The following is a 56,876-nucleotide window of genomic DNA, read 5'->3' on the forward strand; positions in this document are numbered from 1 at the left end:
CTAGGCTCCACACGTTTTTCAAGCATTCCGCTGCGTCGAATCTGCGCACAGATCGCGAAATCCGCCGCCCTGACGATCTAGACGCAGTGTCGACGCGCTAGGGCTTGGGCTCGACCTCGACGCTCGGTGGCCGCGGTGACGGCTCGGGCTGCATGGACCGCCGCACGATCGAGAACGCGACCGCTCCCCCGGCCAACGTCGCGACGCCGGCGGCCGTCAGCAGCGCGATCCGGCGCCGCCTGTTATGCGGCTGGCGTGCGTCTTGCAGCGCCTGAGGCAGGTTCGCGACCACCTGCTGCGCGGCGGCCAGCTCACGGGCAAGCGTCTCTTGCGCTGCGCCGACTTCCCTGGCGACACGGCTCTGCCGGTAGCGCTCGCGCAGGCGCTGGCCGGCCGACGACGCCCCCTGCGCGCCGAGGCCCACCGTGCCGAGCGTGATGTCGACCGGACCCACAGCGGTGTACTGCAAGCCTCGGGTCAGACGCTGCCGCGGGGTCAGCCGGGTCTTGGTTGTCACGGTCCGCCTTTCTGCCAAGTCGGGGTCGAGCGTATCGGACCGTGCGCGTCGGACCGGACGGAACGGGCATGGCACACTGGCATCCCGTGACGAGCCCCATCCAGACCGCAACTGCCACCCTGCACACCAACCGCGGCGACATCAAGATCGCGCTGTTCGGCAATCACGCACCCAAGACCGTCGCCAACTTCATCGGATTGGCAACGGGCACAAAGGAATACAGCACGCAGAACGCGAAGGGCGGTAAATCCGGCCCGTTCTACGACGGCGCCGTCTTCCACCGGGTGATCGACGGGTTCATGATCCAGGGCGGCGACCCGACCGGCACTGGCCGCGGCGGCCCCGGCTACCAATTCGCCGACGAGTTCCACCCGGAGTTGCAGTTCGACAAGCCCTACCTGCTGGCAATGGCCAACGCGGGTCCGGGCACCAACGGCTCGCAGTTCTTCATCACCGTTACCAAGACGCCGCATCTGAACCGCAAGCACACGATCTTCGGCGAGATCGTCGACCCCGAGTCGCAGCGCGTCGTCGACGCGATCGCCACCACCGCCACCGACGCGCGCGACCGCCCCACCGAGCCGGTGGTGATCAACTCGATCAGCGTGACGCAGTAGCGCTACCGGCCGGCATAGCCGGCTGCGGTCAGCGCGTCCAGCACGTCGACTGGGTCGGTTCCCAGATCCCAGCGGCTGAACACGATCAACCGGCCGTCGACGGTGTCGACTTCGAGCAACCGGACTTTGCGTGCCAGCCGCCGGAACTCCGTGATCCGGATGACGTCGATCTGGGGCCGGGCCAACACCCGGGTCCGCCACCAACCCCGGATCGCGAGCCCGCCGGGCGTGATTGCCAGCTTGGGCCGCGCGCGAAGCGAGAAGCCCGCAAAGATCAGCAGCCCGACGCCGGCAATGCCCACCAAAAACCGGCCCGGAGCATCTGTGACGAGCGTCACAGCCGCTGACGTCAGCAGAACTCCCAGCACGCCACACCCGGCGATGGCAATCGGATTCGGGCCCCACTCAGTTTGCTGCATTGATTATCCCCAGGCGCCTACCACACCAGATGCAGTTATCCACAGGTGCTATCAACAATGGGGATGAATCACATCGGTGTGATTGGGTAACGGCAAAGTGTCGGACGCGGAAAGCCCTCGAAAACCGCGCCTGCTGCCACCCCATCGTGTCGGCTCAGTGCCAGCGCATGGTGAGCAACAGGCCGCTGATCATGAAGGCAAACGCGATCGCGTAGTTCCACACGTTGAGGTCGGCCATCCACTGCAGCCAGGTCGGCTGGTTGCCGCTGGCGACCGCGAGCTGGAAAACGAGAAGCCATAACAGCCCGATCAACATCAGGCCGACGAAGAACGCGACGAACCACACACTGGACGGGCCCGACTTGACCTTGACCGGCGTACGACTGACGGACCGGGCCGTGAGATCGTTTTTCTTGCGGACCTTGGACTTCGGCATGGGCTCCTCTCCCCGCTGCAGGTGCAATTGAGATTAACCCAACCATCGCGCGCGCTCGGACTGCCGTAGCTGCGAAGATGCACACGTGACGACGCGGCGCAGCGCTTGGCGGATCGGCGTGCCGGTGGTGTGCCTGCTGGCGGGCGTCCTGCTGGCCACCACGCACAGCGTGTCCGGCGGTAGCGAAATCCGGCGCAGCGACTCCCCGCGGCTGGTGGATCTGGTCCGCGAAGCTCAGCAGTCCGTCGACCGGCTCAGCGCTCAACGCGACGCGTTGGTACACCAGGTCGACGCCGCGCGCGCCGGACCGGCCGCCAACGACTCGCAGGTGGCGGCCCTGTTGATCAGAGCCGCGCCGCTGGCCGTGGCGGCCGGGCTGGCCCCGATGCGCGGCCCCGGCCTGGTGGTCACACTTACCGACGCGCAGCGAGACGCCAACGGCAGGTTCCCGCGCGACGCCTCCCCGGACGACCTCGTCGTGCACCAACAAGACATTCAGGCCGTTCTGAACGCGCTGTGGAGCGGCGGCGCGGAGGCCGTGCAGATGCAAGACCAGCGCCTGATCGCGACGTCGGCGCCGCGGTGTGTGGGAAACACGTTGCTGCTGCACGGCAAAACTTACAGTCCGCCCTACACGGTGACGGCCATCGGTGACGTCGCGAGGATGCAGTCTGCGTTGGCGGCCGCCCCACTGGTCACCCTGTACAAGCAGTACGTGGCCCGGTTCGGGCTGGGTTACACCGAAGAGCCGCGGGCCGAGGTGGAGGTGATCGGCTACACCGAACCGGTCGCGATGCACTACGCCCGACCGGCCGGCTGAACCGAGCCGCCGCAAGCGCCCGTTAACCTGGCATGGTGCGCATTCTGGTCGTCGACAATTACGACAGCTTCGTTTTCAACCTGGTCCAGTACCTCGGGCAGCTGGGTGTGCAGGCACAGGTCTGGCGCAACGACGACCCTCACCTCGCCGATCCTGTCGCTGTCGCCCAGAACTACGACGGCGTGCTGCTGAGCCCCGGGCCGGGCACCCCCGAACGTGCCGGCGCGTCGATCCCGTTGGTGCGCGCATGCGCCCAGACCGGCACTCCCCTACTCGGCGTATGCCTGGGCCATCAAGCCATCGGCGTCGCGTTCGGCGCCACCGTGGACCGCGCGCCCGAGCTGCTGCACGGCAAGACCAGCACCGTCTACCACACGAATGCCGGTGTGCTGCAAGGACTTCCGAATCCGTTCGTCGCAACCCGGTACCACTCGCTGACCGTACTGCCCGACACGGTGCCCGACGACCTGACCCCGACCGCGCACACCGAAAGCGGCGTGATCATGGGGTTACAGCACGACGAGCTGCCGATCCACGGTGTGCAGTTCCACCCCGAGTCGATCCTCACCCAGGGCGGTCACCGGATGCTGGCGAACTGGCTGGCGGTCTGCGGTGCCGCGCCGGACGAAGCGCTGGTGCGCCGGCTGGAGAACGAGGTCGCCGATACCGTGCGCGCGGCGCTGATCCCTACGAACCGAACTTCAGCGTGATGTTGCCGTCGCGGTTCACCCCGGTGCCCGGTGCCGGGCTCTGGTAGACCACCCGGTTGCGCTGCTGATCGTTGCCGGGCACGTCGGCGCCCTTGACCAGGATGCCGGTCCAGCCGAGTGCGCGTAGCTGCGGCTCGGCATCGGTCCAGAACATGCCGGTGAGATCGGGCATCACGAACTGGTTGCCCTTCGACACCTGTAGCTGGATCACGGCGTCCTTCGGAACCGACTGTGCTGCAGGCGGATTGGTGCCAATCACCGAGCCGGCGGGCCGCGTGCTGTCCACCGGAGCCGAGACGATGTTGTTGAAGCCTGCCGCAGTCAGCGTCGCCCGGGCCTGCTCCTCGGACTGGCCCGCAACGTCGGGCACGTCGGCCTTCTCCGGACCGGTCCCCACCAGTACGGAGATCTCGAACGTCACCGGGGCGGTCTGATTGGCCGGTGGGTTGGTTTCGACGACGCGGTCCTTCTGCTCCGGTGTCGACGGGGTCAGCACCTGCTTGACCTTGCCGAAGCCCGCGGCCGTCAGGCGGCGCACCGCATCGGGGTAGCTCATGTTGGACACGTCGGGGATCTCGCGCTGCTCAGGCCCGGTGGACACGTTGAGCGTCACCTCCGAGCCCTGGTCGGCGGAATCACCGGCCTTGGGATCGGTGTCGATGACGCGGTCGGGCGCCACCGTCGAGTCGGGCTTTTGCAGCGTGCGGACCTTGAACCCGCGGTTCTGCAGGGTCGCCACCGCATCGGCTGAGGGCTTGTTGGCCACGTTGGGCACCTGCACCGCGTGGGTGGGACCGCTGATCGCATTGATCAGCACAGTCACCGCGACCGTCAGCACCGCCAGCACCGCCACGGCGATCAACCACCGGCGCACCGATCTCCTGCCCGCCCCCCGGCCGGCGTCGTCCTGGCGCGGCGGCACCGCGACCGGTGACGCCGAGCGGTTGGTCGCAGAAGAAGACAGCAGCGACGTGCGTTCGGCATCGGTGAGCACCTTCGGCGCCTCAGGCGGTTCGCCGTTGTGCACCCGAATCAGGTCGGCGCGCATCTCGGCCGCCGTCTGGTAGCGGTTGTCGGGATTCTTCGCCAGCGCCTTGAGCACCACGGCGTCGAGGTCGGCGGAGATGCCCTCGTGCTTCTGCGACGGCGGGACGGGCGCCTCGCGGACGTGCTGGTAGGCCACGGCCACCGGGGAGTCGCCGACGAAAGGCGGCTCGCCCGTGAGGATTTCGTAGAGCACGCAGCCCAGCGAGTACACGTCGGAGCGGGCGTCGACTGCGTCGCCGCGAGCCTGCTCGGGCGACAGATACTGCGCGGTACCGATCACGGCCGCGGTCTGGGTGACGCTGCTGGAATCGGCCAGCGCGCGAGCGATGCCGAAGTCCATGACTTTCACCGCACCCGTGCGGCTGATCATGATGTTGGCCGGCTTGACGTCGCGGTGGATGATGCCGTGCTGGTGGGAAAAGTTCAGCGCCTGACACGCATCGGCGATGATCTCGATGGCCTTGCGGGGCGGAATCGGCCCCTCGTTGTGCACGATGTCGCGCAGCGTGATCCCGTCGACGTACTCCATGACGATGTAGGGCAGTGGACCCGCGGACGTCTCGGCCTCGCCGGTGTCGTACACGGCGACGATCGCCGGGTGGTTCAATGCCGCAGCGTTCTGGGCCTCGCGGCGAAACCGCAGGTAGAAGCTGGGGTCGCGGGCCAAGTCGGCGCGCAGCACCTTCACCGCGACGTCTCGGTGCAGCCGCAGATCCCGCGCGAGATGAACCTCGGACATCCCTCCGAAGCCCAGGATCTCGCCGAGTTCATAGCGATCGGACAAATGCTGCGGTGTCGTCATTCCAAGGTCTCGTCGTGTGGTGGCGGCGACACGGGAACGACAGACGCCGCAAGAGGTGCGTACCCAGTCTGTGGCCCGGTGCCCGGCGGCGTCCAACTACCCGGGGTGGCCGGAGCTGGAGCAGGCTCGGTCTGGGTGATCGTCGTCTCTTGCGGCTGCTGGATCTGCTCTTGCTTGTCGCGGTATTGGATGACCAGCAGCACCGCGATCACGATGGCCAGAGCACCCAGCACACCGGCCGCCCACAGCAGCGCCCGCTGCCCCGACGAGAAGGTGCGCCGCGGCGGTGGGGGCCGGTGCGACCCGGTGGCCGGACGAACGCGGGCGCCGGTCATCGCGCCCGAGCGTGCCGTCATCTCGGCGCGGGCCTGTGCTCCGGACGGGATGGCCGCAGGGGCGGCCCGGTTGATGGTGGGTGCGGCGTTCGGCCGCGGCGGCCGGCGGCCCGCGCGGACCGCGGCGACGGCGTCGGCGAACTGCCCGCCGTTGCGGTAGCGCGCGCCGGGGTTCTTGGCCAGGGTGATCTCGATGAGTTCGCGAACGTTGGGCGGCAGGTCGGCCGGCAGTGGCGGCGGCGTCTCCTTGATGTGCTTCATCGCCACCGTGAGCGCACCGTCACCGGTGAACGGCCGCTTGCCCGAAACCGCTTCGTAGCCAACCACTCCCAACGAGTACACATCACTGGCCGCGGTGGCGTCGTGACCGAGGGCCTGCTCCGGCGCGATGTACTGCGCGGTGCCCATGACCATCCCGGTCTGCGTCACCGGGGCCGCGTCCACCGCTTTGGCGATGCCGAAGTCGGTGAGCTTCACCTGACCCGTGGGCGTGATGAGAATGTTGCCGGGCTTGACGTCGCGGTGCACCAGCCCCGCGGTGTGCGCAACCTGCAGCGCACGCCCGGTCTGCTCGAGCATGTCGAGCGAGTGCCGCAGCGACAGCCGGCCGGTGCGCTTGAGCACGGAGTTCAGCGGCTCGCCGTTGACCAGTTCCATCACCAGGTAGGCGGTGCGGCCGTCGGCCTCCATCTCGGTTTCGCCGTAGTCGTAGACGGTGGCGATGCCGGGGTGGTTGAGCATGGCGACGGTGCGCGCCTCGGCGCGGAACCGTTCGATGAACTCAGGATCGGAGCTGAATTCCTGTTTGAGCACCTTGACGGCCACCCGCCGGCCGAGGCGGCTGTCGACCGCCTCCCACACCTGGCCCATGCCGCCGGTGGCGATGAGCCGCTGCAGCCGGTAGCGGCCGGACAGCGTGACACCCACGCGGGCCGTCATGTGCCCTCCCGAAGCGCCGCCTCGATCACCGCCCGGCCCACCGGCGCGGCCAGCGCACCACCGGTCGCCGACAGCCGGTTGCCGCCGTTCTCCACCACCACCGCGACGGCCACCCGCGGGCTTTGGGCGGGCGCGAAGGCGATGTACCAGGCATGCGGTGGAGTGTTGCGCGGGTCGGTGCCATGCTCGGCCGTCCCGGTCTTGGACGCGATCTGCACGCCGGGAATGGCCCCTTTCTGCTGTGTTACCTGCTCAGCACCGATCATCAGTTCCGTCAGCTTAGCCGCGACCTGTTGGGACACCGCACGCCGCAGTTCCCGCGGTTGGGTGGTGTTGATGGTGGTGAGGTCGGGGGCTTTGAGGCTGTCGACCAGGTACGGCTGCATCATGAGGCCACGGTTCGCGATCGCCGCGGCCACCATCGCGTTCTGCAGCGGGGTCAGCGCGACGTCCTTCTGGCCGATCGCCGACATGCCCAAGGCCGCTTGGTCGGGGATCGGGCCGACGGTGGACTCGGCCACCTGAAGGGGGATCGGCTCGAGCGGCGCGTCCAGGCCGAACGCCGCCGCCATGGTGCGCAGCGCATCGGTACCGGTCTTCAATCCCAGCTGGACGAACGCGGTGTTGCACGACCGCGCGAACGCCTCCTTGAGCGACGCCGTCGCGCCGCTGCCGCACGGGCTGCCGCCGAAGTTCTCCAAAGTTGCTGTGCTGTCCGGCAATTGGATCGACGGGTTGGCGGTCAGTTGCTCATCTTCGGTGACGCCGGCTTGCAAGGCCGCCGCGGTGGTGATCACCTTGAACGTCGAGCCGGGCGGATATGTCTCGGAGATCGCGCGGTTGAGCATCGGGTTGTTCGGGTCGTCGCGCAGCCGCTGCCAGTTCTGGGTCTGCGCGTCCACGTCATGCGACGACAACTGGTTCGGATCGAACGACGGCGCCGATACCATCGCGAGGATCTTGCCGGTGGCCGGCTCCAATGCGACGACCGCGCCCTGACAGGGCGCATTGCCGCAGGCGTGCACCATCGCGTTCCACGCCGCCTGCTGAACCTGAGGTTTGATCGTGGTGTCGACGTTGCCGCCGCGCGGGTCGCGGCCGGTGAAGAAGTCGGCCAGCCGGCGGGCGAACAGCCGCTCGTCAGATCCGTTGAGGATCGAATCCTCGGCCCGCTCGAGCCCGCTGCTGGAGAACCGCAGTGAGTAGAAGCCGGTCACCGGCGCCGACGCCAAGGGGTCGGGATAGACGCGCAGGTAACGAAACCGGCCCGGCGTCGACACCGAGTAGGCCAGCGGCTGGCCACCGGCGGAGATCTGCCCGCGCTGCCGGGAGTATTCGTCGAGCAGCACGCGCTGATTGCGCGGATCGGTGCGCAGACCGTCGGCCCGGAACACCTGCGTGATCGTCGCATTCAGCAGCAGCAGCACGATCAGGGCCATGACCGTCACCGACACGCGCCGCAGGGAGGTGTTCATACCCGCTCGATCACCTCGGTGCTGGCCGCCGCGATCGGCGTCGGCTGCTGCGGCCGGGTGACGATCGGGCGGCGCGCGGCATGGCTGATGCGCACCAAGATGGCCAGCAGCACATAGTTGGCCAGGAGCGACGACCCGCCGTATGACATCCACGGGGTGGTGAGCCCGGTCAGCGGGATCAGGTTGGTGACGCCGCCCACGACGATGAACAGCTGGATCCCCAGCGTCGACGCCAGCCCGGCGGCCAGCAGCTTGCCGAAGCTGTCGCGGACCGCGATCGCGGTGCGCAAGCCGCGGACGATCACGATCGTGTACAGCATCAGAACTCCGGCCAGGCCCACCAGGCCCAGCTCTTCGCCGACCACGGCGATGATGAAGTCCGTCGACGCAGCCGGCACCGTGCCCGGCTGGCCGTTGCCCAGACCGGTTCCGAACACGCCGCCGGTGGCGAAGCTGAACATGGACTGCACCATTTGGTAACCGGTGTTGTCGGGATCGGCGAAGGGATCCCACCACGTCCGCACGCGGGTTTCGACGTGCGCGAAAAGGTAGTACGCGGCGACACTGCCCGCGGCGAACAGGATCAGGCCGATGACCACCCAGCTGAGCCGATCGGTGGCGACGTACACCAGCACCAGAAACGAGGCGTACAGCAAAAGCGATGTGCCCAAGTCCTTTTCGAAGATCATCACGCCGACGGAGATGATCCACGCCGCCAGCAAGGGCGCGAGGTCACGCGGCCGGGGCAGGTTCATGCCGAGAAAGTGCTTGCCCACGCTGGTGAACACGCCACGCTTGGCCACCAGCACGGCGGCGAAGAAGATCAGCAACAAGATCTTGGAGAACTCCGCGGGCTGAATCGAAAAGCCCGGCAACCGAATCCAGATCTTGGCGCCGTTCTCCTCGGACAGTGACCGCGGCAGCAGGGCGGGGATCAACAGCAGGATCAACCCGGCCACGCCGCAGACGTAGCCATAGCGCGCGAGTAGGCGATGATCGCGCAGAAACACCACCACGACCGAGAACGCCGAGACGCCGAGCAGCGTCCACAGCATCTGCTGATTGGCGCTAGGCCCATGCGCTGTACCGGATTCCAGGGCGCCCTGAGCGAGGTCGAGTCGGTGGATCATGACCAGGCCGAGTCCGTTGAGCAGAGCGACCACCGGCAGCAACAGGGGATCGGCGTAGGGCGCGTAGCGCCGGATAGCCACGTGCGCCGCGCCGAACAACGCAAGGTAGGCGATGACGTATTGCGCCAGATCCCAACTGAGGCCGTGTTCTTGGTTCGCCTCGACGATCAGCAGGGCAACCGCGGTGATCACCGCGGCGAAACCGAGCAGCAGCAGTTCGGCGTTGCGGCGGTTGGGAAGTGGCGGCATCACCGCGACCACCGGCTGGGGCTGCGTGGTCATGCGGCCGTCCGGCAGTCTTTGCCCGGCTCTTGGGGTGCGCGTGGCAGTGAGGTCACCGGCGTCGGCGTGGGAGGCGGTGCGGCGGCGGTAAGCGACGGGCTCGGGTTGGGGTTCGGCGGCGGAGCGACTTCGGTAGTGGTGGGCGCGACGCTGGTGAGGGCGGGCGGAGTGGGCGCCGCAGTGGTCGCGGGACCCCTGGTTGCCGCCGGCGGAGCCGGGGGCGCCGGGGGAGCGGGCGGCGCACAGATCGGCAGCAGCGACGCCGGCACCAACTTGTGGATCTGCGCGATCGCGTCGTCGAGGCTGCCGGTGGGCAGACCCGCGAGCACCTGAGTGCGTTCGGACGGACGCAAGTCGTCGACGCGCAGCAACTCACAACCGGGATGCGATTGTCCTAAGCTGATGAGCGACAACTCATTTCGGTCGTTGAGGCAGCCCAACAGGTGGGGCTCCTGCAGGCGGTAGCCCAGCAACGAGCCTTGCACGCCCCGCATGATCGACACCGTGCCGTCGTAGGCGGTGACGTAGTAGTTGCTGCGGATCAGCGTGCGGCCGATCAGTAGCGCGGCGACCAAGAGAACGAGCACCAATGCGGCGGCGATGAGGATGCGCCGCCATGGGCGCGGTCGCTTGGCGGGTGGCGGTTCGGGTTCTATCGCAACGCGTTTGGCGACGGCATTGCGTTTGGGGTTGAACGCCGACGCGCGCCCCGCTGAGGTGTTCGGCGGGGCGATATGGTCGTCGTCGCCGGAGACGGCGCCGGCGAGAATCGGCTGGGTCTGGCCGTAGTCGTAGTCGACGACGTCGGCGACCACCACGGTGACGTTGTCGGGGCCGCCGCCGCGCAGCGCCAATTCGATGAGCCGGTCGGCACTTTCCGCGACGTCGGGAATCTTCAGCGCTTCCAGGATGGTCTCTTCGCTGACGGGGTCCGACAGCCCGTCCGAGCACAGCAGGTAGCGGTCGCCGACCCGGGCCTCCCGCATGATCAGCGTCGGCTCCACTTCGTGTCCGGTCAGCGCCCGCATGATCAGCGAGCGCTGCGGGTGGCTGTGCGCTTCTTCGGCGGTGATGCGGCCCTCGTCGACCAGGGTCTGCACGAAGGTGTCGTCTTTGGTGATCTGCGTGAGCTCGCCGTCGCGCAGCAGGTAGCCGCGCGAGTCACCGATGTGGACCAGCCCGAGTTTGTTGCCCGCGAACAGGATTGCGGTGAGCGTGGTGCCCATGCCCTCGAGCTCGGGATCGTTTTCCACGTGGGCGGCGATGGCCGCGTTGCCTTCGCGTACCGCCTCGTCGAGCTTGGCCAGCAGATCGCCGCCCGGCTCGTCGTCGTCGAGGTGAGCCAACGCCGCGATCACCAACTGCGAGGCGACTTCTCCTGCGGCGTGACCGCCCATTCCGTCGGCCAGCGCCAGCAGCCGTGCGCCGGCGTAGACGGAGTCTTCGTTGTTGGCACGCACCAGTCCGCGGTCGCTGCGTGCGGCATAGCGGAGAACGAGGGTCACGGGCGCAACTCGATTACCGTCTTGCCGATTCGAACCGGCGTTCCGATCGGAACCCGTACCGCCGTCGTCACCTTGTCCCTATCGAGATATGTGCCGTTGGTCGATCCTAGGTCTTCGACGTACCACTCGGAGCCATGCGGCGACAGTCGGGCATGGCGGGTGGAGGCGTAGTCATCGGTGAGCACCAGGGTGGAATCGTCGGCGCGGCCGATCAGCACGGGCTGATTCCCGAGCGTGATCCGCGTACCTGCCAGTGAGCCCTCGGTGACGACGAGGTACCGCGCCTTATGGCGTTGCTGGCGATTGGGCAGCAGCGAGCCGCGCAAGGCCAATCCGCGCCGCACCATCACCGCGCCCGTCGGCGCGTAGATGTCGGTGCGCAGAATGCGCAGCACGGCGAAGATGAACAGCCACAGCAGCAACAGGAAGCCGGCGCGCGACAGTTGCAGCACCAAGCCCTGCATCTGGCGCCCCCTTGTCCTCGTTCTTCTCCAACATCGTCTGTCTCGATCTGGGCCGGTGACACCGAGACCGACCGCTCATCAGCATCGTCACGATACTTGGGCGGACCCCGACGCGGGAGGGAAGCCGATTGCGTGGGGTGTCAGTGCATCCGCACCACGATCTCGGAGTGCCCGAGCCGGATGACGTCGCCGTCGGCCAGTTGCCATTCCTGCACCGGGGCGTTGTTGACGGTGGTGCCGTTGGTCGAATTGAGGTCCGACAGCAAGGCGGTGTGGCCGTCCCAGCGAATCTCGAGGTGCCGGCGTGAGACGCCGGTGTCGGGCAGCCGGAACTGGGCGTCCTGGCCGCGGCCGATGATGTTGGCGCCTTCCCGGAGCTGATACGTACGGCCGCTGCCGTCGTCGAGCTGCAGCGTGACGGTCTTGGGGCCACTCTGGCCGTATTCGGGTTGGCCGTATCCGCCCGCGTAACCGCCCTGGCCGTACTCGTACTCGCCGGCCTGTGGCGCGCCGTATCCGGCGGGTGCGTCGTACCGCCCGTAGTCCGGTTGGCCGTAGTCGGGTTGGCCGTAGGGCTGCTGCTGGTAGCCGCCTTGCTCGTACTCGCCGTAGCGCGGCTCTGGCCGGCCGTAACCTTCGTGCCGTGGCGGCGGGCCGGGGGGCCGGCCGTAGTCGCCGTAGCCGGGCTGGCCGCCGTAGCCGCCGGGCGGTGGGCCCTGGCGATAGGGCTGGTCGTACCCAGGCGGCGGTCCTGAAGGCGGTGCGCTGGGCGGCGGGCCGTACCCGGGCGCAGGGCGCTGTTCGTATTGCGCGGTGTACCCCTGTTCGGGGTAGCCGCCTTGTTCGGGGTAGCCGCCCTGGTCCGGGTAGCCACCGCGGGGCGGGTATGCCGGCTCGCCCTGCGGCGGCGGCGGCGGGTAAGCCCCCTGTTCGGGGTAGCCTCCCTGCTCGGGAGGCGGCGGGTACGCACCGCGGGCCTCGGGACCGCGCGGGTCCTGCGGCCGGCCGTAGCGTTCGTCGTAGTAATCGTCGGCAGGCCGCCCCGGCTCCTGTCCGCCGCGGTAGCTGGGGTTGTCAGTCATCGGTGCTACTCCTGGTTCTGCGTTGAGCGCCTGGGGTGATTGTGGGGCGGGGGTGGCGTCGGGGTTGACCGCAGCTCGGGCGCGGAACTGGCCGGTGTGCAGCTTCGGCGACTGCTCGAATCGGACAACCACATCACCATACGTTTGCCATCCCTGATCGCGGATGTACCCCACCAGATGTTTGGCGAAAGTATCGGACGTGAGGTCAGGGTCGGCGACCGCCTTGGCGTAGTCGGACTCACTGAGGGTGATCAAGTACTCGTTCGGCGCGAGCAGGTGACCGCCGTCCAGGGTCTGCACGCCGTCGGATGCCTCGCGCCGCAGCGCCGCCTCGACCTCTTGCGGGACGATCGCGCCACCGAAGACGCGGGCGAACACGTCACCGACGGTGACTTCGAGCTTGCGCTCAATGCGCTGAACGAAGCCCATGCCACCGTCCTTCCTTATTTCCTTGTCCGTCTCGTTGCCGCCGAGGTGGTGACCGCGTGTCTTACCACCACTTCGTTCATCTGCATGGTATCGGTCCAGGGCGCCGCAGCGGGAACCACAGAACTCTGAGAATCGCATCGGCGCATGTCAGCGGTGGTTCCTGAGCCGCTTCCACGGCGATTTCCCCGCGGGAATCGAGTTGGGGGCGGGCAGTGTTGTCGTGATAGCCTCGAGCGGTTGTTTCGGGCGAGTGGCGGAATGGCAGACGCGCTGGCTTCAGGTGCCAGTGTCCTTCGGGACGTGGGGGTTCAAGTCCCCCTTCGCCCACAATTTTTTTGGCTCTTCGGATCTTGCCGGGGTTCATCGGACGACGATGGATCCGAGGACGCGCCAGTTGGGTTTGCCGGCGTAGAGCAGTGCGCGGATGCGGTAGTTGTCGAAGTTGGTGAAGCCGTAGGCGATGCGTTTGATGCGTTTGATCAGGTTGTTGAGGGCTTCGGTGGGCGCGTTGCTGACGCGGGCGATGTGGAAATTGCAGATTTTGTCGTAGCAGGCTTTGAGGGTGCGGGCGAGTTTGTTGAGTTCGGGCGGAAGGCCCGGCCGCAGGCAGTGGTCGATCAGTTCGGCCAGCATTGTTGGGGCGCTGTGGATGTTTGGGCAGCGGTAGAACTCGCGTAGTCGTTCTTTGACGCGGTAGGCAAGGGCGACTTCGCCGCGGGGATCGCCCAGTTGCAGTAGCGAGGTCAGGCGTTGAGTGGCCTTGGTATCGAGGCGTTCTTCACCTGTTAGCAGCACGCGGCGGACCCGGTAGAGAGGGTCGTTACGTCGCCCGCGGTGACCTTTTTGTTCGCGCTGCACGCGTCGTCGAATCTCGTCGAGGGCACGATTGGCCAGCTGCACGCAGTGGAACGGGTCGACGACTTGCTCGACGCGAGGCAACATCACCGTGTACACCGCGGCATAGGTCGCCGACATGTCGAGTGCGCCAAAACGAATGCGCTGCTTCCAGGCGTCGGGTTGGTTATCGATCCAGCCCGCCACATCGACGTAGTGACGGGTAGGCAGGATCTCGATGATCTGGTGGTTGGCGACGTCGGCGACGGTCGTGGCATACGAGCGGCCCCGGCGGCTGCACAGTTTCACAAACGAGGTCTCGTCCAGGCCGATCGCGGTCGTGGCGTTAAGGCGCCTACGGTCAGCAGCAAGCAGCGCTTGACCGTAGGTCATGACCGCGTCGTTGACGGTGTGCCAGTCACACGAAAGCTCGCGTGCGACATCGGACACCGCGCGACCGGTCCCGACCTGCATGGTCGCCCATTTCGCGCAACGGGTCGTCAGCAGACAGTTCTTGGCCGCAATGCGATGGTCAGCACTTGTCCAGCTTCCACCCGGACAATCCGGCCGCCGGCAGACCAAACGGTGCTTACGCCAGACCAGACGCATCGGTTGTCCGTACACAGGAAGGTCGACATAGCGGATCATCGGCCGCTCCTTGATCTGCCCACGGCCACCGCAGGCCGGGCAGGACCGTTGAACCGCGGTCTGCTCAATGACGAGCTCGGCATCAGGACCGACACGTCGATACGCAATGACTCGCACGTCCTTGAGCCCGACCAGGGCCTGAACTATCTGACTAGGCTCGTAACGAACGAAGGTGCTTTTGGATTTGATGGTCACGCTTCGAAGACTGAGGCACCTTCGTTCCCAACCACATCACGAAACGCCGACTGCAGAACCCGCCAGACCCCGCTGCAATCCGGAGAGCCATTTTTTTGCGTGGTTGCGCGGTTGCGTGGTTGCGCGGTGATCGGTCCGCGAAAATCTGCAGGATGTGACCGCGCACGTAGGTGCACGATCGGGGCGATCACGTGGTCGCAGGTAGCAAGCGTGTTCAAGATGCTTGCGTCAGTGAGTAGGTCACGGAGCGCGATCGTTCGTGACCGTGAATTCGATGTGCGCCCGCACAGGCCATGCCATCTCGGACCTCACGAGGTCGATGGTTATCGGTGCGGGCGGTGGGTCGTCCCAACGCTGACGGGGTGCTGCAATTACGGTGCCGAACTTCTGCCAGGGGTCATCGTTGTCCTCCTTCAGGGCGGCCCACCACGTGACCTTGATGGACCGGTCGGCCTGAATCTCGAAGAGGCATTCGAGCACGGCCTGGCCCCAGTCGTCGACCGGACGTGACACGTTGACGACCTGCTTGAGCGACGCGTCGCGTTGAGCCTTGAACTGCGGGGTGTCGGGCCAGTAGTCCAAGCCGAGATAAGTTGGGCCGTTGGCGAATCTCGGATGGCCCCACCAGTCCTTGCCGACGGCATAACGATTGACCAAGTCCATGTGTCCCTGCAGTAGCACTTCGCGCCGCCCATCGGAAGGCGCAATGAGTTCGATCGTGAGGTCGGGGAGGCTGCCGCCGTCGGGGATTTCAACCGGCTCGCCGGCGGATTCCATCACCAGGCCGAGAACGGTGTCGGTGTACTTGGCGACGCACCAGTACCGCCCCGACGGGACCGGCACTTCCGGGATAGATCCGTTCGGGCCGGCGACGATTCGGGTGCATCCGATCCGTACCTGCGCGCCCGGCACGCCCACCACGGCGCCTGCGCCGTCGCGGACGACGACCCGCCCATAGACGATGCCGTGACCTTGCGAGATCTGCCAGGTGCTCTTGGGTGGAGGGTTGGAGACGTATTCGGGCGGGCGCATCCTGACGCGGTCGTTCCATCCGTACAACCCATGGATGACTTCGACGTTCTCGCTACTCGGCGGTGCCCAGGAGTTGATGATGTTGTCCGGACTGACGGTCCATCCACGGTCTGGGACCTTCCAGGCGTCGCTGTCCTTGGCGTCCTCAGTGCAGTCGTCACTGGCAAATGCGTTGCACAGTTGGTTGGCAACGTCGTCCGGCATGTCGGATGTGAGGACGATCAGATCGGCCATCACCGCCGGGGTTACCCCGAGCACTGTGGCGACCACCGTGATTGGTAGCGCTGCCATCATCGACAACAGCGCTGAAACACCAAGGCCACCAACAACTCCCAGGTCTCTCCAGACGTTCGGCAGACTATCGTCGACAGTGGCGAGAATCTTGGGGACCATGTAGTCGTCATGCAGCCAGGTTGCGGCAGCCAGCCGCTCGCCTTCGCCGTAGAAGTACAACCCATCGGGCGTAACGGCGTCGATCTTGTCGACGAGCGTCTTGCGTTGCAACCACGCCGATTTGTCGCATTCGGCGCTCGGTTTATGGGGAAGTCCCGGCCGGCCATCGAGGATAATTCTCGGTTGTGGCGGGACTGCCGCCAGCCCGGTTTCATTGGCGAGTTGTACGGCCGCCCAGATGAAGGTCGAGCACACGACCGGAATGGTCTGGCCGATTGGCTGCGGTTCTCCAATGCCGGTACATCCGACCTTGGGTACGGTGGTCTCGAATGTCGGTGGGCCTGCAAACGCAGGATCGTTGCAGATCGCGGCGCGGGTGTATCCGAAGAGTCGGTAGTGTCCTCGGATCTGGCTGGCTGCGCGGGCGATTCGTCGCCGAGCCTGTATGACGCCGGTGGTTGTCTGTCCGCTGCATGACGTGACCACCAAGGGCCAGATGAGTTGAGGGCCGTTTTCGGTGTCGATCGGGGCGGGACTGAAGCTCAAGGCATCGATCAGGTAAGAGGATCCCGTCTGCTCGTCTTTGAAGCCGAATCCCGCTGCTGGAATCGCCACCCCGTTCGCGTCTTGCTTGCGGGTCTTATTGTCGTCCTCGAGTTCGTAGGGGTGGTCGCGCCAGGACAGGAATGCGAGTTCAACCGATTGCGAGATCGTGCCGGGCCATTGGTGACGCAAGGCGCCTTCTTCGATTCCGTTGGTCGGCGCGTCCTCGATCCCGAGGATCGAGCCGTCGTAGAACTGTTCTATACGGTCGGAGCTGGAGGTCGCCTGGCGGAGCTCGATCTCGTCGGCGGTCATGATCGCCATATGGCTGTAGTGCTGCGCCGGATCGAGTTTCGATAGCAGTCCGCCGATCATGCCCGACGGTCCTCCTGGCGACATAATTAGGTCGCCCGCGTGTGCGTTGACAATCCGCCATGGGCGAACCAAGTCGCGGTCGTCGGGCGGAGTATTGGTCAGTTGTGCGGTGACTCGCGAATCGGCTTGACAGACAGGCTGTTCCGTGAAGCAAGCGCCTTCAGGTGCCGGGTGATCCAGTATCGCCTGAACCTCAGGTGATAAATCTGTGGGTTTGATGCCGGCCATGAATCTCCTCGTTGTGTTAGGTGTGTTTGCCCTGACGGAGCGGCACAAGCTGAGGACCGACGCCGATTGAATTTGGGGCGGTCGGCGCTAAGTCGACCAGTGCGCGACCGAGGAGATCCGATCGCCCCAGCCCAACGAGTGCAGATTCGGCAGCGCGTTCTGTGGTTGATGGCCCGGCACCGTCAACGTGCTTCCTTGGAAATGGATGTGCTCGAAGTAGGTTACGGGTCCAGCGGTACAGGTGACCGAGCTGATGACATCGTTCCAATTGCCATGAAAGAACAGGAATTTGTTCCGCCATACCCGAGTTAGATCCTTCCACGCCCAACCTTCATCGAGCCAAAACCAGTCCCCGCCCCAATTGACGTCGGAGAACATCTTGAGGCTGCCGTAATTGACCTGCCAGGGCGGAGTGGCGGTTCGCGAGCCGCCCGTGGAACCGCCGACCTGATAGAAGGGCTTGCCGTCGGAGCCGACCGTGAGGTCCATAGGATGCACGATTTGACTGAAGTCCTTGTCGGCGATAGCGGCCTTAATGAGCAGCGGCTCGGTGAACGCGGTAAGCGACTGTCCGTTGGCGACGAAATGTAGGGGCTGCCCGTCGAACCTGACAATGTCAGTCGGATCGTAGGCAATGCCATTGATGGTCAGTTCTACTAACGGTGGCACGTGCGAGATCGGCGAGTCATCCGCGACTGGGAAAGACGCTCGGAGTGCATCGGAGGCGCGGCAATCGCCGCAATTCCTTTGGTCCGGGTCGCCAGGCGCTTCGTAAACATGCTTGTCGCTCATGTCGCTCATCCTCCAAGCCGTCGCTTGACCGGCGAATAGACCATTGGTCAACAGGTCAATCGATCACTATTCAGCGAGGCTAGGCCGCAGGTGCAGAAATGGCGTAAGTAGTGGACTACTTATGTTTTCACGAGATGCTTGCCTGATTCGGATCTATCGCGCGCGGTACACCATTCTGCTGTGACGGAGCCGCGACCGTTACTGCGCGCCGTCCTTCTCTTAGCGACGCTCAGGCGGCTGGGTCCATCCAGAAGATCTGCCAGGAGTGCCCGTCGAGGTCGTCATAGCTGCGGCCGTACATGAAGCCGTGGTCCTCGGTATCGCCGGCCGTGCCGCCGGCCGTGATGGCACGGTCCACTAGCGCGTCCACCGCGTCACGACTGTCGACGCTCAGGCAGACAACGCACTCCTTGGCCTTGGACGCGTCGGTGGTCTCGACTGGGTGCAAGCTGTCGAACAAGTCGATCTGTGTCAGCATGGCGAACTGGTTGTCGCCGAGCACCAGTGCAAGAGCCCTGCTGTCACAGAACCTCTCGTTGAACGTGTATCCCAACTCGCTGAAGAACTTTCGCGAACGTTCGACGTCGGTGATCGGCAGGTTCACGAAGATCGTGGTGTGCATCTGTTGCTCCTCTGATCCGCGGCACCCGGTCCTCGACTGCCGTCACCCGGTGTAGACCGGCCGGTGTGCGCCAACTCATCGGCGCGACGCGAATTCCGTAGTTCTACGGATCCGAACAAACGGTGCGCCGTCGCAGGCTGTCTGCATGACAGTTCCCAACACCATGTCCAAGAGCACCTCCGCCTTCTTCGTCCAGGCCGCCGTCGCTTTCGGGGTGAGTCTGCTCACTGCGCTCGGCGGCATTTTCTTCCTTCCACTCGACCCGTGGCAACGGCTGTTTCTCGGGATCACCTTCCTTTTCGTCGTGTCGAGTGCCTTCACGCTCGCCAAGGTGGTCCGTGATCAGCACGAGGCAGCCACTATCCGGGTGCGGCTCGACGAGGCGCGCATGGAAAGGCTGCTGGCCGAACACAATCCGTTCACCACCGCCTGAAAGGACGGACCTCCGACAGCCCCCAACTTCGTTGCAAGGAAAGGCATTTCACTCTATGGCACTTGCTCTCGATTTCCCCAGCGCTGTAGACCTGTCCGCGCGCACCCCGGCCGACCGCGATCGCGTTCTCGATCTCCTCCGGATCAGCGCGCTGATCACCGTGGTCGTCGGTCACACCGTGATGGCGATCAGCACCATCCGTGGCGATGTGCTGATCTGGGACAACCTGCTAACCACCTCGGTGGCATTTCAAGCGTTGACCTGGATCTTCCAAGTGATGCCGCTGTTCTTCTTCGCCGGTGCCGCGGCCTGTGTGTCGTCCTGGTCGCCGGGCACCAATTGGGGCCACTGGCTGATGAAGCGTTGCACCAGACTTTTTCGGCCGGTCTTCTATTACCTCGGATTCTGGGCGGTCACCCTGACTGTGCTTCATCGACTGCTGCCTCGACACGTATACGAGCCGATCGCCGGTGTCAGCATTCAGCTGCTGTGGTTTCTCGGGGCGTATGTGCTTGTGCTCGCGGCAATCCCGCTGTTGTCGCGCATCACCACTACAGCCCACCTCGCGACGGGCGTCGCCGGGGTCTACGGCGCCATCGCAATGATCGACGTGGTTCGACTGCACTGGACCGCCGCGGCGCCACTGGGCTACCTGAACCTGGCGGTCTGGCTGATCCCTGCGATGTTCGGTGTCGGCTACCGCCGTCGGCTGCTCAGCGGCGGTGCCGCGGTCCTCGTGGCGGCAGCCTTGCTCGTCGTCGACGTCGCCTTGGTGCGATGGGGACCCTATGAGATCAGCATGGTCGGCACCGGAGATCATCGGCTGTCCAACACCAGCCCGCCGTCACTGCTGCTGGCGGGTCACGCCATCATCCTGTGTGCGTTGGCGATCGCCGCTGCCCCGGCTATCGCCCGGTGGGTGGCGCGACCGCGGGTGTGGTGGTGGACAGCGGTCGGCAACTCCGGAGCGATGACGCTCTACCTGTGGCACATGCCCGCATTACTGGGTGTCCACTTGCTCTTCGACTACATGGGTTACCCGCGCTATCCGGGCCAGCACGGCTTCCTGGCTGTCACTGCCGTGCAGCTACTCATTGTGGTTGTCGCGGTGGCGCTGCTGTTTGTGCTGTTGCGGCCGCTGGAGAACGATCCGCTTCCCGGCTGGGACGGCCCTGTCGTAAGCATGTCGGTACGCCGCGGTGCGGCGGTGGGTGTGCTGTTGTGCGTGGCCGGGGTGGCGACGTTGGCGGCGATCAAGTGGGGCCTCAAAGGCGACGGGCTGGTCTGCGTGACGGCGATGCTCGCTGCCCTCGTGAGTGCTCGCGCGCTGAGCAGCAGCGCTGCACGATGTATCAGGTTGCAGCAGTGAGCGTTTCAGCTGTCGAGGCCATGCTCGATGGCATACCGGGCGGCCTCGACCCGGTTGCTCACCTGAAGCTTGCGAAAGGTGGCTTGCACGTGGCTTTCCACGGTTCGGTGACTCAGCGACAGCCGGGCGGCGATCTGCTTGGCGGTCAAACCCTTGGCGATGTGGCGCAAGATCTCGGTCTCGCGTTCAGTGAGACGCGGCTTGTCCGCCCCGGTATCCGGGCTCTGCTCAATGCGCCGATATTCCCCGAGCACCAGCCCCGCCAGACCAGCGGTGAACACGGCCCGGCCGTCGGCGGTGTCGCGGACGGCGGCGACAAGTTGCTCCCGCGATGCGCTCTTGACCAAATAGCCCTGCGCGCCGGCCTTCACCGCCTGCAGCACGTCGTCCTGCTCTTCGGAGGCCGACAGCACCAGAATCCGCGACACCGGCGACACCGCCAGCACCGCCGCGGTCGCTTGTGCGCCGTCACCATCGGTAAGGCGCATATCCATTACCACGACATCGGGTTTCACCAAGGCGGCGCGTTTGGCCGCGGCCGCGACGCCGTCGGCGGTGGCGACCACGGTGAATCCGCTCTCGGCGAGGTCGCGGGCAAGAGCGTCACGCCAGATCGGATGGTCGTCGACCACCATCACAGTGGTCGGCTCGCGCTCAGTCACGGTGTGCCGCCTTCTTCGGCACGGTCAGCTCCCACTCCGTGCCGCAACCCGGGGCGGTGGTCAATTCGGCCCGACCGCCCAGCGAATCGAGCCGTCCGACAATCGATTTGGTGACTCCGACGTGGCCCTGCCGTGCCGCTTGTTCGAGCCGTCCCGCTGCAATACCCACGCCGTCGTCGCGGATGCTGACGGCGACGCGGTCGCCGAGGTCCTCGAGCAGCACGTACGCGTGAGCGCCGGGGCCGGCGTGGGCCGTGACGTTGGCGAGCACGTTGGTGACCGCGGCGTCGAGCTCGTCGGCGACCGTGGCGTCCAGCAACACCGGGGTGGCGGGCAGGCTCAGCGACACCGCGTCGGATTCGTGGCGCCGCAGCAGCCCGCTGACGTCCGTCGGCCCGTCGGCCGATGCGGCCGGCCCGGCGGAGGTAGCGCTGATCAGGCGGCGCAGCGCGCGCTCCTGCTCGCTGGCCAGCTGTGCTAATTCTGTTGCGGCACCGCCGATTTCACGACCACGTTTGGATACCATCGCGAGCACTTGGATGACACCGTCGTGTACCTGTCGCGACAGCCGCTCACGTTCCTCGACGGCTGCCGACATTCGCGCCGCACGCTGCAACTGCGTATGGGCGCGCTCTGCAGTACGCGCGGCCATGCCGACGGCCAGTCCGACCGCCACCTCGATGACGATGGTCGCGTTGTGGCCCAGATTGAGGCTGAAGTAGCCCTTCAAAAGTGCGTAGGCGGCCATCACCACCACGGCGGTCAGCATGCCGATCGCCGGACCGCGCAGAATCGCCGCGGAGATGGTCGCGTTGGTCGCCCACAACGTGGTGGGCCAGGACTGATTCTCGGCGACCCACTGCTCAGTTGCGACGAAGTGCGTCGACAGCATCAGCAGCACCACGACGAGGATCTCGGCGACGACCCAGCTGGTGCGACGGCCGAAGCCACGCAGGTAAGCGACACCGCACGCCAGGCTCCAAGTCGCCAACACCGCGAACAACAGCCAGCCGACCGCCGGGTGTTTCAGATCCGAGTTGATCGCGATCTGAAAGCCCAGCGCGTACAGGCAACTGAGCAACCGAAAGACTTGGGCGGCCCGCCACAACGGTGCGGTCGGGTCAGCAGCGCTCACGCCCCGAATCTAAGGCAGTCCGACGTCGCGTGGACGGCGCCACGAAATCGTCTACCCGTGATTCTCCGGCGTTGGCGGTGCTTCGTTAGATCCGGTTGAGCGTAGGTGGCGGACGGTGAACTCCGCCGCTTGGTCCGCCATCCCGTTGAACGGATAGAGTCCGTGCGCGCCGTTATCGCTGCCCTGCGGTGCGCACACCGGATCCTCGGGAACACACAGCTCGATGGTCTTGGCCGTGTAAAGGCGGCCGATGGTAATCGGCGGCGCATCGCGATCGATGGTGTTCAAGAAACCGTTGGACGGCTTCCCGAACAACGCCACCGTCGCGACATGGTCAGCCACCGCTGGAGCCATGGGCCCCTTGATCCCGTCGGGCAAGTCGTAGCCCGTAGGCACCGCATCCGCCGTGATGTAACCGGCCACCGCCGCGCCTTGAGAGTAGCCACCCAGCACCATCTGGGTGTTCGGGCAGCTTGTCGCCGTGTCGCGGACCTTGTTGCTGGCGTCTATCACACCGTCGGCCGCAGTCGCGAAATCCAGCGAGGCCGGATAGTTCACCGCATACACGTCAAGGGATCTGTCGCCGAGCCGTGAGCGCAGCGCATCGACGAACGCCTGACCGGTGACCCCGACGCCCGGTGGCTCGAACGTCCCCCGCGCGAAGATGACTTCGACATCCGGGCATGGCGCCGCTGATGCGGAAGGCACCGCGGCCGGCGGGCTCAGCAGCACCGAAAGGGCCACCAGAGCGAGTGCCCCCAGCACACGCGCGACCAAGTGCTTGTTCATCAATTGAAAAGGCCCCTGCGCCTGAACCGATCTCCCAACTGTCACTGCCCGCCCCTCCAAGTCGCTCATGTCAACTGCAGTGCACGGCGCTACATGCCGCGTTCGACGCCTACTTCGTAGGTCTTCGTTCGGCCCCCTGGGCTTGCATTGCCCCTGCGGCGCGTGTCGGCTGCACGCGGCCCGCCTCCTCGATACTAAACCTGTCTAAGGAATCCGGCGCGGGATGGGACGGCCGCGCATGGAGCAGCAACGGCATGGCGCTGTCCGCAGGGTTTGCAGTGATCTGCTGAGCAAGTCAGCTGGCGTTATGCAGCCATTCTTCGATGTCGGGTGTCGCCGGGTCGACGACGTCGCTGTATTCAGCATGCTTGTCGACGTAGGCGGCGACGAGCTCGCACACCGGCACGATGCGAAGGCCCGCGTCTTTGGTGGCCTGCAACGCTTCGCCGACGACGATAGTGCCGAGTCCACGGCCTTCGAACTCGTCGTCGACTTCGGTGTGAACGAAGATCCGCTGACGATCGCGGTCCTTGAATTCGGTGAAGCCGACCGGCCGACCCTCGACGCTGATGGTGAACCGGTCGGGTTCTTGGGCCACTGTGGTTTCAGCGCCCGTCTTATCGGTGGTCATCGATGTCCTTTCTGGCCGGCGCAGGTCGTGGTCGAAGTCGCGTCGTGGGCAGGGGAGGAGCCGGCAATCGAGCGGGCGTGCCGGCGAAGCCCTCCACCACACCGAAGCGTTCGTCCCCGGATTCCCATAATCGGCGGTAAGAAACGACATCCTCGTGGCTGCGGCCGACGAAGTTCCACCACATCACCAGCTCTTCGGTGAACGGCGTACCACCGAGAAGCAGCACGCGTGCGGGTGTGCCTCCGGTGTTCCGGATGCCCAGCATGGTGTGCCCGACGCCTTGGCACGCGAGGTCACCTGTGCCTAGCGGCACGCCGGCCACCGCCACGTCGCCTTGGTCCAGCAGCACGCCGTGCTCGAACGCGGGGTCGACGTCAAGATCGACCGCGGCGCCCGGGCGCAGGTCGAGTTGCGCGCCGAGCAGCGGGCTGAATACCTCAACTGGCGACGCGATGCCGCGCAACGCGCCGACGAACACTCGCGCGGTGAATTCGTCGAACGAAACCGGTTGTGGGACATAGTGGGTGAAGCCCCGAGCGGTGTCTCGGTGCGCATCGGGCAGCGCGACCCACAGTTGCACGCCATGCAACACCGTCGTGGCTGCCGTCGACACCTCCGAGTGACAGATTCCCGCCCCAGCGGTCATCAAGTTCAGCTCACCCGGCCGGACGAAAGCGTGTACTCCGCCGCTGTCGCGGTGCTCGATCTCGCCGCTGAAAAGCCAACTGACAGTTTGTAATCCCGTGTGCGGATGCGGTGGAACCACCATGCCGGGCCTATGTCGCACGTCATGAGGGCCGTAATGGTCGGCGAAGCACCACGCCCCGACGAGCGAGCGTTGCCGCTGCGGCAGCGTCCTGCGCACCCGCAATGCGCGAGGGCCGCCCAGCGGAACGTCGCGAGCGTGCAGCACTTCCACGCCGGCCAGCGCTGACGCCGCGCAGGTGGCCTCGACGGGCGCGGCGTCCAGGTTGCTCACGTCCGCGACGGTACGCCCGGTTCAGCCCGTCATGGCGGCCCTGATGACCTCGAGATCGTGGTCGTCGATCTTGAAGACGCCGAAGCGGAATTTGTATCCCCACCGCTTCTTGTCCTCGATGAAGTGCAGCTTGTCGATCAGCGGGCGGATCGGTGCCGCGTGGGCGGGAAGGAAGTCGACGTTCCTGCGCCAGGGCCCGTCTGGTCCGGGTTGGTACGGCTCGTCGTCGACGATCTGGCCGATCGCGGTGAACGCTTGCAGCGGCTCGCCGCCGTCGAGGAATGTCTTCGGTGAATAGAAGACAAGGAAGTCGCCCTTGGCCATCCGCCGCAGCATGTGCGGCTTGCCATGGTTGGCTTGCGTGAAGCGCCCGCGCACGCCTAGCTGGACATGATCGCGGCTAACGGTGCTGATCCAGTTCGTCATGCCGCCGACGGTAGGACCGGGGGGCGACACAACGGGCAACCGCGCGTGGAGCCGTGCAACGGCTGTGGATGAAGTCGGCGTTGGGGATAGCCGACGTCGCGCGACCCTACTGTGTCGCCAGCGCGGCCGCGATGGCGCGGCGCATGTCGTCGTCGTTGACGATCAAATCGTCGTTGGAGGCCTGGGCCAGCAGGTGCGGCGGTGTGGTGGACAGCCGACGGGCGCGTTCGTGTTTGCAGTGGATCACGACCTTGCGCGCGAAGCGGCCGTTGCCCGCCGTGTCCAGCGCCGTGCCGTGGTCGATCGGGGTGTTACGCAGCCGCGTCGCCTCGGCCTCGAGCAATGGCCATGCGGTGTCGGCGATCGAGATCTTCTCCTTGCGGGCGATGTGCTGGCCGATCTGAACGATCTCCTCGGCGGTGTAGCTATCGAAGCTCAACGTCAAGTGGAAGCGTGATGCCAGGCCGGGATTGGCCTTCATGAACCGGCGCATCTCCTTGGGATATCCGGCGACGATCACCACCAGACGGTCCCGGTAATCCTCCATGTACTTCAACAGCGTGTTGATGGCGTCCTTGCCGAAGGAGTGGCCTTCGTGTTCCGGGGCGAGCCGGTAGGCCTCGTCGATGAAAAGCACTCCGCCCAAAGCAGATTCGCATACTTCCTTCATCCGCGCGGCGGTCTGCGAGATGTACCCGACGACCAGGTCCTCCTCGGTGACCTCGACGACGGTGGGCCGCTCGATCTTGCCGAGGCCGAACAGGAACTCGGCCGCAATCCGCGCGAACGACGTCTTCGCGGTCCCGGGCGGACCCTCCAGCACCATGTGATTTTCGTGCGTGGTCGACGTCTCCTCACCGCGGGCGGCCAGGATCTGGTCGATCTGAATCTCGGTGCGCCACACCGTGATCTGCTCCTTGGGGCCGCCCAGCCCGATGAGCTCGTCGAGCTTGGCCTGTGCGGCGGCCAGCGCGTTCTCCTTCTGGTCGGCCAGCGCGGCAGCCGCACGTTCCTCGCGGCTGGTCTCCGTGTCGGGATCCCAGGGATCGGTACGCGTGGCAATGGTTTCGGCATCAGTGACCACCAGCCGGTAGCCGGGATTCGCCAGCGCCTGCCGAGCCGCGTCCAAGAGCACACCGTTGGCGGTCGCCTGCTCGAAGCTGACTCGCGCGTCGTCTTCCTGCCCCAGCTCCCGCAAGCACCAGCCCTTGGTCAGGGCTGCGTCGGCGGCGATGTACTGATTGCCAGTGCATACTGCGGCGGCGCGGTCGAGCGCGGTCTGGAACTGACCGAGGCTGGCGGCGGCGGAGGCGGCCAGGGTGTCGACCGCGGCCGTCAGATCGGCGATGACGTGCGTGGCGTGCGCCGGCGGCGACTTGGCCGTCGCGACAAGGACATCCGGCCACCGCTTCGCGAGGTGATATGCGGCCGCGGTGACGAACTGACACCACTGGGCCGCCATCGCGTCACCGGTGACCACCGGATCCTGCAGCACCTCCATCGCGGTTGCGAAATCGCGCTCGGCGATCAGCGCGGTCGCATATGCCAGCGCGATCGTCGCGCGCGACCACACCGGCATCGTCACGTATAGCGGCGCGTCGATCCGAGCGTGCAGGTCCCCGTCGACGAGCCCGATTCGGCGCGTCTCGCGGTACAGCGACCGGGAATTCTCGTGCGCGCCCTGCAGCACCGCGATATCGCGGTCGCCGCATGCCAGTCGGCCCAACCAGGCATCCGACATCGCGGGCTGCGCCGCGGTGATCGACCGGAATGCGGTGAGCGCGGCAGCGGTATTGCCTGCCTTGTAACTTTCGATCGCGGCGTCGAACGCGCGGCGCTGATCGTTCGGCGATGTCATAGCGGTCCTCGCAGTGCCATCTCGTCGACGGGCTGGCCCAGGAACGGTTGTTCGGCCTTGAAGGTTGCGATGTGCACGTCGGCGCTGAACGCCGCGGTGGTGATCTGTACCATCGACGGCGACGTCTGGATGAACGAAATATCCGCGGCCGCATCGGTTTCCGAATCGTCCAAACTGATCACGGTTGACGCCAGCCCCGCGGGCGGCGGGCCGGCGGCGCGATCGCTGACGATGATCGACGGCACGAACTCGGGCGGATGGCTGCGGTCGACGACGGCGATCAGCGGCTGCTCGAGCGTGGCCCAGCGAGCGGGGTTGTCGGTGTAGATGGCGACCCGTTCGCCGACTGCGGCAGCGCGCACCAGCAACTGACGGGTGTATGCCGTCGACGTCCGCATGCTGATGCGGGTGGATTGGTCAGGATCCGTCAGCGCCATCAGCAGCAAGTCACCGCGCAACGTGGTGCCCACCAATACGCCCGACGACCCGATCGGAATGTCGAGGCCGTTTTTCTCCAAGGGCCGCGCGGGTAGCCGGTCGAACCCGCGCGCGGCGGGCACGCACCGCACCGCTGCCGGTGCTTGCTCACCCGGCAACGTATTGAGGTAGAGCGTGGGCGGATTCGCCGGCGGCTGTGGGTCGGACAGCCGCACCATCGCCGACACCCAGGCGCGCCCGTCGGTGCGGCTTCGCTTCTTGGTCAATGACACGGTTTGCACCACCGCGTCGGAATGCAGCGCCCACATCTGGTTCAACGCGTTGGTGGTGATGTCCTCGCCCGAGAAGTAGTACGAACTCGAGAACCCCGGATGCTCCCGGATCGTCTTCCAGGCCTCCGTGGGTGTGGCACGCCGCATGCCCGAAATCGCTTCGGCCTGAACATTTTCCGGCATCCGAGCGGGCGTGACCAAGCCAGCGCCGAGTTCGGTCAGCACAGCATCGAGGTCCTTGGCCGTCAGTGCGCTGGCGCGAACCTCGCGCTGCAGCAGCGCGTTGACGATCCGTTCGGTAGCCGCCGCCGCGGCCGCTCCGACCGACGCCCGATACCGCAGCCCATTGCTCGACCGTGCCATGTCCAATCGGACCACTAGCCACGTGGTGCGCTGCCCGGCAGCGGGGCGGTCCGCCAGAAGCGTGCTGTACAGCGCCGGGTAGCCGATGCCGCGCCGCACCCGCACCCCGCTGGCCACGATGTCGATGGCTGCCAACCGGATGCCGCCGGGCTGGTCGAGCAGCGCGGTGAGCGCATCCAGCGGCAGCAGGTTGGGGGTCAGCGCGGTCGCCGAGCCGGTGAGGATGGTCGGCGAATACGGCTGGCCGGAGACCGCGACCATGGTGATCGCCTCGCCGCCGTCGATCCGCACCCCATACAGCTGCGAGCCGTGCGGGATGTCCACCGCCGCGGGCACCGCCACTGGGCCGCGCCGCCGTCGTCGCCAAAATCGCAGCAGCGCAACCATCCAGCCCACCGCACTGTGCCGACGCACCGTCACCAGCAGAGCCGCGATGGCGATGACGGCGATCACCGCTGCGGGCCACCACGGTCCGCGGGTTGGTGGGAACAGCGCGAGTCCGGCCAATACGACGACCTCAGCGCCGATCACCGCGGAGATGGTGGGGGCCACCCCGATGGTCCGCTCTCTCACGACTTCCTCCTGCGCAGCGCGGCCGCCCCGGTCACCGCGGCCACGATTGCGACGACCACCGCGGCACCGATCAGCGCGGTGTGGCGCGGCCGCAGGTCCGGTGCCGGCGCGGGCGGCGGAACCCGCAGGAACGTGGTGAGCCGTTCAGGCGGCTTCGGGTCGCCTAGTGGGACGTCGAAGGTGAGCGCCGCGACGGGGTCGATCACGCCGTAGCCGACGGTGTTGTCGACGCCGCGGGGCGGGTTGTGCGCGGTCGCGGTGATGCGGCGAATGATCTGGTGCGCTGTGAGTTGCGGATACTTGGCGCGTACCAGTGCGGCCACCCCGCTGGTGTAGGCAGCCGCAAAACTGGTGCCCCAGAACGGATTCGCCTTACCCGGCTCACGGGCGGGCAGCGCGTTGACGGGTGCGCCGTCCACGCTCGAGAGCCCCATGATCTGCAGCCCTGGCGCCGCCACCCCCACCCACGGCCCGGCGATGCTCTTGGGCAGCGGCTGACCGTCGGGCGCCACCGCGCCGACAGCCAGCACGTAGTCGGAAAACCAGGCGGGCGTGACGATCGTCGTCACCTCGTGCCAGTCGCGCGGATCGTCGGGACGCAGCGGATCGAACACCGGGTTCTGCCCGCAGGAGTTCTCTTCTCCCACATTGCCGGCTGCCGCGACGATCACCACGTCCTTCTCGACCGCGGCATATCGCACCGCCGCACCGAGCGCGGCCTGGTCGATCGGCGCGGCCGCGTTGATGCATGCCGTCACCGAGATGTTCATGACGTCCACGCCCAAGTTCGCCAGGTGCACGATCGCGCGCGCCAATGTCGCGATGTCGCCGGCCTTTTCGCGCCGCTCGCCTTCGTCGCCGGCAGACGGCTTGGCGGGACCGAACGCCGCCGACGATTGGCGCACGGAGATCAGCGTCGCATCCGGAGCGACGCCGACGACACCGTCCGGACTGCCTGGCGGCGGAGGGGGCACCGGCTGGTCGCCGCCCTCGTCACCCGGCCCTGCAGCGGGGGCGTCGGGCGGTGGTGCCTCCTCGCCCGGTGGTGGTGGCGGTGGCGGAGGAGGCGGCGCAGTGACGGTCACCGTCGACGGTTTGGGTGGCGCCGGTGGGGGAGTGGTGGGAAACGGTGACGCCGGCGGCGGCGCTGGCGGTGGCGGCGGTGCCACGCCGGCCGGCATCGGCGGTGGTTTGGCCGCGGGATCCGACGGGTGGGCGGCGATGATCGACGCGACGATGGTGCCGTGCGAATCACAGTCCGTCAGACCGCCGTTCGCGAGCCCCATCACGTAGTCACCGCCCGCGGCCAGTGCGGGCAGTCGCGGGTTGGGTGTCACGCCGGTGTCGATGAGGCCGACGGTCACGCCGGCGCCGGTGGAGAACTTCCAGGCTTGCGGAATCGCGAGCATGACGTTGCCGGGCGCGGGCTGGGTGACATCGGGGACGGCGACCGTGAGTGGTGCCGCACAGGTGTTGTCCTGCTTCATCTCCTGGTCGGGGCCCGGGACACCGTCGGGAGGCAGCGCCCCGGGATCGATCATCGGCGGATCGATTGCCACTGCCGCTGCCGGCATCAGCATGTTGGCGGCCAGCAGCGCGACCGCGGTAGTGGCAGCTGCTGCTGCCCGAACCGATGCGCCGCACATCAGTGGTAGCGGATGTAGTGCAACAGGCCGACGGCCCACGCGGCGAACGGCACGATGAGCGCCAACAACACGTACTCGGTGTATTCGACGACCTTGCGCACCGGCGGTGAGAACACCCGCGGCGGCACCACGGTGGCAGCCAGCAGACCCGCGAGCGCAATGCCGATCGCCACGCCTCCGGCAACCAGTGCGGCGGTGGAATCGCTTGCGGCGGAATGAAATCCGTAGCGTGCGGCAGCACCGATCATTGCGGCGGTGGCGGCCAGCACCAGGATGATGGCATGCCGGCGGTCGCGAAAAGCCCTGGCGCGCAGGATGAGAATCATGCCGACCGTACCGACGACCACCAGCTGCGCCCACTGCTGGTCGGCGCCCGGTGTCACCGCGACGAGCGCCGACGGCACCGTGAGCGCGGCGATCCCCAGCAGCACGCCGGTGAGCACGGTGTTCGACCGCCGGGCGGCAGCCGCCACCTGTTCACCGGTCAGAGTGACGTCGGCGGGCGGGCCCGATTCGACAGGCGAGACGGTGTCTTCGGGCTGCCCGGCGGCGCGGGCGAAGATGTCTCGTCCGGTGATCGAGCCGAAGGTCTGGCGCGGCACCTTGGCCAGCCACAGTGCGACTGCCGGCGCCGCGGCCGTCGCGACGAGCACCGCGACCAGCATGCCGACCGCCAGCCGCGGTGCAGGGACGGCCCAATACATCCGGATGGCCGAGGCGGCGATCACTCCTGTTCCGCCGGTGATCACCGCGGCGACCGCGGCGAAGTAGCGCCCGGTGAGCCGCGCGAGGAGCCAGGTGGCGGCGACTGCGGTGACCGCGCCCAGGAACGCGTGTGGAGCGCCGGGGTTTCCGCCCGGTGGCACCGTGGCAGCGGCCAGCGTGGCCAATGCGATCGCCGCCCACGCCGCGCCGTCGTTGACCACTCGCAGTGCGCCGAGCCGGATGCCCAGCACCGCGACTCCCACCAGCACGAGCGCCGCCCCGGCCAGCAGCGCAGGGACCAGGACGGAGCTTTCGGATGCCCAGCGCAGCCGCCACAACAGCGTGCCCGCGACGGCGAGTGCGCCGCCCATGATCGCGACAGCCACCGCCATCGCGGTCTCGGCGCTGACCCGCACGAAATGCTCGGAGGCGTACTGTGCCAGCGCGGTGGAGACGTTCTCGACCACCGGGCCGAAGCGTTCGGCGGTGCCGGCGGGGGTGAGCACCAGGACGTCGCCGTCGACGATGTTGTGACCGGCCAGCGACACGTCCGACGCCAGCGCCGCCATCCCAGCGACCCGTGCGAATTCGTATGTGGCACTGGGCAACTCGGGGGCGCCGCGGCCGCGCAGCACCTTGTTGATGGCGGCGACGGTGGGATCGATGAGGGTGGACAGCGGAGCCGCCGACGGCAGCACGAGGTCGATCTGATGCGAGTCACCGGCCAGGATGGACACCCGGCACGACGGCGGAACAGCCGGCGGAGCAGCCGTCGGCGCCACGGCGGTCGCGGGCGACTGGTACGTCGTCACCGCGGTCCCCTCGAAGCGGTCATCGCCTCTCCCGCGGCGCGTCCGTCGTCGCCGGGAAATGTTCTGCGATCGCGGCGGCGATCTCGACCATCTTGCGGCGGGTCTTCGGCGACATCTCCGTCGACACGTCGATGACTCCGCCGGGCCGCAGATGGGAGTCGTACGGCACCTCGATCACCACTTGGCCCCGGCTGGCGAACTGCTGCACCAGGATGTTGCGCGTGCGCTTGTCGGCGTGGCCGTCGGAGTCGTTGAGCACCACCACGGTGCGGTGCAGCAGCCCGGTCAACCCGCGGTTGGCCAGCCACTCCATGGTCTGCCCGGCTGCGGCGGCGCCGTCCACCCACGGCGACGAGACCACGATCAGCGCGTCGAGGTCGCGCAGCACCTCCTGGGTGACGGGGCTGTCCATCGTCGAGCCGCAGTCGACGATCGAGATCGTGAAGTGCCGGTCCAGCCGCTGTGCGGCCTCTCGATAGACGGCCGGGTCGAGCACGCGGCGCCGCGCGGTGGACGCCTCGCCGGCGAGCACGAACAATCCGGCGGAGTTGTTGCCGACGCGGCTGCGGACGTCGGCGAACGTGTCGAGGTGGTCGTCGGCGGCGAGTTCCCAGTACGAGCCCGCGGCGTGCGGGTCGACGCGGCTGCCTAGCTTGCCGAATGCGGTGTCGGCGTCGATGGCGACCACCCGGTCGTCCTGGCGCAGCTCGGCCAGGATCGAGCCGACGCTGGCGGCGATCGTGGTCTTGCCGACGCCGCCCTTGCCCAGCACGCCGATCTTGTAGTGGCCACGCAGCACCGAGCGAATCTTGGCTTCCAGCTCGGCTTGGCGCAGCTCGTCCGGCGACCGGCCGAGGTTCACCAGCCCGAACGTCGCCTTGTACACCGCCCGGCGCCAGCCCCGACCGGGCGGCGGCTTACGGGTCGGCACGAGTTCGCTGGTGCGAATGCTGTCGACGTAGGACCAGTTGGTCGGCGGGGTCGGTGGTTCCTGCCAGCGGGGCGCGGGCTGCTGCTGCCAGCCAGGACCTGGCCGCTGACCCGGCGCCGCCGGCTCCCGTGCCGGCGGCCATCCCGACTGGCGTTCGGGCCGGCCCGGATTGAACATCCGGCCGGTTTCCGCGGAGGTAGGGCCACCGGCTGCGGCCGGTTGCTGCGGTTGCCGGCTCGGCGGGGGATAGCTTGCCGGTCCGGTGCGGTAGTGCGCGCCTTGCGCCGCAGCGCCGGGCTCCGGGGGCGTCGGCCACTGGTGCGGCGGCGGCGCGCCCTCATACGGACGAACACCCGGCTCCGGGGAGCGGGGCACGACCGGCTCCGGGCGGGTGCTCGGCTGCTCCGCGGTGTCGGGCGGGTCTTGCGCGGCGTGCGCGGGAGCGGGCTCGTCATCCGGCGGCGGCCCGAGATGCTCTTGGAGGAAGTCGTCGCGTTCGGTCACGGCTGGATCGGTCTCCTTGTTCACAATCGTTATCGGGGCTGGCCGAGCGGGGCTGCCTCCGCCGGCGCGGACACGGTGTCGTGCTGCGTCAGCGCGTCCGCTCGGGTAAGCGCCGGGCCAGCGGCGAATACGCGGATCAGCGGCCACGGCGCCTGCCGGGCCATGCCCGGGGTGATGCCCAGAGCTCGCAGCGACGCGTCGTCGAGCGAGATGCCGTACCGCACCCCCTGGTCGCTGATCCACCACAGCGACTCCCGGCTGGTGGCTTCCGGCGCAGCGCTGGTGGTCATCACCAGGTTGGTGGCGCCCGGCGCCATGTATACCTGATCGGCCTCGATGGACGCTGGGCCGCGGGCGTCTTTGACCAGCTGCAGCAGCCGCGAGTCGGCGCCCACCGGGATGGGCAAACCCTTGCCGGACAGCACAGTAGTGACCGCGGAACGGTCCGTCGAGCCCTTGGACCACGCAACACATGTCACCGGATTGGCCGCGGTGTCGACGAACGTCAGCCGGGTGGTGGGGTAGTAGCTCACCGGCAGTGAGTGGACGACGGGCACGTGGGTCAGCTTGTCCGGCGCCACCACCAGCGGCAGCGGGTTGCCGAACGAGTTGGCCGAGCGCAGCAGCGACGCGACGAACGGCGAGATGCGCTGCACTCCGTCGGTCAGCAGCACATAGAAGGTGTCTTCGCCGGTTTGCAGGTCGCGCACCGACAGCACTGACCCGACGACAGCGCCCGGTGCCAGGTTCCACCCGCCCGGTGCGCCGGCGTTGGGAACCGCGGGAGTCGTGATCGGCTCCGTGGCCGGCAGCGCGTCGAACAATGCGTTGGAAATCGAAACTGGCTGTGGCGCAGCGGAATCCGCACCGAGTGCGAGAGCAAGAGCCTTGTTGGCTAGGTCGACTTGGGAACGGTGGCCGCCCCAGATGACATAGGTCATGTCGTTGTGCGTGACGAGTACCGCCTTGGGGGCGGTCAGCTGCTGCGCCCGCTGTCCGACGGTCAGCGGGCCGCCGATCGCGGTCACGGTGGGCGGCGCAGAGGCCTTACCGGAGGACGCGGTGTCACAGATCGCCCACTGCGAGGCGTCGGAAGTGCGCAACGGCATCGCCATCGGCGCTCCGGCAATGCCTACCGTCGGACCCTGCGGGTAATTGGAGAGCTCGGTGGCTTTGACGAAGGTCGGATTGGCGGCCTGCCCGGCGATCAACCGCGCGCTGGCCAGATTCAGCGCCGGATGAAGCCGCCCGTCGACAAGCACGAACACCGCTCCGGTGTCGCGGTCGGCCAGGATCGTCGACTTACCCACCTGCCCCGCCGGCTTGAACCACGACAGCAGAAACATCAGCGCCACCCCGAGCAGCGCGAAGACGAAGCCCAGCAGCAGTGACGCGCGCTGGCGCTGCACTGGATCGAACTCCATGCGCACGCCGTGGTGCGACAGCGCGGCAGCGTTGCGGCGCTGCCAGAAGAAGTGCGCCGACACCTGCAGGCCGCTCGCCAGGTTCAACGCCATGTGTCAGTACCTTATCGTCGCTTGCGTCGTGGAAAACCGGAGGTCAAACCGGGTATGCGGCGGGCCGGGGCACTGAAAGCAGCCGAGTCAGGTCCTGCCGTAGCGACCCCGGTGTGGCCGGCCAGATGCTGGTCCAGCTCGACCCGTCCGGCGCGCTGGTGGTGCTCAGGCTGAACCGCCCGCTGGCGGTGTCGTAGACGCCGAGCACATCCGGGTGGATTGTGCGCGCAACGCCATGGTCGATGACCGAGACCACCGCCATCGCGGATTCGTCCAACCGCAAACCAGCCACCAGTGCGGCCACCTGATCGGGTGCCAGACCCAGTCGCGCCAGCGCGTTGGCGACCGCCCAGCGGTCACCTCCGCGGGCCGCTTCCATCGCCGCTTTGAGCGCAGTGGTGGGCAGGTTGACCCCGTCGATTGCGGCCGGCGGGGCGTCGCCGAACGCATGCAGCACCGTGTCGGAGATCAACCCGAGCTGCTCGTCGGGTGACGCGGTCTCGCCGACCGGGGCGAGCACGACCTCGTCGCCGCTGCGGGCGATCATCGCCAGCCAGCGTCCGCGCCGGCACACCGACAGTGTCCGTTCCTGGATCGCTCCGTCGGAGTTCTCGGCTGGGCGGCGGATGGCGACGACGACTTCGCGTTCGGGCCGGCCGACCACCGCCAGCCAGTCGCGCACCGCGTCGTCGACACGGCCGTCGGCGCCGATGACGCCGGCTGCCACCAGGCTCGCGTACTCGGCGGTCTGCGTCAGCGGGCGCTCGCCGGCCACGGTCGCGACCGTCGGCCCGGAGTCGACCGACGGAATGTACGGACGCAACCGCAGCGTCACCGGCATGGTCTCGACGCCGAGCAGCGCCTGCAGCACCCAGATGCCGGCGGTGGTGGTGGTCAGATCAGCCATCGGTTCTCTCACATCAGACAGGGGAGGCCCTGCGGTGTCTCCGCGGCAGAGCCTCCCCTGGTCTAGGTTTGCTGAGGGTCAGAATCCGAACGACTGCGCCGCCGAGACGTCGGTCGCGACCATGTCCTCATGGGCGTTGCCGACGACCTGCGAGTGCCGCATGATGACCTCTTTGCCGGCGTCGATGCCGGAGTTGATCATCATCTGGGCCTGCTCGAAGGCGCCGCCACCGCGGGAGTCGAACACCGAGCGCACATGCGCCAGCACATTCTGTGCCTGGCTGCGGACGTCCTCGAGTTGAGCGCTGGCCGTGGAGATGGACTGCACATAGTCCGGCAGCATCGCCGGGTTGTAGACGAACATTCCGTCCATGGATGAAACCCCTTCTGGTTAAAGCGAATTCGCGACGCCGGCGATGGTGGACTGAGAGCTCTGTTCCTGATGCTCGTAGTTGTCGGCAGCTTGCCGCAGCGTGTTGATCAGCTCGCCCCATTGCGTGGTGAGCTTCATCTGAGCGTTGTGAATTTCTTCGGTGGTGGTGATGTTCGTGCTTGCCGCCATGCCGTACCAGCCTTGCGATGAATGCACGTCATGGGCGGCGTTGAGGTAGTTCTGCAGGGTGGCGTTGGCCTGGTCGCGCAGCTGCTCGAGCTGCTGGGCAGCGCTGCGCATCTGATCGGGAGTGACGAGTAACTGCGAATCCGCCATCTATGTCTTCTTTCGGTTTGTTTGCTGTCCGTCTGAGTCTAAGCCGCACGAAGCGGTGGTTCGTGCACCAATTTCTTCGGTTATTCCCCCCTCCCCGCAGCGGGCGCGGTCATCAGCTGCACCGTGCGCACCGGTTTGGCGTTGTCTTGGCTGCGGTCATCGCGCATCATGCCCGGCGCACCGTAGAGGCCGCCGGTTCCGCCGGCCATCGCCGGCTGCGCCGAGGAGGCAACCTCCGGGACGGCGGGTGTGGCCGCGGACCATCCGGTCGGCAGCTTCGGCGGCCCCGGAGCGTTGAAGCTGCTGGTGGGCCGCGTGAAGCTGGACATCACCGCGCTACTGCCCGACAGTCCGCTGCTGCCGGTGCGCGCGGCGGCGTCGGTGCCGGCTGCCACGGGAGCCACATCCGCGCCGGCCTTCTCCAGGGCGGCCATGTCTGCGGCGGAGCTAGCGTTCATGCCGCTGGTCAGAGGACCCAGCATGCCCATCGCCATCTGCGGGAACTGGCTGAGCATCTGGGGAAACTGGCCAAGCATCTGCGGCGCCTGGCTCGCCATCTGCGGCAGCTGGCTGAGCTGGCCGAGCATCTGCGGGGCGCTGGACAGCATCGATTGCGCCGCCTCGGCGGGCGCGGCGCCGGCTTGGGTGCCGCTCGCTGCCTCGTTGACGCCTTGCAGGCTGCTGTGCATGCTCGCGTTCACCGCGCCGTTGGCGGCGGCCTCCCCGACGGCGGCGGCCTGGGCGGCGGGTCCGGCCGGGTTTGCGGTCAACGGTGCAGGCGGCGGCGGAGTGGCCAGCGGCGCGAGGATTCCCGTGACGACGCCCTCGTAGGAGCCGGCGAGGCTGGCGTTCTGCACCCAGTACTCCTGATACTGACCCTCGAGGGCGACGGCCTCGGGCCAGCCGAAAATGCCGGCCGCCACGGCGGCGGCGAACTGCGCTCGGTTGGTCTCACAGGCCGGCACTGGGATCAGCGACGCGCGCGTGGTGTGGTACGCGTCCAGGATCGCCGCCGCGGCGGTGCCCGCCTGCTCGATCCAGGCGGTCAGCGCCTCCAGCGCAGCGACGTAGGGCATGGCGGTGGCCACCATCGCGGTGCCGCCCAGGCCTTCCCATCCGCTGGCTGCGGTACCTGCCGCAGTCGCGCCCATGGTGGCGCCTTCGGTGGTGAGCGTTGCCACCAGTTCCTGGTACGCCGCGATGGCTGCTGTCAGGCTGGCGCCGCCGTCCCCGCTGGTCACTTGCGCGGCGATGACCTCAGGCGGCATCGCGCCCCATTCAACCCCAGGCATCTAGCCGGTTAGCCGCCCAACGCAGCGGTGGCTGCGTTGATGCCCTCCACCGTCGAGTAGGTGGCGCCACTGCTGCCGATCGCCCCCGCAAACAGGCCACGCATCGCGATGTAGTCCGCGAGAATTGCCGTGGTCTCCGCGCCGCGGGCGTTGAGCACTGCGGCGGCCCGCACCGACACCGAGTCAGAACCCGGGGGCAGCACGGCCGAGATGGCGGGCGCGGCGGCGGTGCTGGCTGACGCCATGGTGGCGGTTCCGGCGGTTTCCGTCGACGCGGCGGCGCCCAACAGCGCTGGATCGACAAGCATGGATGTGTTTCCTCCCGACCGTCGTAACGTGACGAAATGATCCTAACCGGCCGTGAGACGTGCCACAGCGCCAATATCGGCCCTGTGGAATTCTTCCGCTCCGGTTTGCTGGGTCAAGACATCGGTCCCGTGGGCAGTGCCGGCGGGTTGGTCCACGCGATCAGTGCGCCGGTGGTGGCTGATCGGGTGAAGTAGATCGCCTTGCCGGGACGCTGCGGCTCGGCGACCAGGTCGCCGACGATCTTGCCGGCGTCGCGGCGGCCGTCGAGGATCAGGGTGGGGGTTAGCGAAGCGCGCATCTTGCCCAGAAGCGAACTTCCGATCGCCACCTGGTTCCAGTTGGCCACCGCCGTGCCGGCCAGGATGTGCAGCCCGGTGTCGCGGGCTTGCTCGACGTGCATGGCCAGCGCAGCCAGCGGATTGTCCATCACCGGCCACAGCCCGGCGTCATCGATCACAACAAAGATCTCCGGACCGGACCAGAATTTCTTCGTCATCATTTCTTCTTGAGTGGTGCCCGGCGGCGGCTGGCGGCTGTCCAACTCGGTGACCACTTTGCGGACCGCCTCGCGGATCGCGGTCTGCGTGTAGGCGTACTCGCCCAGGTGAGCGCCCTGCACGACCCCGAGGAGTGTGCGTCGCGGATCGAGAATCACCAGCCGGGCCTCGTCGGGGGTGTACTGCGAGGTGATGGCGCGGCACACGGTACGCAGGAAATTGGTGCGTCCCGACCGCGGTGCCCCGACCGCAACGGCGTGCGGGTGGTCGTCGAGGTCGAGGTATGCCGGACCGAGGTCGGTCTCTGACAGCCCGAACGCCAGCAGGCCGCGACGGGCGGGGCGGCCCGCCCGTCGTGCGACCTCTTCGTAGGGCACCGACTCCGGCAGCCGGCTCACGGTCGCGGCCTTGCGCACGCCGGAATGCGCGGCGACGACGGCGCCGACGGAGCGTGCGTCGACGCGGCCTTGCGGTTGCTCGGCCAGCTCCGGCACACCGATCAGCAGATGCATCCCGGCTTTGGTCAGGCCGCGGCCGGGGATGTTCTTGGGCACCTTGCGTGCCAGCACCCGGTCCATCTCGGAGTCGCCGGGATCGGTGAGCCGCAGTTCGATGCGCGCGGTGGCCAGCGGCTTGAGTGCCTGCTTGAAGCCCTGAAGGTAGCTGGTGTGCGACACCACGATGTGCACGCCGTAGCTGAGCGCACGGCCCAGGGCCACGATGTGGTCGACATATTGGGGGTATTCGGTGGCGAAGGTCGCCCAGCCGTCGATCACGAGCACGACGTCCCCACCGGCTACCGGAACCGGCTGCGGTTGGAGCCCGAACTTGCGCCGCCGCACCTCTTCCATGTCCAAGCCGGTCTTGGCGAAGATGGCTTCGCGCTCGGCGACGATGCCCTGCACGGTCGCCAGGATGCGGCCGACGCCTTCGCGGTCCAGCGCCGGGGCCAAGCCCGCCACGTGCGGCAGGCCGGCGACCGCGGCCAGGCTCGGGCCGCCGGCCGCGACGCAGTAGAACTGCACCCGCTCCGGGCGGTACATCAGCGCGGCCGTCGTCATCATCGTCATCAGCGTGGTGGTGACGCCCGACTGCGGCGCACCGATCACCAGCCCGTTGGCGGTCAGCAGATCCAGGGTGTGCACGTCCTGGCGGTGCTGGCGCGGGCGGTCCTCGATGCCCACCGGGAAGGCGAGGCCGGCGTTGTCGCCGTAGTCGACGTCCCACGGCTTGCCTCGGTACAGCCGTACCAGTTCGTCGGCGGCGGCGGGCTTGTTCAAGGGCGGCAGCCACAGTTGTCGCGGCGGCCGTGCACCGGTGGCACGCAGTGACTCGACGATGGTGTCGACGAGCGTGGGCGGCAGCTCACCCGGGGCGGCGGGGAGCGGGGCCGGCTGGGGCTGTTCGACCTCCTGTCCGTTGAGCGCCGGGGTGGCCAGCAGGCCGTCCTCGTCCTCGGCGACCGTGGCGGTGAACGGCCGCGGCGAGAACCATGTGCCGGCGGCGGCCTGCGGCGCGGGGCCCGTCTCAGGAGGCGGCACGAACGGCGGCGAGCTGTAGAACGCGCGGAACTCACGCGGCGGGCGCTGCCCCTCACGCAGGTAACCCGTTCCCTCCCTGCCCTTTTCGGGAAGATGGGCCGCGATCGCCGAGCCGATGGCCTCTCGCGAGTCTTCCTCGGTGCCGGTCCGCAGCGCCATGAAGAAACCGATCAGGCTGCGAATCTTCTGCAGCCGGTGTACGTCGACGGTCTGGCCGGCCAGTTGCAGGAACACGTGCAGCGACCGGCCCTGACGCACGATCCGCCAACAGAGGTCGATGAACTTGCTGCCCAGTTCGCTGCCGAAGAGCTCCTGGTATTCGTCGATGATCACCACGAGCGCCGGCACCGGCTCCAGCGAGGGGTCGATGAGTCGCTTCTCGTTGTAGACGTTGAGGTCTTTGCAGTTGGTGGCCGCGCACAACGCGCCGCGGCGGTCCAGCTCGCCCTCGAGTGCCTCGAGCATGCGCTCGACCAGGTGCATCTCGTCGCCGAGGTTGCTGACGCTTGCCACGACATGCGGAAACCGTTCGAGCACGATGCCCGCCGACTTCATCTTCCAGTCCAGAAACGCGACGTTGACCGTCTCGGGGGAATGAGTCAGCGCAAGCGACGTGACCTCGGTGATGATCGTCTCCGACTTGCCCGAGCCGGAGAACCCGATCAGCACCGAATGCATGCCCATGCCGTATTGCGAGGTCTCCTTGAGATCCAGCTCGACCACCTCGCCGGAGGGGTCCAAGCCGATCGGGAACCGCATCCACAGCCGGTTCTGCGTGCGTCGCGCCGACCACAGCCGGTCCACGTCGAGCTTGCGGGCATCGCGAATTCCCAGCACTTCCAACAAGTCTCGCGCAGGGCCGTCGGACGTGACGACGGACGCCGAGCCCACCGGGCGCCACGCCGACAGCGCGCGGGCGAACCGCTCCGCCTCGGCGATCGTCATCGTGTCGGCGACCGCGTAGAACGCGTCTTCGAGTTCATGAGGTGCGCTCACCGCAGCATCGCCCCTGCCCGCTTGCGCAGCACGCCGTCCGACAGCCGGTAGGTGCTGTCCGGGTCGAAGCCGACGCCCGTCGTCGGCTCCGGAGCCAGCCGCACGAAGCAGACCCGGCCCACGCCGCGCTTGCCGGTGATGGCCGCCCAGTCGTCGGCCGCGCCGCAGTGGTCGTCGACGATCACCCACAGCGGCGGCGCCGACGGATCCGGTCCGCCGTGCAGGCCGGACGGCGGCGGCGTCCATTCCTTGCGGTCGAGCAGCTCGTCGCCGGCGAAGCCCTCGAGTTCGGCAGGCGAAAAGAACAGCAGCCGTCGCTCGCCGCAGCCGTCCCGCGTGGCAGTGTGCTGGCAGTGCGGCAGCCATTTGATCCAGTCCCATCGCGACGGCGCCGACGAGACGACCATGATCTGCAGGTCGGTGGGGCTGTGGAACGCGGCGAGCTGGCAGATCATGGACCGAGCGACGCTGCGCACCGCTTCCATGTCGCCGACCAGTGAGACCCCGGGCTGGCGTTCCAGCCAGACGACGCGGGCCATGTTGCGCACGTGGCGCTGCTCGATCAAGAACTTGCGCAGGGCGTGCCCCGTCGCCGGCTCGATCTTGGATGCGGCCGGGATCTGCGGGGTGTCGATGGTCATTGCCAGCGCCACGTTGCCGGTGCCGAGGCGGACCACGCCGAACTCCGGGTCGCCGGGGCGGCGTTCCCACATCCGCGGCGAGCCGGCCACGCTGACCAGCTGCGACGGCGGCCAATGGCTGTGCGCCCGGTGCGCCCACTGCTTGCGGGCCGCCTCGGTGACCTCGTCGCGGACCTCGTCGAGCCGGGCGAAGTATTCGCGGCGGTACTGCTCGAGCTGGCTCCAGGGCATGCGCTGGGCGGCGCCGCGGCCGCGGAACAGCATGCCGCCCATGCTCATCAGCATGATCAGCGGGAAGATCGCGAACCCGTTGGCCAGCGAGCGCTGACCGGAGACGTACATCGCGACGATGAAGCCCACCACGCCGACGACCAGGCCGATCGGCAACACGATGCCCCAGATGCTGCGCGGCGGCGGCACGGGCGCGGCGATCGGCGCGTCGACGGCGATCTTGCCGCCGCCGGTCTCCGGTGCCGGCTCGCGGGGCGGAGGCACGAAGGGGCGCGTCGTCACCCGGGCCACCCTAATGAGGACATCAGTAACTCTCCCGCCTGGATTTCTCGGCGACCCTGTTGGCCTCGGCCAGCAGATTGTTGATCTTCTCCTCGAGCGCGAGGTGGGTCAGCCGGCTCGGAACCGAATCGTCGATGAAAAGAGTAAGCAACCTGCCGTCGGGGCCGAGGGTGAGCCGGACGTCGCCGTCGGGGTCCGCGGCGTTGGTCCGCAACGCAGCCAGCCGATCCAGCACGGCGCTCAGTTGGGCGAACGTGGCCGCAAGTTCGGCCTGGCTGTAGCGAACCTTCGCGGCGTCGTCGAGATCGTCGAAGTCCGTCATCGCGCCTCGTCGTCGATCCTGCGTGCGGCCGCGAGGCGAGCGGCCGTGCCGCGGCCGGTGACGGATTCGGTGTGCGGCGCCGCGGTCACCACGACCTTCTTGTCGGCGGGCACCTGACGCCGTTCCGTGTCGGTGGCCGCTTGCGGCGGCACCATACCCATCGGCATGCCCATCGGAGCCGCGGACGGCCCGGCCGCCGGGGTGGCAGGTGGCGTCGCGCCTGGTGGCAGCGTGGGGCGCGACGCTGCCGACGACGACGTGGACGGCGCGACGGGGGTCGTGTCGATGCCGCCTGCGGGTCTGGTCGCGCCGCTGAGGGCAGGACCGCCGGCTCTCGCGGTCGCGGCCGGGGTGGAGCCCGGATGCGTTAGGGGCGTTGTCTTGCCGGTGAGCGGAGAGACGGCCAGCCCGGAGAGGCTTTGCACGGCGGTCTGGGCGAGCTGCTGGGCGGTCTGCATCAGAGTCTGCGGGAGGGCACCGGCTGACGACATCGCCCCACCGAGCAGTCCGCCGATGGCCCCCAGCAGCCCAGGAATCATCTGCGGCAGCTGTGATGCCAACTGCCCGGCCTGTTCGGGCGTCACGCTGTCGTCGGGTCGGGCGGCAGTGGCGGCATCGGTGTCGCCGTGATAGGCGGCCTGGCTGTTGAGCGCCTTCTGATTCAGCGCCCCCTGCTGGGCGATCAGCGACGACACCAGCGGCGTGTACCGACCGGGGAATCTGGCGTTGGCGTCCAGCGCCGCCTGCAGCTCCTCGCGGTTCGCCTGGAACTCCTGCGGATGCGGAACATTCGCGGCAGCGTTGCGATAGCTGTCCGCGTGACGTTGCGCCTGCTCGGCTAGCGCTGCAGCCCGGTCCGCGACAGTGGCCAGCCCCTCGGCGTGGGCGGCCAGGCGAGCGGTCGCCGCCGCAGTGCCCGCAGGACTGGTCCACAGCTCCGGCAGTGTGCCGAGGACGTCGCGCACGACGCCTCGCGCGCCATCGGCCGCTGTGGCCCGAGAACGCCAACTCTGCGCGAAAGTCGTTCCCGCAGAAGCATTTCCGCCGTGCAGCTTGCGTGCCACCGCTTCTCCGTCGGCGTCAGTCGGCGGCGGCAGCGCTGTCCGGGTGTCGGCGGGCACGGTCGGCACCGCGGCGAGGAGAGACGGGGTCCCGACCGGCTCAGCGCGTGACGTCACACCGCTCAACGCGGCTGCGTTAACGGTCTCTTGCTCGGTGAAGCCGGCGGCGACGGCCGCCAGGTGGTCGGCGGTGGCGAGCAGGCCGGCGGCTTGGGCGCTGATCGCCGACGCGAGCGCCGCTCCGGCCGCGTTGAGCCTCGCCGCGGCGGCGACCGACGTGTGATCGCCGGCCAGCGGCGGGTGTACGGCGACATCCGGCGCGCTCAGCGACGTCGCGGCATTGCGCAGCCGCTCAGCCGCAGCGACGAGCCCGGTTGGATCCACTTTCATCGTCGGTCTACAGCTCCCTCAGCCGACGTTCGGCCGCGGCTAGATCTTGCTCGGTCGGCATGTCGTCGACCGGGATGGCGGCCCGCTGCAACTCGTCGCGGAGCACCAGCTGACCCTTCAGATATGCGAAGTCGTTGCAGGCCATGATCCGCTCGGCGATGCTGTGGGCCGAAAGGCGCATCGCCTCGGGTTCGATCTGGACGCCGAGCGTGTGGCCGGCGACGGCGACCCGGACGAACACGGTGTTGTCGGCCGTCGACGCGGTAAACGATTCGTCGCTCAAAACTGCAGCCTCGCTGCGTTGATTTGTTCTTGTTCAGTGAAGCGGTCGGCGGCTTCGCGAAGTTTGGCCGCGGCCGCTCGGTGGTCTGCCTCGTGCGCCGCGAAGGCTGCGTCGCGGCGGGCGACGACGTCGGCGACGGCGGCTTTGAACGTGTGCATGATCGGCCCGTGGGTCGCGACGGACGCCAGGATGTCCGTGCCGGCCGCACGCGCCGAGGCGATCTCGTCGGCGATGCCCTCATGCTGAGATGCGATCTGCCGCAACGCATCCGGCGTGACGCGGATGCCCTGTTCTGCCATCGTCGTTCTCTCCTAGCTGGCGGCCGGCCGGGTCTGCGCCGGTGCGGGTTCCCCGGGCGGTGCGGCGTCGGGAGCCGGCGGTGTGTCCTGGTCGTCGGTTTCCCGCTCGTCATCGTCTTCCCGCGTTGGCGTGTCGTCGTCCCCGGCCTCTCGCTCCCCGTCTTTCGGGTGCGGCGATTTCTCATGCTCGTCGGCGGGCTGGTCGTCGGCCCGCCTCGGGGCTGATTCGTCGCGGCCGAGCTCCGACTCGTCGCGGCCGAGCTCCGCGAGCAGTGGCGCCAGCCCGGAAAGCGGCGACGTGGCCGCGCCCAGGCCGGGTGCCGTCGGCGCGGCCGGCGGCGTTGCCTGCGGTAAACCGCCGAGCGAAGCCGGCGCCATGCCGGCTGCGGGCGTGGTCTGCGGCATCGGGGACGGGCGAGCCGCAGATACGGGCCGGGACTCACCGGCCGCCGGCTCAGCCCCCGACGTGTCGTCGCCGAGGTAGCCGTTTCCCAGCGCCCGCGCAAGCTCTGCCTGGTCCTGCGCGGTCAGCGCGCCGTCGTCGACCACGCGCTGGATTTCAGCCACTTTGGCGCGCAAGAACATCAGGAATTGACGTTCGCCGGCCGGGGTGTCCAGCGCGTTGACCGGGTTGGCGATCGCCTCGACCAGCTGAGCCTGGATGTTCTGCAGCCGGGCGCGGCCAGCTTCGCTGGTCGCCTGGGCGGTCAACACCGCCTCGGCCAGTTGCGCCTCGGCGGCGTTGAGTCCGGAGAAGCGGCGGCGCAGCTCGTCGTGCAGGTCGGCGACGGCGTCAGCGGCCCGGCCGCTGAGTTGCTCGTCGGTGCCGAATGCCGGCTGCGTCATGCCGGCCTCACATCCATGGCCGGCCCAGGTCAGCCTCCAGATCTTCGCGCGGCGCGAACGGCCGCGGCGGCTGAGGCGCGCTAGGGCCACCGAAGAGCTGTTGGGCGTGCTGCAGCGCGGTGAGCACCGCGCTCGCTTGCTGCTGCAACCAGACTTCCATCGCGACCCCCTTCGTCGCGCCTCAGCGTAACCCGCTGTTGAGGGCTGTTTCAGCGCGAATCTGCGCACCTCGCCAGCCGCCGCGCCGCCGGAAATGATCAGTCGTACGACACCAGCCGCAGCTGGTCGGCCAGCTCGGCGGCCCGCTGGTGATGCTCGCTCACCAAAGCCTGTTGGCGGCAGATGTGAGCGTGCAGGGCCGCGAGCAGTGACAGCTGACCGCCCGGCGTGGCCGCGAGTTGTTCGTGACGATCGACGTGTGCTCGCGCGGCGGCGAGTGTCGACCGGGATGCGGCCGCAGCGGTGTTCTCGGCTCGCGCCGCATCGTCGAGCACGCGGTGCAATGCCTTGTCGGCATCGGCGAGGCGCGTCAATTTGGCGGCGCGCTCGTGGGCGAACGCGGTGTAGCCGGCGATCGCGGACCCCACCATGTCCGGCGTCGCGGTGCGCCGTACGAGATCGGCGAGCTCGGACAGCTGCGGTGCCGGCGCCGGCGGTTCGGCGGCCGCCGAACCGAACAGGGAATCGGCGCGGGCGAGCACGTCGCGCGCGTGGTGAACCGAGTCCTCGAGAGGCATGCCATCAGTATCGGCCATGCCGCTGGTGGTTCGGTGCGCAAAGTCGGCGCCCCTGCTCGCGTGAGTGCAGCGGCTAAGCCGGTTGCTGAAACTGGGCCAGGAACCGCCGGATCGCCGCGGTGTCGTGCTCGCTGACCGGCTGGCCTGCCTCGAGCGCCTCGACCAGCTGCGCCGACACACCGATCGCATTGCCGACCTCGGCCGCGGACAGGTTGGCCCGCCGCCGTGCCGCGAACAGCCGCTGGCCCAGCGTGGCGTCCGGCGCGGCCGCAGCCCGAAACATCAAGTCCTCGTAGCGTTTTCGCACCGCGCTCAGAGCCATCACGACCGCGGGCATACCGCGGCTCTGGCGCGCGGCCCGGGCGACGACCGCCTCCAACTGCCGCAGATCCGAAAGGATCACCGCGGCCCGCTCCGCGAAGTCCCCGGCGGACTCGTCGGGTAGCGCGTCGATGGCGGCGGCGAACGTCTTCATCGCGACGTCCACCGCGCCGACGATCAGCGGCGCCTGGTCAGCGTCGGCCTCCGGCTCTGACCGCTGGCCCGGCACGGCGCCGCCGTTGCGGATGTTCGCAATGGTGCCGGGCGGCCACTGCAGAATTTCCTCGAGCTTGGCGCGGGTGCGTTCACGTGGCCAGCTGCGGCCCTTCTCGAACGCGATCAGCGCGCCGGCGTTCATGATCCGGTATTTGGCCAGTGTGCGCTGGGTGATGTTCAGCTCTCGCCGACGCGCGGCCACCGCGGCCCCGGCACGTGCGATTCCGCTGTCGACGGGCTCGTCGTCGCCGACCGCAGCGGCGGGGTCGGTGGCGAACCGGAATGTGACGGGCGTGCCGTCGCGATCGCCGAGGTGGATCGTGAGGCCGTCGTGGATGTCGACGACCGTTCGGCGCACGCCGCCGACGAACATGCCGGTGCGGGTGCCAGCGTCGACGGCCCGCCAGCCACCGCGACCGCTTTCGAGGCGGACATGCACCAGCGAGATGCGCGGGTCGGTCGTCGGCACGTCGGCATCGGTCGACCGTCCGATCGTGGCGGGTGAACGCTCGGGACTGAGCCGGTAGACCGCGCCGGAACACTCGACCGTCAGCGTCGGCGGCGCGGCGGTGTCCATCGACGATCACTCTATCCGGCCACGCTGACGCGGCCGAGCAGGCGGACCGTATCTTCGCTACGGTTTCGTGGCCGTATCACGCACGGTTGCGGAGGTGGGCTCGGTGGGCCGCGCGAAGAAAGCGTTGCACCGCTACGGAACGACTGCTACGGTTTCGCTGCGTAACCGGCGCACGGAAGGAGTTTCGACATGACCGTGGTGGTGGAACGGCCCGCGACCGAGTTCGAGATCGCCGCCTGCACCCGCGACCCCGACCGCTGGCTCACCGCCACCGACGAGGCCACCAAAGCGGTGTGCCGGGCGTGCCCGCGGCGCTGGCTTTGCGCCAAGGAGGCCTGCGAAATGCCCGCAGCGCAGGGCATGTGGGCCGGCGTGGTCATTCCGGAAGGGGGCCGGGGGCGCGCGTTCGCGCTCAAGCAGCTGCGGTCGTTGGCGGCACACGGCGGCTACGCCGTCCAGTGAGCCGGCCAGTGACCGGCCGGGCTGGGCCCGTCGGGGGAGGTCCGGCCCGGCTGCCGACCGTGGTAGACGAGGGGTGACCACGGCCGGCAGGGTCCGGCGCCGGCTATCCCAGCAGCTGGCGGATCCGTTCCACGCAGAAGCCGGCCAGGTCGAAGTCTTCGGTGATCAATCCGTCGGCAAGCAGCTTGGCCTGCAGGCGAAGCACCGGTGCCGACAGCGCAACCGCGGCCAGCACCTCGTTGTAGCGCAGGTTGCGTACCGGCCACCCGGTGAGCTGCTCGTAGCGGGCGATCGTCTCTTCGCGGCCAGGCGTGCCGGCCAGCCGGGGAATCTGCTGCTGATCGCTGTACGACCAGTCCAGAAACAACATCCACGCGAGATCGGCTTCGTGGTCACCGATGTAGGCGACCTCCCAGTCGAGCACTGCCGCGACCTCGTAGCTAGGCCCGAACAGCACGTTCGACAGGCGGCTGTCGCCCCAGCACAAACACAGATGCTCCGGCTCGTAGATGTTGTCGGCGAGCCAGTCGACAGCCGCCAGCAGCTCGGGGCGCGGCCGCTCACCCATCGCCCAGCGCAGCGTCGACCGGTAGTAGTCGACCACCTGCCGCAGCGGATGAGCACTGGAGGCCGGGCACAACAGCGAGTCCAGCCGCAATGCGCGCCAGTCCAATTTGTGGATGTCGGCGATCGCCTGCAGACATCCCCACCACATCGTCGAGCGCTGGTCTTCGGTCGCGTCGAAGTACAGGCCCTCGCTGTGATACGACGGGAAGTCGCCGGGGCCGCCGATGTTGGGCACCTGTTCCATCACCAGGTACGGGCTGCCGACGTCGCGGCCGGACCGGTCCAGCCACAGCACCCGCGGCACCGGAATTGCGGTGTGCGCTAACCGATTCATCACCAACGCTTGGCGCAGGATGTCGTAGTCCGGATACAGCGCCACGGCCGGGGGGCGACGAAACACCAATCGCCGCAGCACCGCGCCGTCGGCATCGGCGACGTCGAACAGATATGTCTCGGTGGACAGTCCGCGCTCGGCCGCGCGCCAGTTCACCACCCGCGCCGCCCGCGAAACACGTTGCCTCACAACGTTTTCCACCAGCACAGGTAGCTCGTCGGCGGTGGGCCGCGCCGAGGCGCCCATCAGTAACCCGCGTAGCCGTAGCGGTCGTTGCGGCCCATGAACACCATTTCCACCAGGCCGTGGCCGGTCGCGTCGCCGCACCGCAGCGTGCACAGCGTCTCGCTGAGCATGCTGACTTTGGCGACCTCGCTGAGATCGGTGGTGTCGACGACGAAGTGGTCGAGGTAGCTGGACCCGCGCCAGTAGCCCGACGCGTAGCCGCGGTATTCGTCGTAACCGGCGAAGCCCGGCCAGAAGTCGGTGATAGGGGTGATCGAAATGTTCTGGCTCGAGCCATCTTCCGCATGAACGGTCACCTCGCCGCCGGCGATCACCCGCGGTTGTTGAGGGCGGAACACGAAATTGTGATCCACGCTGGTGATCTTCTGGCCGGGCTCGCCGGTGGAGATCGGGTAGAGCAGTTCACCCTCGTAGTGCCAGATCCGGCCGTCGGCGTCCTCGCGTTGCGCGAAATGCACCAGGCGGTCGTCGAATTGGAAGATGCCCATGAAATACAGGACGCCGTCGGGGATTTCATGCGGTTGCAGGATCTGCGACTCAGGCAGGTTGCCGCCTCCGCCGCCGCGCCGCACGCCCCAGCTGTGATCCCGGCCGAACACCCACGTGTCTGGCCGGATCTCGATTCGGTGGTCGGCGGCAACGATCGACCCGGTGGCGTGGCCGTTCTGGTAGAAGCGGCGGGCGTCCTCGTCGACGCGGCCGCGGTGCCGGAAGAACGCCGGCGCCTGCTCGTAGCACGGGAAGACCCCGGAAAACGTCAGGTCCATGCTCATGGCGTCGGTGTCGAGCGTGGCTTGGACCTGCCGCAGCGGCTCGACGATGCGGTAACCGTACGGGCCGATTTGCCACGACGCGATGCCGTCGACCCCCGCCGAGATGTCGCGCGACGCCCGCACCACATGCGCCTGCCCGTCGATCGTGGCCATCGCATACGCGTCGGTGACATTGCGGTTGGGGTAGCGGGCCATACCGGTCATCAGACTCGTGCCGGTGGCGGGGTCGAACCCGTAGATCACCACCCGTTCGGTCCAGCGCAGGTCGGACTGCTCGACGTGGTCGAACGTCGTCGGCAACTGGTGACACATCAGCTCGTCATGCGCGACCAACATGCGCGAACGGTATATTACGTTACGGCACGTAATCAATAGGGAGGACGTAGTGGCTGCGCCCGACCAGTCCGGCCGCGTGAGACCCGGCCGGCCGCGCGACCCGGCGATCGCTGCGGCCATCATCGCCGCCGCCCGCGACGTCGTCGCCGAACGCGGCTACGAAGACACCACGCTCGCCGAGATCGCCCGGCGGGCCAACGTGAGCATCCCGTCCATCTACCGGCGCTGGACCAGTAAGGCCGAGTTGCTGGAGGAGGCGGTGCTGCACCTCGACACGTTCGACCTGCCCGCACCCACTGGAGATCTGCGCGCCGACCTGTACACCTGGGTGCGGCTGTTCCTCGACGTCGCCAGCGAGCCGGCGGCGCGGGCGGCGGTGCCGGGACTGCTCGCTGGATACAGCCGCGACCCTGACAGCTACCACCGCCTGCTCGATCGCGGTGAGCTTCCGGTGCGGGCCGCCCTGGACGCGGTGATCGCCCGGGCGATCGCTGAGGGCAAAGCGGCGCCGGGCTGCGACGCCGATGTGGTGTTCGACATCATCCGCGGCGCGACGTTCCTGCGGGCCATGACCCACGCCGACGAGGGGGCAGAAGAGTTCTGCGCCCGGATTGCGGCCGCCGTGCATCGCGTGGTGAGCGTCACAGCAAATGATGAGAATTGACTTAACCAGCGATTCCTTGGCTCGGGGCGATGAGTTGAGAATCACAGCAAATCCGATGTCGCTCGGCGCGTGAGCGTCTGCCGCACGGGCGTAGCATGAATCGACAAGCGGCACAGCCGATTCGGGTCAGGCCCGGACCGCTTGGGGCACTCCCGCCGACGGCGGGGCACGCAGCGGCGAGGGTGGACAAAGTTGGCATGTCAGGGCCTGTTTGTCATATCGTTTTCAGCACTTGTCGCAACCGGGACAAGTGCGCCGTTCAGCGTCGTACGGCTGCATTCCCTCCGCGGGATTCGGCCCCTCTTTTCGGCCGGAGTGAACCGGCCCAGAATTGACAAGTCCGAGGGTGCGACCCACCGCCCAGGGAGCACACCGTCGGCAACCGAGAGAGACTTTCGCGAAAGCGTGCGGAAAAGGTAGGTGGGAATGGCGCCCAGCAGTGTCGGGCTCTACAACCCCGCGTTCGAACACGACGCCTGCGGCGTCGCCATGGTCGTGGACATGTACGGCCGGCGCAGCCGCGACATTGTCGACAAGGCGATCACCGCCCTGTTGAACCTCGAGCACCGCGGCGCGGCCGGGGCCGAGCAGCACACCGGTGACGGCGCGGGGATCCTGATCCAGGTTCCCGACGAGTTCCTGCGGGCGGTCGTCGATTTCGACCTGCCCGAGGCCGGTAGCTATGCGACCGGGATGGCGTTTTTGCCGCAGTCGTCCAAGGAGGCCGCGGAGGCCTGCGCTGCGGTGGAGAAGATCGTCGAGGCCGAGGGACTCGAGGTGCTCGGCTGGCGCAACGTGCCCACCGACGAGTCGTCACTGGGCGCGCTCGCCCGCGACGCGATGCCGACCTTCCGCCAGATCTTCATCGGCGGTGCGTCGGGCATGGACCTCGAGCGCCGGGTCTACGTCATCCGCAAGCGCGCCGAGCACGAGCTGGGCACCAAGGGTCCGGGCCAGGACGGTCCGGGCCGCGAAACCGTATATTTCCCAAGCCTTTCCGGCCAGACCCTGGTCTACAAGGGCATGCTCACCACCCCGCAGCTCAAGGCGTTCTACCTCGACCTGCAAGACGATCGGCTGACCAGCGCGCTGGGCATTGTGCACTCGCGCTTTTCGACCAACACGTTCCCGTCGTGGCCGCTGGCCCACCCGTTCCGGCGGATCGCCCACAACGGCGAGATCAACACCGTCACGGGCAACGAGAACTGGATGCGCGCCCGCGAGGCGCTGATCCGCACCGACGTGTTCGGCACGGACGTCGAGAAGCTGTTCCCCATCTGCACACCGGGCGCGTCGGACACTGCCCGCTTCGACGAAGTGCTGGAGCTGCTGCACCTCGGCGGCCGCAGCCTCGCCCACGCGGTGCTGATGATGATCCCCGAGGCGTGGGAGCGCCACGAGTCGATGGACCCCGCGCGCCGGGCGTTCTACCAGTACCACTCATCGCTGATGGAGCCGTGGGACGGCCCGGCGTCGATGACGTTCACCGACGGCACGGTGGTGGGCGCGGTGCTGGACCGCAACGGGCTCCGGCCGTCGCGGATCTGGGTCACCAGCGACGGACTAGTGGTGATGGCGTCAGAGGCCGGCGTGCTCAACCTCGACCCGTCCACGGTGGTCAAGAGGATGCGTCTGCAGCCCGGCCGGATGTTCTTGGTGGACACGGCTCAGGGCCGCATCGTCTCCGACGAGGAGATCAAAGCAGAGCTGGCCGCCGAGCACCCGTATCAGGAGTGGCTGGACAACGGGCTGATCGCACTGGAGGAATTGCCGCAGGGTCCGTACGTGCGGATGCCGCACCACCGAATCGTGTTGCGGCAGTTGGTGTTCGGTTACACCTACGAAGAGTTGAATTTGCTCGTCGCGCCGATGGCACGCACCGGCGCCGAGCCCATCGGCTCCATGGGCACAGACACCCCCGTCGCAGTCCTGTCGCAGCGGCCGCGGATGCTCTACGACTACTTCCAGCAGTTGTTCGCCCAAGTGACCAACCCGCCGCTGGACGCGATCCGCGAGGAAGTGGTGACCAGCCTGCAGGGCGTGATCGGCCCTGAGGGCGACCTGCTGTCGCCCGACGAGAACTCGTGCCGCCAGATCGTGCTGCAGCAGCCGATCCTGCGTAACCATGAGCTGGCCAAGCTGGTCAACCTCGACCCCGACGCGGAGGTCAACGGTCGCCGACATGGCATGCGCACCACGGTGATTCGCTGCCTCTACCCGGTGGCGAAGGGCGGCGCCGGGTTGCGCGCCGCGCTCGACGACATCCGCAGGCAGGCGTCGGCGGCGATCGCCGATGGCGCCCGCATCATCGTGCTGTCCGACCGCGAGTCCGACGAGAAGATGGCGCCCATCCCGTCGCTGCTGTCGGTCGCCGCGGTGCACCACCATCTGGTGCGGGAGCGCTCGCGCACACTGGTCGGCCTGGTGGTCGAGTCCGGTGACGCCCGCGAGGTGCACCACATGGCCGCGCTGATCGGGTTCGGCGCCGCGGCGATCAACCCGTACATGGCGTTCGAGTCGATCGAAGACATGCTCGACCGCAAGGTGATCACCGGGCTCGATCGCGAGAAGGCGCTGAGCAACTACGTCAAGGCCGCCGGCAAGGGCGTGCTGAAAGTCATGTCCAAGATGGGCATTTCGACGCTGGCGTCCTACACCGGTGCCCAGCTGTTCCAGGCTGTCGGCATCAGTCAGGCCGTGCTCGACGAGTACTTCACCGGGCTGACCTGTCCGACCGGGGGCATCGACCTCGACGACATCGCCGACGACGTCGCGCGTCGGCATGCATTGGCGTTCCTGCCACGGCCCGAGGAGCGCGCACACCGCGAACTCGAGGTGGGCGGCGAATACCAGTGGCGCCGCGAGGGCGAGTACCACCTGTTCAACCCCGACACGGTGTTCAAGCTGCAGCACTCCACCCGCACCGGCCAGTACAAGATTTTCAAGGAGTACACGAAGCTGGTCGACGACCAGTCCGAGCGGATCGCCTCGCTGCGCGGGCTGCTGCGGTTCAAGGAGGGTGTGCGGCCGCCGGTGCCGATCGAGGAGGTCGAGCCGGCCAGCGAGATCGTCAAGCGGTTCTCCACGGGCGCGATGAGCTACGGCTCGATTTCCGCCGAGGCTCACGAGACGCTGGCGATCGCGATGAATCGCCTTGGCGGCCGGTCGAACTGCGGTGAGGGCGGCGAGGACGTCCGCCGCTTCGAGAAGGACCCCAACGGCGACTGGCGGCGCAGTGCGATCAAGCAGGTGGCATCCGGCCGGTTCGGTGTCACGTCGCACTACCTGACCAACTGCACCGACATCCAGATCAAGATGGCCCAGGGCGCGAAACCCGGTGAAGGAGGCCAACTTCCGGGTCACAAGGTGTATCCGTGGGTGGCCGAGGTGCGGCACTCCACGCCGGGTGTGGGACTGATCTCGCCGCCGCCGCACCACGACATCTACTCGATCGAAGATTTGGCGCAGCTGATCTACGACCTGAAGAACTCGAACCCGGCCGCGCGTGTGCACGTGAAGCTGGTGTCGGAGAACGGAGTCGGCACGGTAGCTGCAGGCGTGTCCAAGGCGCACGCCGACGTGGTGCTGATCTCCGGGCACGACGGCGGCACCGGCGCGACGCCGCTGACGTCGATGAAGCACGCCGGCGCTCCGTGGGAATTGGGCCTGGCCGAGACGCAGCAGACGTTGCTGCTCAACGGGTTACGTGACCGGATCGTCGTCCAGGTGGACGGCCAGCTCAAGACCGGGCGCGACGTGATGATCGCGACGCTGTTGGGCGCCGAGGAGTACGGCTTCGCCACTGCGCCGCTGGTGGTGTCGGGCTGCGTCATGATGCGGGTCTGTCACCTCGACACCTGTCCGGTGGGGGTGGCCACTCAGAACCCCGAGCTGCGCAAGCGCTACACCGGCAAGCCGGAGTTCGTCGAGAACTTCTTCATGTTCATCGCCGAGGAAGTGCGGGAGTACCTGGCACAGTTGGGTTTCCGCAGCATCAACGAGGCGGTGGGGCAGGTCGGTGCCTTGGACACCACGGTGGCCGCCGAGCACTGGAAGGCCCGCAAGCTGGATCTGGCGCCGGTGCTGTACGAGCCCGAGTCGGCGTTCATGAACCAGGATCTGTACTGCAGTTCGCGTCAGGACCACGGTCTGGACAAGGCGCTGGATCAGCAGCTGATCGTGATGAGCCGCGAGGCGCTCGATTCCCAGACACCGGTGAAGTTCTCCACCACGATCTCCAACGTGAACCGCACCGTCGGCACCATGCTTGGCCATGAACTAACGAAAGCATATGGGGGACAAGGGCTTCCCGACGACACCATCGACATCACGTTCGACGGGTCGGCCGGCAACAGCTTCGGTGCGTTCGTGCCGCGCGGCATCACGCTGCGGGTGTATGGCGACGCCAACGACTATGTGGGCAAAGGGCTCTCGGGTGGTCGTGTCGTCGTGCGGCCGTCGCGCAACGCCCCGGAGGGTTACGTCGCCGAGGACAACATCATTGCCGGCAACGTGGTGCTGTTCGGCGCCACCAGCGGCGAGTGCTTCCTGCGCGGGCAGGTGGGCGAGCGGTTCGCGGTGCGCAACTCCGGCGCGCACGCAGTGGTGGAGGGCGTCGGCGATCACGGCTGCGAGTACATGACCGGCGGCAAAGTGGTCATCCTCGGGCCGACCGGACGCAACTTCGCCGCCGGCATGTCCGGCGGAGTGGCCTACGTGTACGACCCGAATTCGGTGCTGTCCGAACATCTGAACCCGGAGATGGTGGAGTTGGAAGAGCTCGACGACGACGACTTCGAGTGGTTGCACCGGATGTTGACCAAGCATGTCGACGCCACCGACTCGGTCCCGGGCAAGCGCGTCCTGGCGCACTGGGGTGCCGAGCGGCAGCGGTTCGTCAAGGTGATGCCTCGCGACTACAAGCGGGTGCTGGAGGCGATCGCCGAGGCCGAACAGAACGGCACCGACGTCGACGAAGCGATCATGGCGGCGGCCCATGGCTGATCCCGCCGGCTTCCTCAAATACCGTCAGCGCGAACTGCCCAAGCGGCGGCCCATCCCGCTGCGCATCCGCGACTGGAAAGAGGTCTACGAAGACTTCCCGCACGACAAGTTGCGGATTCAGGCGACCCGCTGTATGGATTGCGGAATTCCGTTCTGCCACAACGGTTGTCCGTTGGGCAACTTGATTCCCGAGTGGAACGACCTGGTGCGCACCGACCGCTGGCGCGACGCGATCGACCGGCTGCATGCCACCAACAACTTCCCGGAATTCACCGGCCGGCTCTGCCCGGCGCCGTGCGAGGCGTCATGCGTGTTGGGCATCAACCAGGATCCGGTGACCATCAAGCAGGTCGAGGTCGAGATCATCGACAACGCCTTCGAACAGGGCTGGGTGACCCCGATCCGGCCGTCGGTGCTCACGGGCAAGACCGTCGCGGTGGTGGGATCCGGGCCGGCCGGGCTGGCGGCTGCGCAGCAGCTGACCCGCGCCGGCCACATGGTGACGGTGTTCGAGCGTGACGACCGCATCGGCGGGCTGCTGCGCTACGGGATTCCGGAATTCAAGATGGAAAAGCGCCACATCGACCGTCGGCTCGCGCAAATGGAAGCCGAAGGCACGGTCTTCAAAGCCAGCGTGAACGTCGGCGTCGACATCACTGCTGAGCAGCTGCGGGCCGACTTCGACGCGGTGGTGCTCGCCGGCGGCGCGACGGCATGGCGCGACCTGCCGATCCCCGGACGCGATCTCGACGGCATTCATCAGGCGATGGAGTTCCTGCCGTGGGCCAACCGGGTGCAGCTCGGCGACGACGTCTTGGGGCCGGACGGCGAGCCGCCGATCACCGCGAAAGGCAAGAAGGTGGTGATCATCGGTGGCGGCGACACCGGCGCCGACTGCCTGGGCACGGTGCTGCGACAGGGCGCCACTGAGGTGCACCAGTTCGAGATCATGCCGCGGCCGCCGGACACCCGGGCGGAGTCGACGCCGTGGCCCACCTATCCGCTGATGTTCAGGGTGTCGTCGGCGCACGAAGAAGGCGGCGAGCGGGTGTTCTCGGTCAACACCGAGGAGTTCATCGGCGCCGACGGCCACGTGACGGGGCTGCGGGCGCATGAGGTGCGGATGCAAGACGGCAAGTTCGTCAAGGTCGAGGGCACGGACTTCGAGCTGGAGGCCGATCTGGTGCTGTTGGCGATGGGCTTCGTCGGCCCAGAGCGGGAAGGTCTGCTGACCGATCTCGGGGTGGAGTTCACCGAGCGCGGCAACGTCGCCCGCGACGACGACTTCGCCACCAGCGTGCCGGGCGTGTTCGTGGCCGG

The 56,876-nt window shown here is 67.6% G+C and carries 52 protein-coding genes and 1 tRNA gene (1 of these 53 running past the window's edge); 10 read left to right on the forward strand and 43 right to left on the reverse strand.

The window, feature by feature from the left end; all coding sequences use genetic code 11:
• Positions 1-97: 97 nt before the first annotated feature.
• Complete coding sequence (cwsA, locus tag AC5Y4C_RS15955; protein ID WP_499963506.1) at positions 98-517, reverse strand: cell wall synthesis protein CwsA; 420 nt, start codon at positions 515-517, stop codon at positions 98-100.
• A 68-nt stretch (positions 518-585) separates the two neighbouring features.
• On the opposite strand from cwsA, the gene AC5Y4C_RS15960 reads away from it, so the two are divergent.
• Positions 586-1,134, forward strand: coding sequence for a peptidylprolyl isomerase (locus AC5Y4C_RS15960; protein WP_499912834.1), 549 nt, complete (start codon positions 586-588; stop codon positions 1,132-1,134).
• Between the two features lie 2 nt (positions 1,135-1,136).
• On the opposite strand, the gene AC5Y4C_RS15965 is transcribed toward AC5Y4C_RS15960, so the two are convergent.
• A complete protein-coding gene (locus AC5Y4C_RS15965; RefSeq protein WP_499963508.1) occupies positions 1,137-1,553 on the reverse strand; it encodes a PH domain-containing protein in 417 nt (138 codons plus the stop codon).
• Between the two features lie 154 nt (positions 1,554-1,707).
• Positions 1,708-1,989, reverse strand: a complete 282-nt coding sequence (gene crgA / locus AC5Y4C_RS15970; RefSeq protein ID WP_499912830.1) for a cell division protein CrgA — start codon at positions 1,987-1,989, stop codon at positions 1,708-1,710.
• Positions 1,990-2,074: 85 nt separating this feature from the next.
• Here crgA and AC5Y4C_RS15975 point away from each other — a divergent pair, with 85 nt between their 5' ends.
• The gene (locus tag AC5Y4C_RS15975) at positions 2,075-2,809 is read left to right on the forward strand and encodes a DUF881 domain-containing protein (protein WP_499963510.1); all 735 of its coding nucleotides are present in this window, start codon (positions 2,075-2,077) and stop codon (positions 2,807-2,809) included.
• Between the two features lie 35 nt (positions 2,810-2,844).
• Positions 2,845-3,519: an aminodeoxychorismate/anthranilate synthase component II gene (locus tag AC5Y4C_RS15980; RefSeq protein ID WP_499963512.1), complete on the forward strand. Its 675-nt coding sequence runs from the start codon at positions 2,845-2,847 to the stop codon at positions 3,517-3,519.
• On the opposite strand, the gene pknB is transcribed toward AC5Y4C_RS15980, so the two are convergent.
• From pknB to AC5Y4C_RS16015, 7 genes are all read right to left on the reverse strand, one after another.
• Positions 3,497-5,368 (reverse strand): Stk1 family PASTA domain-containing Ser/Thr kinase, encoded by a 1,872-nt coding sequence (gene pknB / locus AC5Y4C_RS15985; RefSeq protein ID WP_499949674.1) that lies wholly within the window; start codon positions 5,366-5,368, stop codon positions 3,497-3,499. The genes AC5Y4C_RS15980 and pknB overlap by 23 nt on opposite strands.
• On the reverse strand, positions 5,365-6,642 hold the full coding sequence (locus tag AC5Y4C_RS15990) for a protein kinase domain-containing protein (protein ID WP_499949672.1): 1,278 nt from the start codon (positions 6,640-6,642) through the stop codon (positions 5,365-5,367). Before AC5Y4C_RS15990 ends, pknB begins: the two co-directional genes overlap by 4 nt.
• Positions 6,639-8,117, reverse strand: coding sequence for a D,D-transpeptidase PbpA (pbpA, locus tag AC5Y4C_RS15995; RefSeq protein ID WP_499912820.1), 1,479 nt, complete (start codon positions 8,115-8,117; stop codon positions 6,639-6,641). Before pbpA ends, AC5Y4C_RS15990 begins: the two co-directional genes overlap by 4 nt.
• Complete coding sequence (locus AC5Y4C_RS16000) at positions 8,114-9,529, reverse strand: FtsW/RodA/SpoVE family cell cycle protein (protein WP_499912818.1); 1,416 nt, start codon at positions 9,527-9,529, stop codon at positions 8,114-8,116. Before AC5Y4C_RS16000 ends, pbpA begins: the two co-directional genes overlap by 4 nt.
• The gene (locus AC5Y4C_RS16005; RefSeq protein ID WP_499912816.1) at positions 9,526-11,034 is read right to left on the reverse strand and encodes a PP2C family protein-serine/threonine phosphatase; all 1,509 of its coding nucleotides are present in this window, start codon (positions 11,032-11,034) and stop codon (positions 9,526-9,528) included. The genes AC5Y4C_RS16000 and AC5Y4C_RS16005 overlap by 4 nt, the downstream gene beginning before the upstream one ends.
• A complete protein-coding gene (locus tag AC5Y4C_RS16010; protein WP_499912814.1) occupies positions 11,031-11,498 on the reverse strand; it encodes an FHA domain-containing protein FhaB/FipA in 468 nt (155 codons plus the stop codon). Before AC5Y4C_RS16010 ends, AC5Y4C_RS16005 begins: the two co-directional genes overlap by 4 nt.
• Before the next feature lie 140 nt (positions 11,499-11,638).
• Entirely contained in the window at positions 11,639-13,009 is a 1,371-nt protein-coding gene (locus tag AC5Y4C_RS16015) for an FHA domain-containing protein (protein WP_499963514.1), read from the reverse strand.
• Between the two features lie 244 nt (positions 13,010-13,253).
• On the opposite strand from AC5Y4C_RS16015, the gene AC5Y4C_RS16020 reads away from it, so the two are divergent.
• Positions 13,254-13,336, forward strand: a tRNA-Leu gene (locus AC5Y4C_RS16020).
• 33 nt (positions 13,337-13,369) lie between these two features.
• On the opposite strand, the gene AC5Y4C_RS16025 is transcribed toward AC5Y4C_RS16020, so the two are convergent.
• The 4 genes from AC5Y4C_RS16025 to AC5Y4C_RS16040 form a co-directional block, all read right to left on the reverse strand.
• Positions 13,370-14,686: an ISL3 family transposase gene (locus AC5Y4C_RS16025; protein ID WP_499963516.1), complete on the reverse strand. Its 1,317-nt coding sequence runs from the start codon at positions 14,684-14,686 to the stop codon at positions 13,370-13,372.
• Positions 14,687-14,926: 240 nt separating this feature from the next.
• The gene (locus AC5Y4C_RS16030) at positions 14,927-17,257 is read right to left on the reverse strand and encodes a hypothetical protein (RefSeq protein ID WP_499963518.1); all 2,331 of its coding nucleotides are present in this window, start codon (positions 17,255-17,257) and stop codon (positions 14,927-14,929) included.
• 87 nt (positions 17,258-17,344) lie between these two features.
• Complete coding sequence (locus AC5Y4C_RS16035) at positions 17,345-18,049, reverse strand: hypothetical protein (RefSeq protein ID WP_499912539.1); 705 nt, start codon at positions 18,047-18,049, stop codon at positions 17,345-17,347.
• Positions 18,050-18,278: 229 nt separating this feature from the next.
• Complete coding sequence (locus AC5Y4C_RS16040; protein WP_499912537.1) at positions 18,279-18,671, reverse strand: VOC family protein; 393 nt, start codon at positions 18,669-18,671, stop codon at positions 18,279-18,281.
• A 145-nt stretch (positions 18,672-18,816) separates the two neighbouring features.
• Here AC5Y4C_RS16040 and AC5Y4C_RS16045 point away from each other — a divergent pair, with 145 nt between their 5' ends.
• Together AC5Y4C_RS16045 and AC5Y4C_RS16050 are read left to right on the forward strand one after the other, a co-directional pair.
• Entirely contained in the window at positions 18,817-19,104 is a 288-nt protein-coding gene (locus AC5Y4C_RS16045; RefSeq protein WP_499912535.1) for a YiaA/YiaB family inner membrane protein, read from the forward strand.
• Positions 19,105-19,159: 55 nt separating this feature from the next.
• Positions 19,160-20,473: an acyltransferase family protein gene (locus tag AC5Y4C_RS16050; protein WP_499963520.1), complete on the forward strand. Its 1,314-nt coding sequence runs from the start codon at positions 19,160-19,162 to the stop codon at positions 20,471-20,473.
• Between the two features lie 5 nt (positions 20,474-20,478).
• On the opposite strand, the gene AC5Y4C_RS16055 is transcribed toward AC5Y4C_RS16050, so the two are convergent.
• The 27 genes from AC5Y4C_RS16055 to AC5Y4C_RS16185 all read right to left on the reverse strand — a co-directional run bounded on the left by AC5Y4C_RS16055 (position 20,479) and on the right by AC5Y4C_RS16185 (position 47,170).
• Positions 20,479-21,108: a response regulator gene (locus tag AC5Y4C_RS16055; protein WP_499963703.1), complete on the reverse strand. Its 630-nt coding sequence runs from the start codon at positions 21,106-21,108 to the stop codon at positions 20,479-20,481.
• 19 nt (positions 21,109-21,127) lie between these two features.
• Positions 21,128-22,270 (reverse strand): MacS family sensor histidine kinase, encoded by a 1,143-nt coding sequence (gene macS, locus AC5Y4C_RS16060; RefSeq protein ID WP_499912532.1) that lies wholly within the window; start codon positions 22,268-22,270, stop codon positions 21,128-21,130.
• 51 nt (positions 22,271-22,321) lie between these two features.
• Positions 22,322-23,059 carry a cutinase family protein gene (locus tag AC5Y4C_RS16065; RefSeq protein WP_499963521.1) on the reverse strand — a complete coding sequence of 246 codons (738 nt, stop codon included), beginning with the start codon at positions 23,057-23,059 and terminating at the stop codon, positions 22,322-22,324.
• 295 nt (positions 23,060-23,354) lie between these two features.
• On the reverse strand, positions 23,355-23,690 hold the full coding sequence (locus AC5Y4C_RS16070; protein ID WP_499963522.1) for a GNAT family N-acetyltransferase: 336 nt from the start codon (positions 23,688-23,690) through the stop codon (positions 23,355-23,357).
• Positions 23,677-24,669, reverse strand: coding sequence for a pirin family protein (locus AC5Y4C_RS16075; protein ID WP_499963524.1), 993 nt, complete (start codon positions 24,667-24,669; stop codon positions 23,677-23,679). Before AC5Y4C_RS16075 ends, AC5Y4C_RS16070 begins: the two co-directional genes overlap by 14 nt.
• 21 nt (positions 24,670-24,690) lie before the next feature.
• Entirely contained in the window at positions 24,691-25,095 is a 405-nt protein-coding gene (locus AC5Y4C_RS16080; RefSeq protein ID WP_499952048.1) for an EVE domain-containing protein, read from the reverse strand.
• A gap of 106 nt (positions 25,096-25,201) precedes the next feature.
• Positions 25,202-26,953 carry a type VII secretion AAA-ATPase EccA gene (gene eccA, locus AC5Y4C_RS16085; RefSeq protein WP_499952046.1) on the reverse strand — a complete coding sequence of 584 codons (1,752 nt, stop codon included), beginning with the start codon at positions 26,951-26,953 and terminating at the stop codon, positions 25,202-25,204.
• Positions 26,950-28,599 (reverse strand): type VII secretion protein EccE, encoded by a 1,650-nt coding sequence (gene eccE, locus AC5Y4C_RS16090; RefSeq protein ID WP_499963526.1) that lies wholly within the window; start codon positions 28,597-28,599, stop codon positions 26,950-26,952. Before eccE ends, eccA begins: the two co-directional genes overlap by 4 nt.
• Positions 28,596-30,245, reverse strand: a complete 1,650-nt coding sequence (locus AC5Y4C_RS16095; protein WP_499963528.1) for a S8 family serine peptidase — start codon at positions 30,243-30,245, stop codon at positions 28,596-28,598. The genes eccE and AC5Y4C_RS16095 overlap by 4 nt, the downstream gene beginning before the upstream one ends.
• Positions 30,245-31,762: a type VII secretion integral membrane protein EccD gene (gene eccD / locus AC5Y4C_RS16100; protein ID WP_499947954.1), complete on the reverse strand. Its 1,518-nt coding sequence runs from the start codon at positions 31,760-31,762 to the stop codon at positions 30,245-30,247. Before eccD ends, AC5Y4C_RS16095 begins: the two co-directional genes overlap by 1 nt.
• A gap of 19 nt (positions 31,763-31,781) precedes the next feature.
• Complete coding sequence (locus AC5Y4C_RS16105; protein ID WP_499952039.1) at positions 31,782-33,197, reverse strand: MinD/ParA family ATP-binding protein; 1,416 nt, start codon at positions 33,195-33,197, stop codon at positions 31,782-31,784.
• A 29-nt stretch (positions 33,198-33,226) separates the two neighbouring features.
• Positions 33,227-34,714, reverse strand: coding sequence for a type VII secretion protein EccB (eccB, locus tag AC5Y4C_RS16110; RefSeq protein WP_499952037.1), 1,488 nt, complete (start codon positions 34,712-34,714; stop codon positions 33,227-33,229).
• 43 nt (positions 34,715-34,757) lie between these two features.
• A complete protein-coding gene (locus tag AC5Y4C_RS16115) occupies positions 34,758-35,621 on the reverse strand; it encodes an ESX secretion-associated protein EspG (protein WP_499952036.1) in 864 nt (287 codons plus the stop codon).
• A 78-nt stretch (positions 35,622-35,699) separates the two neighbouring features.
• The gene (locus tag AC5Y4C_RS16120) at positions 35,700-35,993 is read right to left on the reverse strand and encodes a WXG100 family type VII secretion target (protein WP_499912499.1); all 294 of its coding nucleotides are present in this window, start codon (positions 35,991-35,993) and stop codon (positions 35,700-35,702) included.
• An 18-nt stretch (positions 35,994-36,011) separates the two neighbouring features.
• Positions 36,012-36,329, reverse strand: coding sequence for a type VII secretion target (locus tag AC5Y4C_RS16125; protein ID WP_499912497.1), 318 nt, complete (start codon positions 36,327-36,329; stop codon positions 36,012-36,014).
• Positions 36,330-36,409: 80 nt separating this feature from the next.
• Positions 36,410-37,597, reverse strand: a complete 1,188-nt coding sequence (locus tag AC5Y4C_RS16130; RefSeq protein WP_499951014.1) for a PPE domain-containing protein — start codon at positions 37,595-37,597, stop codon at positions 36,410-36,412.
• Between the two features lie 32 nt (positions 37,598-37,629).
• Positions 37,630-37,929 (reverse strand): PE domain-containing protein, encoded by a 300-nt coding sequence (locus AC5Y4C_RS16135; RefSeq protein ID WP_499952033.1) that lies wholly within the window; start codon positions 37,927-37,929, stop codon positions 37,630-37,632.
• Between the two features lie 113 nt (positions 37,930-38,042).
• On the reverse strand, positions 38,043-40,964 hold the full coding sequence (eccCb, locus tag AC5Y4C_RS16140) for a type VII secretion protein EccCb (RefSeq protein WP_499952030.1): 2,922 nt from the start codon (positions 40,962-40,964) through the stop codon (positions 38,043-38,045).
• Positions 40,961-42,118 (reverse strand): hypothetical protein, encoded by a 1,158-nt coding sequence (locus AC5Y4C_RS16145; protein WP_499952027.1) that lies wholly within the window; start codon positions 42,116-42,118, stop codon positions 40,961-40,963. The genes eccCb and AC5Y4C_RS16145 overlap by 4 nt, the downstream gene beginning before the upstream one ends.
• 22 nt (positions 42,119-42,140) lie before the next feature.
• The gene (locus AC5Y4C_RS16150) at positions 42,141-42,440 is read right to left on the reverse strand and encodes a hypothetical protein (protein WP_499947945.1); all 300 of its coding nucleotides are present in this window, start codon (positions 42,438-42,440) and stop codon (positions 42,141-42,143) included.
• Positions 42,437-43,891 carry a PPE domain-containing protein gene (locus tag AC5Y4C_RS16155; RefSeq protein WP_499952026.1) on the reverse strand — a complete coding sequence of 485 codons (1,455 nt, stop codon included), beginning with the start codon at positions 43,889-43,891 and terminating at the stop codon, positions 42,437-42,439. The genes AC5Y4C_RS16150 and AC5Y4C_RS16155 overlap by 4 nt, the downstream gene beginning before the upstream one ends.
• Positions 43,892-43,898: 7 nt before the next feature.
• The gene (locus AC5Y4C_RS16160) at positions 43,899-44,174 is read right to left on the reverse strand and encodes a DUF2694 family protein (RefSeq protein WP_499952024.1); all 276 of its coding nucleotides are present in this window, start codon (positions 44,172-44,174) and stop codon (positions 43,899-43,901) included.
• Positions 44,171-44,473: a type VII secretion target gene (locus AC5Y4C_RS16165; RefSeq protein WP_499912475.1), complete on the reverse strand. Its 303-nt coding sequence runs from the start codon at positions 44,471-44,473 to the stop codon at positions 44,171-44,173. The genes AC5Y4C_RS16160 and AC5Y4C_RS16165 overlap by 4 nt, the downstream gene beginning before the upstream one ends.
• 12 nt (positions 44,474-44,485) lie before the next feature.
• Positions 44,486-45,319 (reverse strand): DUF4226 domain-containing protein, encoded by an 834-nt coding sequence (locus tag AC5Y4C_RS16170; protein ID WP_499952023.1) that lies wholly within the window; start codon positions 45,317-45,319, stop codon positions 44,486-44,488.
• Between the two features lie 7 nt (positions 45,320-45,326).
• The gene (locus AC5Y4C_RS16175; RefSeq protein WP_499912470.1) at positions 45,327-45,479 is read right to left on the reverse strand and encodes a hypothetical protein; all 153 of its coding nucleotides are present in this window, start codon (positions 45,477-45,479) and stop codon (positions 45,327-45,329) included.
• 97 nt (positions 45,480-45,576) lie between these two features.
• Positions 45,577-46,056, reverse strand: coding sequence for a hypothetical protein (locus AC5Y4C_RS16180; RefSeq protein WP_499952021.1), 480 nt, complete (start codon positions 46,054-46,056; stop codon positions 45,577-45,579).
• Positions 46,057-46,129: 73 nt separating this feature from the next.
• Positions 46,130-47,170 carry an FHA domain-containing protein gene (locus AC5Y4C_RS16185; protein WP_499952019.1) on the reverse strand — a complete coding sequence of 347 codons (1,041 nt, stop codon included), beginning with the start codon at positions 47,168-47,170 and terminating at the stop codon, positions 46,130-46,132.
• Positions 47,171-47,359: 189 nt separating this feature from the next.
• Here AC5Y4C_RS16185 and AC5Y4C_RS16190 point away from each other — a divergent pair, with 189 nt between their 5' ends.
• Positions 47,360-47,632, forward strand: coding sequence for a WhiB family transcriptional regulator (locus AC5Y4C_RS16190; protein WP_499912463.1), 273 nt, complete (start codon positions 47,360-47,362; stop codon positions 47,630-47,632).
• 103 nt (positions 47,633-47,735) lie between these two features.
• Here the strand turns inward: AC5Y4C_RS16190 and AC5Y4C_RS16195 are convergent, their stop codons facing one another.
• Both AC5Y4C_RS16195 and AC5Y4C_RS16200 read right to left on the reverse strand, forming a co-directional pair.
• The gene (locus tag AC5Y4C_RS16195) at positions 47,736-48,779 is read right to left on the reverse strand and encodes a phosphotransferase family protein (protein WP_499912461.1); all 1,044 of its coding nucleotides are present in this window, start codon (positions 48,777-48,779) and stop codon (positions 47,736-47,738) included.
• The gene (locus tag AC5Y4C_RS16200) at positions 48,779-49,888 is read right to left on the reverse strand and encodes an Rv3169 family protein (RefSeq protein ID WP_499952018.1); all 1,110 of its coding nucleotides are present in this window, start codon (positions 49,886-49,888) and stop codon (positions 48,779-48,781) included. The genes AC5Y4C_RS16195 and AC5Y4C_RS16200 overlap by 1 nt, the downstream gene beginning before the upstream one ends.
• Before the next feature lie 49 nt (positions 49,889-49,937).
• Between AC5Y4C_RS16200 and AC5Y4C_RS16205 the strand changes: the two genes are divergently transcribed.
• The 3 genes from AC5Y4C_RS16205 to AC5Y4C_RS16215 form a co-directional block, all read left to right on the forward strand.
• Entirely contained in the window at positions 49,938-50,552 is a 615-nt protein-coding gene (locus tag AC5Y4C_RS16205) for a TetR/AcrR family transcriptional regulator (RefSeq protein ID WP_499952017.1), read from the forward strand.
• 426 nt (positions 50,553-50,978) lie between these two features.
• Positions 50,979-55,556: a glutamate synthase large subunit gene (gltB, locus tag AC5Y4C_RS16210; protein WP_499947932.1), complete on the forward strand. Its 4,578-nt coding sequence runs from the start codon at positions 50,979-50,981 to the stop codon at positions 55,554-55,556.
• Positions 55,549-56,876, forward strand: partial view of a glutamate synthase subunit beta gene (locus tag AC5Y4C_RS16215; RefSeq protein ID WP_499952016.1) — the 5' portion only. It continues 139 nt past the right edge of the window; only the first 1,328 of its 1,467 coding nucleotides appear in the window; the start codon lies at positions 55,549-55,551; the stop codon falls past the right edge of the window. The genes gltB and AC5Y4C_RS16215 overlap by 8 nt, the downstream gene beginning before the upstream one ends.

The sequence above is a fragment of the Mycobacterium sp. NGS35 genome, assembly GCF_059812855.1.

Coding starts and splice junctions, on each gene's coding strand:
- AC5Y4C_RS15960 (WP_499912834.1), top strand. CDS start 586: ATGGCACACTGGCATCCCGTGACGAGCCCCATCCAGACCGCAACTGCC.
- AC5Y4C_RS15965 (WP_499963508.1), bottom strand. CDS start 1,553: ATGCAGCAAACTGAGTGGGGCCCGAATCCGATTGCCATCGCCGGGTGT.
- crgA (WP_499912830.1), bottom strand. CDS start 1,989: ATGCCGAAGTCCAAGGTCCGCAAGAAAAACGATCTCACGGCCCGGTCC.
- pknB (WP_499949674.1), bottom strand. CDS start 5,368: ATGACGACACCGCAGCATTTGTCCGATCGCTATGAACTCGGCGAGATC.
- AC5Y4C_RS15990 (WP_499949672.1), bottom strand. CDS start 6,642: ATGACGGCCCGCGTGGGTGTCACGCTGTCCGGCCGCTACCGGCTGCAG.
- pbpA (WP_499912820.1), bottom strand. CDS start 8,117: ATGAACACCTCCCTGCGGCGCGTGTCGGTGACGGTCATGGCCCTGATC.
- AC5Y4C_RS16000 (WP_499912818.1), bottom strand. CDS start 9,529: ATGACCACGCAGCCCCAGCCGGTGGTCGCGGTGATGCCGCCACTTCCC.
- AC5Y4C_RS16010 (WP_499912814.1), bottom strand. CDS start 11,498: ATGCAGGGCTTGGTGCTGCAACTGTCGCGCGCCGGCTTCCTGTTGCTG.
- AC5Y4C_RS16015 (WP_499963514.1), bottom strand. CDS start 13,009: ATGGGCTTCGTTCAGCGCATTGAGCGCAAGCTCGAAGTCACCGTCGGT.
- AC5Y4C_RS16030 (WP_499963518.1), bottom strand. CDS start 17,257: ATGGCCGGCATCAAACCCACAGATTTATCACCTGAGGTTCAGGCGATA.
- AC5Y4C_RS16035 (WP_499912539.1), bottom strand. CDS start 18,049: ATGAGCGACAAGCATGTTTACGAAGCGCCTGGCGACCCGGACCAAAGG.
- AC5Y4C_RS16040 (WP_499912537.1), bottom strand. CDS start 18,671: ATGCACACCACGATCTTCGTGAACCTGCCGATCACCGACGTCGAACGT.
- AC5Y4C_RS16045 (WP_499912535.1), top strand. CDS start 18,817: ATGACAGTTCCCAACACCATGTCCAAGAGCACCTCCGCCTTCTTCGTC.
- AC5Y4C_RS16050 (WP_499963520.1), top strand. CDS start 19,160: ATGGCACTTGCTCTCGATTTCCCCAGCGCTGTAGACCTGTCCGCGCGC.
- AC5Y4C_RS16055 (WP_499963703.1), bottom strand. CDS start 21,108: ATGGTGGTCGACGACCATCCGATCTGGCGTGACGCTCTTGCCCGCGAC.
- AC5Y4C_RS16065 (WP_499963521.1), bottom strand. CDS start 23,059: ATGAACAAGCACTTGGTCGCGCGTGTGCTGGGGGCACTCGCTCTGGTG.
- AC5Y4C_RS16070 (WP_499963522.1), bottom strand. CDS start 23,690: ATGACCACCGATAAGACGGGCGCTGAAACCACAGTGGCCCAAGAACCC.
- AC5Y4C_RS16080 (WP_499952048.1), bottom strand. CDS start 25,095: ATGACGAACTGGATCAGCACCGTTAGCCGCGATCATGTCCAGCTAGGC.
- eccA (WP_499952046.1), bottom strand. CDS start 26,953: ATGACATCGCCGAACGATCAGCGCCGCGCGTTCGACGCCGCGATCGAA.
- AC5Y4C_RS16095 (WP_499963528.1), bottom strand. CDS start 30,245: ATGTGCGGCGCATCGGTTCGGGCAGCAGCAGCTGCCACTACCGCGGTC.
- eccB (WP_499952037.1), bottom strand. CDS start 34,714: ATGGCGTTGAACCTGGCGAGCGGCCTGCAGGTGTCGGCGCACTTCTTC.
- AC5Y4C_RS16115 (WP_499952036.1), bottom strand. CDS start 35,621: ATGGCTGATCTGACCACCACCACCGCCGGCATCTGGGTGCTGCAGGCG.
- AC5Y4C_RS16120 (WP_499912499.1), bottom strand. CDS start 35,993: ATGGACGGAATGTTCGTCTACAACCCGGCGATGCTGCCGGACTATGTG.
- AC5Y4C_RS16125 (WP_499912497.1), bottom strand. CDS start 36,329: ATGGCGGATTCGCAGTTACTCGTCACTCCCGATCAGATGCGCAGCGCT.
- AC5Y4C_RS16130 (WP_499951014.1), bottom strand. CDS start 37,597: ATGCCGCCTGAGGTCATCGCCGCGCAAGTGACCAGCGGGGACGGCGGC.
- AC5Y4C_RS16135 (WP_499952033.1), bottom strand. CDS start 37,929: ATGCTTGTCGATCCAGCGCTGTTGGGCGCCGCCGCGTCGACGGAAACC.
- AC5Y4C_RS16150 (WP_499947945.1), bottom strand. CDS start 42,440: ATGACGGACTTCGACGATCTCGACGACGCCGCGAAGGTTCGCTACAGC.
- AC5Y4C_RS16155 (WP_499952026.1), bottom strand. CDS start 43,891: ATGAAAGTGGATCCAACCGGGCTCGTCGCTGCGGCTGAGCGGCTGCGC.
- AC5Y4C_RS16165 (WP_499912475.1), bottom strand. CDS start 44,473: ATGGCAGAACAGGGCATCCGCGTCACGCCGGATGCGTTGCGGCAGATC.
- AC5Y4C_RS16170 (WP_499952023.1), bottom strand. CDS start 45,319: ATGACGCAGCCGGCATTCGGCACCGACGAGCAACTCAGCGGCCGGGCC.
- AC5Y4C_RS16175 (WP_499912470.1), bottom strand. CDS start 45,479: ATGGAAGTCTGGTTGCAGCAGCAAGCGAGCGCGGTGCTCACCGCGCTG.
- AC5Y4C_RS16180 (WP_499952021.1), bottom strand. CDS start 46,056: ATGCCTCTCGAGGACTCGGTTCACCACGCGCGCGACGTGCTCGCCCGC.
- AC5Y4C_RS16185 (WP_499952019.1), bottom strand. CDS start 47,170: ATGGACACCGCCGCGCCGCCGACGCTGACGGTCGAGTGTTCCGGCGCG.
- AC5Y4C_RS16190 (WP_499912463.1), top strand. CDS start 47,360: ATGACCGTGGTGGTGGAACGGCCCGCGACCGAGTTCGAGATCGCCGCC.
- AC5Y4C_RS16195 (WP_499912461.1), bottom strand. CDS start 48,779: ATGGGCGCCTCGGCGCGGCCCACCGCCGACGAGCTACCTGTGCTGGTG.
- AC5Y4C_RS16200 (WP_499952018.1), bottom strand. CDS start 49,888: ATGTTGGTCGCGCATGACGAGCTGATGTGTCACCAGTTGCCGACGACG.
- gltB (WP_499947932.1), top strand. CDS start 50,979: ATGGCGCCCAGCAGTGTCGGGCTCTACAACCCCGCGTTCGAACACGAC.